The sequence below is a fragment of the Pseudomonas khavaziana genome (genome assembly GCF_019145205.1).
Classification (GTDB): domain Bacteria; phylum Pseudomonadota; class Gammaproteobacteria; order Pseudomonadales; family Pseudomonadaceae; genus Aquipseudomonas; species Aquipseudomonas khavaziana.
This window is the reverse complement of sequence record NZ_JAHSTT010000008.1, coordinates 57,672-115,342: the sequence shown is the minus strand read 5'-3', so window position 1 is coordinate 115,342 and position 57,671 is coordinate 57,672. Positions and strand designations below refer to the sequence as shown.

The 57,671-nt window shown below is 60.6% G+C and carries 48 protein-coding genes and 1 pseudogene (1 of these 49 only partly in view); 29 read left to right on the top strand and 20 right to left on the bottom strand.

Annotated elements, in window-relative coordinates:
• From KVH01_RS19660 to ggt, 3 genes and pseudogenes are all read right to left on the bottom strand, one after another.
• Positions 1-562: the beginning of a hypothetical protein gene (locus tag KVH01_RS19660; RefSeq protein ID WP_217882547.1), read on the bottom strand. The gene continues 1,052 nt to the left of window position 1, outside the view; the window shows 562 of its 1,614 coding nt (coding positions 1-562); its start codon is at positions 560-562; its stop codon lies beyond the left edge, outside the window.
• Positions 559-1,695 carry a tyrosine-type recombinase/integrase gene (locus KVH01_RS19655; protein WP_169886697.1) on the bottom strand — a complete coding sequence of 379 codons (1,137 nt, stop codon included), beginning with the start codon at positions 1,693-1,695 and terminating at the stop codon, positions 559-561. The genes KVH01_RS19660 and KVH01_RS19655 overlap by 4 nt, the downstream gene beginning before the upstream one ends.
• 172 nt (positions 1,696-1,867) lie before the next feature.
• A pseudogene (ggt, locus tag KVH01_RS19650) lies at positions 1,868-3,019 on the bottom strand (gamma-glutamyltransferase); the annotation flags it as partial.
• 160 nt (positions 3,020-3,179) lie between these two features.
• Between ggt and KVH01_RS19645 the strand changes: the two are divergent.
• Complete coding sequence (locus KVH01_RS19645; RefSeq protein ID WP_217882546.1) at positions 3,180-3,848, top strand: TetR/AcrR family transcriptional regulator; 669 nt, start codon at positions 3,180-3,182, stop codon at positions 3,846-3,848.
• 49 nt (positions 3,849-3,897) lie between these two features.
• On the opposite strand, the gene KVH01_RS19640 is transcribed toward KVH01_RS19645, so the two are convergent.
• From KVH01_RS19640 to KVH01_RS19625, 4 genes are all read right to left on the bottom strand, one after another.
• Complete coding sequence (locus KVH01_RS19640; RefSeq protein WP_217882545.1) at positions 3,898-7,422, bottom strand: molybdopterin cofactor-binding domain-containing protein; 3,525 nt, start codon at positions 7,420-7,422, stop codon at positions 3,898-3,900.
• A gap of 2 nt (positions 7,423-7,424) precedes the next feature.
• Positions 7,425-7,910 carry a (2Fe-2S)-binding protein gene (locus tag KVH01_RS19635; RefSeq protein ID WP_217882544.1) on the bottom strand — a complete coding sequence of 162 codons (486 nt, stop codon included), beginning with the start codon at positions 7,908-7,910 and terminating at the stop codon, positions 7,425-7,427.
• A gap of 141 nt (positions 7,911-8,051) precedes the next feature.
• Positions 8,052-8,486, bottom strand: coding sequence for a MarR family winged helix-turn-helix transcriptional regulator (locus KVH01_RS19630; protein ID WP_043049867.1), 435 nt, complete (start codon positions 8,484-8,486; stop codon positions 8,052-8,054).
• Positions 8,487-8,792: 306 nt separating this feature from the next.
• Positions 8,793-9,845, bottom strand: coding sequence for a M29 family metallopeptidase (locus KVH01_RS19625; RefSeq protein WP_217882543.1), 1,053 nt, complete (start codon positions 9,843-9,845; stop codon positions 8,793-8,795).
• A gap of 306 nt (positions 9,846-10,151) precedes the next feature.
• Between KVH01_RS19625 and KVH01_RS19620 the strand changes: the two genes are divergently transcribed.
• From KVH01_RS19620 to KVH01_RS19600, 5 genes are all read left to right on the top strand, one after another.
• A complete protein-coding gene (locus KVH01_RS19620) occupies positions 10,152-11,285 on the top strand; it encodes an FAD-dependent monooxygenase (RefSeq protein WP_217882542.1) in 1,134 nt (377 codons plus the stop codon).
• A complete protein-coding gene (locus KVH01_RS19615) occupies positions 11,282-12,082 on the top strand; it encodes an alpha/beta fold hydrolase (protein WP_217882541.1) in 801 nt (266 codons plus the stop codon). Before KVH01_RS19620 ends, KVH01_RS19615 begins: the two co-directional genes overlap by 4 nt.
• A 10-nt stretch (positions 12,083-12,092) precedes the next feature.
• Complete coding sequence (locus KVH01_RS19610) at positions 12,093-12,845, top strand: maleate cis-trans isomerase family protein (protein ID WP_217882540.1); 753 nt, start codon at positions 12,093-12,095, stop codon at positions 12,843-12,845.
• Positions 12,846-12,855: 10 nt separating this feature from the next.
• Positions 12,856-13,488, top strand: coding sequence for an N-carbamoylsarcosine amidohydrolase (locus KVH01_RS19605; protein ID WP_217882539.1), 633 nt, complete (start codon positions 12,856-12,858; stop codon positions 13,486-13,488).
• A gap of 185 nt (positions 13,489-13,673) precedes the next feature.
• On the top strand, positions 13,674-14,984 hold the full coding sequence (locus KVH01_RS19600; RefSeq protein ID WP_043049873.1) for an MFS transporter: 1,311 nt from the start codon (positions 13,674-13,676) through the stop codon (positions 14,982-14,984).
• On the opposite strand, the gene pdxR is transcribed toward KVH01_RS19600, so the two are convergent.
• Entirely contained in the window at positions 14,935-16,356 is a 1,422-nt protein-coding gene (gene pdxR, locus KVH01_RS19595; protein WP_217882538.1) for a MocR-like pyridoxine biosynthesis transcription factor PdxR, read from the bottom strand. The two genes, KVH01_RS19600 and pdxR, sit on opposite strands and share 50 nt — an antisense overlap.
• A 131-nt stretch (positions 16,357-16,487) precedes the next feature.
• Between pdxR and KVH01_RS19590 the strand changes: the two genes are divergently transcribed.
• The 5 genes from KVH01_RS19590 (at position 16,488) to KVH01_RS19570 (ending at position 22,996) form a co-directional block, all read left to right on the top strand.
• Positions 16,488-16,964 carry a carboxymuconolactone decarboxylase family protein gene (locus tag KVH01_RS19590; protein WP_217882537.1) on the top strand — a complete coding sequence of 159 codons (477 nt, stop codon included), beginning with the start codon at positions 16,488-16,490 and terminating at the stop codon, positions 16,962-16,964.
• Positions 16,957-17,397, top strand: a complete 441-nt coding sequence (locus tag KVH01_RS19585) for a GNAT family N-acetyltransferase (protein WP_217882536.1) — start codon at positions 16,957-16,959, stop codon at positions 17,395-17,397. The genes KVH01_RS19590 and KVH01_RS19585 overlap by 8 nt, the downstream gene beginning before the upstream one ends.
• A complete protein-coding gene (locus tag KVH01_RS19580; RefSeq protein ID WP_217882535.1) occupies positions 17,394-17,987 on the top strand; it encodes an FMN-dependent NADH-azoreductase in 594 nt (197 codons plus the stop codon). The genes KVH01_RS19585 and KVH01_RS19580 overlap by 4 nt, the downstream gene beginning before the upstream one ends.
• Positions 17,988-18,045: 58 nt before the next feature.
• The gene (locus KVH01_RS19575; RefSeq protein WP_217882534.1) at positions 18,046-19,191 is read left to right on the top strand and encodes a MalY/PatB family protein; all 1,146 of its coding nucleotides are present in this window, start codon (positions 18,046-18,048) and stop codon (positions 19,189-19,191) included.
• Positions 19,192-19,276: 85 nt separating this feature from the next.
• The gene (locus KVH01_RS19570; protein ID WP_217882533.1) at positions 19,277-22,996 is read left to right on the top strand and encodes a dermonecrotic toxin domain-containing protein; all 3,720 of its coding nucleotides are present in this window, start codon (positions 19,277-19,279) and stop codon (positions 22,994-22,996) included.
• A gap of 48 nt (positions 22,997-23,044) precedes the next feature.
• Here KVH01_RS19570 and KVH01_RS19565 read toward each other — a convergent pair whose 3' ends face one another.
• Positions 23,045-23,260, bottom strand: coding sequence for a TOBE domain-containing protein (locus tag KVH01_RS19565; protein ID WP_003173733.1), 216 nt, complete (start codon positions 23,258-23,260; stop codon positions 23,045-23,047).
• 379 nt (positions 23,261-23,639) lie between these two features.
• Here KVH01_RS19565 and KVH01_RS19560 point away from each other — a divergent pair, with 379 nt between their 5' ends.
• The gene (locus KVH01_RS19560) at positions 23,640-24,890 is read left to right on the top strand and encodes a ribonucleotide-diphosphate reductase subunit beta (protein WP_124421720.1); all 1,251 of its coding nucleotides are present in this window, start codon (positions 23,640-23,642) and stop codon (positions 24,888-24,890) included.
• A gap of 118 nt (positions 24,891-25,008) precedes the next feature.
• Here the strand turns inward: KVH01_RS19560 and KVH01_RS19555 are convergent, their stop codons facing one another.
• Complete coding sequence (locus tag KVH01_RS19555) at positions 25,009-25,308, bottom strand: putative quinol monooxygenase (RefSeq protein ID WP_217882532.1); 300 nt, start codon at positions 25,306-25,308, stop codon at positions 25,009-25,011.
• A gap of 185 nt (positions 25,309-25,493) precedes the next feature.
• Between KVH01_RS19555 and KVH01_RS19550 the strand changes: the two genes are divergently transcribed.
• The 4 genes from KVH01_RS19550 (at position 25,494) to KVH01_RS19535 (ending at position 28,901) form a co-directional block, all read left to right on the top strand.
• A complete protein-coding gene (locus tag KVH01_RS19550; RefSeq protein ID WP_217882531.1) occupies positions 25,494-25,979 on the top strand; it encodes a DUF1289 domain-containing protein in 486 nt (161 codons plus the stop codon).
• 157 nt (positions 25,980-26,136) lie between these two features.
• Entirely contained in the window at positions 26,137-27,057 is a 921-nt protein-coding gene (locus tag KVH01_RS19545) for a class I SAM-dependent methyltransferase (RefSeq protein WP_217882530.1), read from the top strand.
• A 148-nt stretch (positions 27,058-27,205) separates the two neighbouring features.
• Positions 27,206-27,922 (top strand): phosphatidylcholine synthase, encoded by a 717-nt coding sequence (pcsA, locus tag KVH01_RS19540; RefSeq protein WP_005788529.1) that lies wholly within the window; start codon positions 27,206-27,208, stop codon positions 27,920-27,922.
• Between the two features lie 199 nt (positions 27,923-28,121).
• Positions 28,122-28,901, top strand: a complete 780-nt coding sequence (locus tag KVH01_RS19535; RefSeq protein ID WP_217882529.1) for a TSUP family transporter — start codon at positions 28,122-28,124, stop codon at positions 28,899-28,901.
• Here KVH01_RS19535 and nudC read toward each other — a convergent pair.
• Positions 28,869-29,702 (bottom strand): NAD(+) diphosphatase, encoded by an 834-nt coding sequence (gene nudC, locus KVH01_RS19530; RefSeq protein ID WP_057011045.1) that lies wholly within the window; start codon positions 29,700-29,702, stop codon positions 28,869-28,871. The genes KVH01_RS19535 and nudC overlap by 33 nt on opposite strands.
• 5 nt (positions 29,703-29,707) lie before the next feature.
• On the bottom strand, positions 29,708-30,520 hold the full coding sequence (locus tag KVH01_RS19525) for a crotonase/enoyl-CoA hydratase family protein (RefSeq protein WP_043051664.1): 813 nt from the start codon (positions 30,518-30,520) through the stop codon (positions 29,708-29,710).
• Positions 30,521-30,698: 178 nt separating this feature from the next.
• On the opposite strand from KVH01_RS19525, the gene KVH01_RS19520 reads away from it, so the two are divergent.
• The 3 genes from KVH01_RS19520 to KVH01_RS19510 all read left to right on the top strand — a co-directional run bounded on the left by KVH01_RS19520 (position 30,699) and on the right by KVH01_RS19510 (position 33,101).
• Positions 30,699-31,253, top strand: coding sequence for a UPF0149 family protein (locus KVH01_RS19520; RefSeq protein WP_043051665.1), 555 nt, complete (start codon positions 30,699-30,701; stop codon positions 31,251-31,253).
• A 168-nt stretch (positions 31,254-31,421) separates the two neighbouring features.
• Positions 31,422-32,678, top strand: a complete 1,257-nt coding sequence (gene aroA, locus KVH01_RS19515; protein ID WP_217882528.1) for a 3-phosphoshikimate 1-carboxyvinyltransferase — start codon at positions 31,422-31,424, stop codon at positions 32,676-32,678.
• A 33-nt stretch (positions 32,679-32,711) separates the two neighbouring features.
• Entirely contained in the window at positions 32,712-33,101 is a 390-nt protein-coding gene (locus KVH01_RS19510) for a hypothetical protein (protein WP_217882527.1), read from the top strand.
• A gap of 1 nt (position 33,102) precedes the next feature.
• Here the strand turns inward: KVH01_RS19510 and KVH01_RS19505 are convergent, their stop codons facing one another.
• Positions 33,103-33,702, bottom strand: coding sequence for an NAD(P)H-dependent oxidoreductase (locus tag KVH01_RS19505; RefSeq protein ID WP_217882526.1), 600 nt, complete (start codon positions 33,700-33,702; stop codon positions 33,103-33,105).
• A 72-nt stretch (positions 33,703-33,774) separates the two neighbouring features.
• Here KVH01_RS19505 and KVH01_RS19500 point away from each other — a divergent pair, with 72 nt between their 5' ends.
• Entirely contained in the window at positions 33,775-34,377 is a 603-nt protein-coding gene (locus tag KVH01_RS19500) for a TetR/AcrR family transcriptional regulator (RefSeq protein ID WP_217882525.1), read from the top strand.
• Here KVH01_RS19500 and KVH01_RS19495 read toward each other — a convergent pair.
• A complete protein-coding gene (locus tag KVH01_RS19495; RefSeq protein WP_217882524.1) occupies positions 34,367-35,044 on the bottom strand; it encodes a GNAT family N-acetyltransferase in 678 nt (225 codons plus the stop codon). The genes KVH01_RS19500 and KVH01_RS19495 overlap by 11 nt on opposite strands.
• A 56-nt stretch (positions 35,045-35,100) precedes the next feature.
• The gene (locus tag KVH01_RS19490) at positions 35,101-35,985 is read right to left on the bottom strand and encodes a LysR family transcriptional regulator (RefSeq protein ID WP_217882523.1); all 885 of its coding nucleotides are present in this window, start codon (positions 35,983-35,985) and stop codon (positions 35,101-35,103) included.
• A 638-nt stretch (positions 35,986-36,623) separates the two neighbouring features.
• Between KVH01_RS19490 and KVH01_RS19485 the strand changes: the two genes are divergently transcribed.
• From KVH01_RS19485 to KVH01_RS19460, 6 genes are all read left to right on the top strand, one after another.
• A complete protein-coding gene (locus tag KVH01_RS19485; RefSeq protein WP_217882522.1) occupies positions 36,624-37,856 on the top strand; it encodes an MFS transporter in 1,233 nt (410 codons plus the stop codon).
• A 38-nt stretch (positions 37,857-37,894) separates the two neighbouring features.
• Positions 37,895-38,605 (top strand): FadR/GntR family transcriptional regulator, encoded by a 711-nt coding sequence (locus KVH01_RS19480; protein WP_217882521.1) that lies wholly within the window; start codon positions 37,895-37,897, stop codon positions 38,603-38,605.
• Positions 38,606-38,711: 106 nt separating this feature from the next.
• Positions 38,712-39,905 (top strand): L-2-hydroxyglutarate oxidase, encoded by a 1,194-nt coding sequence (gene lhgO / locus KVH01_RS19475; RefSeq protein ID WP_217882520.1) that lies wholly within the window; start codon positions 38,712-38,714, stop codon positions 39,903-39,905.
• A 57-nt stretch (positions 39,906-39,962) separates the two neighbouring features.
• Positions 39,963-41,288 (top strand): MFS transporter, encoded by a 1,326-nt coding sequence (locus KVH01_RS19470; protein WP_043051047.1) that lies wholly within the window; start codon positions 39,963-39,965, stop codon positions 41,286-41,288.
• An 82-nt stretch (positions 41,289-41,370) separates the two neighbouring features.
• Entirely contained in the window at positions 41,371-42,222 is an 852-nt protein-coding gene (locus KVH01_RS19465; protein WP_217882519.1) for a CAP domain-containing protein, read from the top strand.
• Positions 42,223-42,395: 173 nt separating this feature from the next.
• Positions 42,396-44,582 (top strand): GAF domain-containing hybrid sensor histidine kinase/response regulator, encoded by a 2,187-nt coding sequence (locus KVH01_RS19460; protein WP_217882518.1) that lies wholly within the window; start codon positions 42,396-42,398, stop codon positions 44,580-44,582.
• A gap of 2 nt (positions 44,583-44,584) precedes the next feature.
• Here KVH01_RS19460 and KVH01_RS19455 read toward each other — a convergent pair whose 3' ends face one another.
• The 4 genes from KVH01_RS19455 to KVH01_RS19440 form a co-directional block, all read right to left on the bottom strand.
• Complete coding sequence (locus tag KVH01_RS19455) at positions 44,585-45,712, bottom strand: GGDEF domain-containing protein (RefSeq protein WP_217882517.1); 1,128 nt, start codon at positions 45,710-45,712, stop codon at positions 44,585-44,587.
• A gap of 90 nt (positions 45,713-45,802) precedes the next feature.
• On the bottom strand, positions 45,803-48,040 hold the full coding sequence (gene glgB / locus KVH01_RS19450) for a 1,4-alpha-glucan branching protein GlgB (RefSeq protein ID WP_217882516.1): 2,238 nt from the start codon (positions 48,038-48,040) through the stop codon (positions 45,803-45,805).
• Positions 48,037-51,384 carry a maltose alpha-D-glucosyltransferase gene (gene treS, locus KVH01_RS19445; protein WP_217882515.1) on the bottom strand — a complete coding sequence of 1,116 codons (3,348 nt, stop codon included), beginning with the start codon at positions 51,382-51,384 and terminating at the stop codon, positions 48,037-48,039. The genes glgB and treS overlap by 4 nt, the downstream gene beginning before the upstream one ends.
• Before the next feature lie 84 nt (positions 51,385-51,468).
• Entirely contained in the window at positions 51,469-53,457 is a 1,989-nt protein-coding gene (locus KVH01_RS19440) for an alpha-1,4-glucan--maltose-1-phosphate maltosyltransferase (RefSeq protein WP_217882514.1), read from the bottom strand.
• A 547-nt stretch (positions 53,458-54,004) separates the two neighbouring features.
• Here KVH01_RS19440 and KVH01_RS19435 point away from each other — a divergent pair.
• The gene (locus tag KVH01_RS19435) at positions 54,005-55,189 is read left to right on the top strand and encodes a M10 family metallopeptidase C-terminal domain-containing protein (RefSeq protein ID WP_217882513.1); all 1,185 of its coding nucleotides are present in this window, start codon (positions 54,005-54,007) and stop codon (positions 55,187-55,189) included.
• A gap of 5 nt (positions 55,190-55,194) precedes the next feature.
• On the opposite strand, the gene KVH01_RS19430 is transcribed toward KVH01_RS19435, so the two are convergent.
• A complete protein-coding gene (locus KVH01_RS19430; RefSeq protein WP_217882512.1) occupies positions 55,195-55,692 on the bottom strand; it encodes an MgtC/SapB family protein in 498 nt (165 codons plus the stop codon).
• Positions 55,693-55,810: 118 nt separating this feature from the next.
• Between KVH01_RS19430 and KVH01_RS19425 the strand changes: the two genes are divergently transcribed.
• Positions 55,811-56,050: a DUF3203 family protein gene (locus KVH01_RS19425; protein ID WP_217882511.1), complete on the top strand. Its 240-nt coding sequence runs from the start codon at positions 55,811-55,813 to the stop codon at positions 56,048-56,050.
• A 185-nt stretch (positions 56,051-56,235) separates the two neighbouring features.
• A complete protein-coding gene (gene ccoG / locus KVH01_RS19420) occupies positions 56,236-57,645 on the top strand; it encodes a cytochrome c oxidase accessory protein CcoG (RefSeq protein WP_217882510.1) in 1,410 nt (469 codons plus the stop codon).
• The last annotated feature ends 26 nt before the right edge of the window (positions 57,646-57,671 follow it).

Below are 57,671 nucleotides of genomic sequence, written 5' to 3'. Positions count from 1 at the left end.
CTCCCTTGGAATAGGCTTTCTCGGACTTTGTTCTTTGTTTAATATTCGGATAAGGATTCCCAGGCAATATTGTCTTGAAGTCTACCTGCCTAATACCCATGAGAACTGACTTTAATCTAAAATAAACCGTGCGTTGACCACCATACGCCAATTTAGACTCAAGATGCTTCTTAAAAGATGCAATAAAGTTTCTGTCAATGTCCGACAACATTAACTTTCCGCCACCCATAGCAGACAACCAAATCTCACAGAAGGCAAAGAATTTATTAAGTCCTCCGTTACAATAACCAGCCACAGTACCAATCGAAATCTCGGTTTGATTACTTGAAATTGCCAGGGCCAAATATCTCTCTATAGTCGACTGGCAGTTAGTAACGACCTCATCGAACCCTTTGTTATAAAATGGAGCGAAATTAAACACCCTTTGATTGGACGTACTCGCCGGAAACTCGACATGCTGTATCACAGGCGGAACTTTTGGATGCAGCCTCACAGCCGCACCGCCTTCAACAGCAAGCTTAATAGATGGGCTTTGGATTTTGAAATCCTTCGCCTTGCTCACTGAGCAATTCCCCTGCACATGTTATCAAGCTCGCTTTGAAACTCATCCATTACATTACTTTCTAGAATATCCAAATAGTGGAGATATTTTTCAGTTGTTGAAAGACTAGCGTGGCCCATTCGGTCGCGAATATACATAAGCGGATCAAAGCTCGTCTTAAGCTTCCTGAGCAGATACAGAGAATGAGTAGCATAAGTATGCCGCAAGATATGAGGCCGAACGTCGAACGGAAGGCCAAGATCTTTGTACACTTTATTTAGCCCCCTTCCATTGCTACTCCAAGGGAGGCCAGAAGAATTAAGGAATAGTACTGATTGATGCAAGCCGCTTATAGAGGATCTTTTCCCCCGCTCCAATTGAACATATCGCCAGAGTTCTGTCATCAAGGCAGTTGGAACATCGATTCCTCTGGGCTTGCCGCCTTTAAGAGTCATATCGCCTGGATCGAGATCTACTCTCACATGGTACTTAGATCCGGTGAACTCCGCGGGGTTTCTGACGTACTTAACAGGAAATGTCAGCAACTCTTGCTTGCGGAGGCCCGTCGCTAGCGCGAGACGCGTAATAAGCAGGTGTTCCGTGTTGCTTACGGACGAGAGGAGCTGACTAACTTGCCCGTGGGTAAGAACACCAATCCTAGTTTTTTGAGACTTGGCCAAAACGTCTGGCGTCATTTTATAACCACCCGTGGTATCGGTATGTGCTAGAAACCCTTTTGGCTGGCGAACTCTAATCTCTTCGATTCTGTAAGGGAGTGAGCAAATCCATTTTTTTCGCAACGCAAACTTGTAGAGTTTGATTACTATCCTCAGGCGTGCATTCACTGTTTGTGGTGCAAGACCGCATTCGGTTAGGCTCCAATCTCTATAGATTGCAAGAATAGGATTATCTCTGTCAGTGCTGTCCATCCAGTCAAGTTCGTTCGCCTCACAGAAAGCGAGAAAGTCATAGATTGCCCCTCCATACACTTGCCAACTTCCTTCGCTTTGCACGCGACCACGCTTGACACACTCATCGATCAGAAACTCGAAAGACTCTGAAACAACGTGCATATTTGAGCCAAGGATTAGCGGGAATTTTGGGTAAGGCCTACCCATCATCTCAAAGCTCTCGGTAGAAAAGATGAGCTTCATAGAAGGACTTTAGTAAATGCAGACACTTGTGCTATCAGTCTTGGTAAAGGGACTCGATGACTAATTACTTTGATTTGTTTATTCACGTCAGCGGCCGTGGAGATTGGGCCGGGGACTATAAAAGCGGTACGCGGGGTGGTCAACCGACGTGTAACACTTCGGGGTCGACCAACCACTTGTCGACGATGGAATAGTGGGTGGTGTTATTGCCTTCATGGGGCGACACCCCCGGCTTGATCGCCTGGGAGTCCCCGGCCTTATGCGGCTCGATGGCGTCACGCAGTTTCGCCGCGTAGTTCTTGTCGAGCAGATGTTCGATCGGGTTCTTCACGAAGTCCGGGTCGCCCAGGTAACTGTTGCGGTCCACATAGGCGTGGCGCATCGCTTCGATCTGGTAGTGCAGGCCCTGGGCCGAGTGATAGCCCAGATCGGCCATCGGGTAGCCTTCGAGAATGTTCATGATCTGGCAGATCACCACGCCACCCGAGCTGGGTGGCGGTGCCGACACCACGTGGTAGCCGCGGTAATCGCACTCGATGGGCGCCAGCTCGCGGGTCTTGTACCTGTCGAGATCGGCCTGGGTGATGATGCCTTTGCCGGCCTGGCTGGAGTCCACCAGGGCCTTGGCCACCCAACCTTTATAGAAGCCGTCGGTGCCCTTGGCGGAGATTTCCCTGAGGGTCTTGGCCAGGTCTTTCTGCACCAGCTTCTGGCCCACCTGCAGCGGTTGGCCGTTGTGCAGGAAAATCCCGCGCAGGTCCTGGTCTTTTTCGAACTCGCCGGTGGCGGTGTGCAACAGGTCGATATCGCCCTGCTCCAGTTCAAAGCCGTTTTCCGCCAGCTTGATTGCCGGGGCAATCACCTGCTCACGCTTGAGCGTGCCGTATTTGCTCAGGGCCAGTTCCATGCCGGAAACGGTGCCCGGTACGCCAACCGCCAGATGGCCTTTGGCACTCAGGCCCTCGACCACGTTGCCGGCCTTGTCCAGATACATGTCGGCAGTCGCCGCCAGCGGGGCTTTTTCGCGGAAGTCGAGGAAGGTCTTGCGCCCGTCGGCCAGTTGCACGGTCATGAAACCGCCGCCGCCGAGGTTGCCCGCCGCCGGGTACACCACGGCCAGCGCGTAGCCTACGGCCACTGCCGCGTCCACCGCGTTGCCCCCGGCCTTGAGCACATCCACGCCAACATGCGTGGCCAGATGCTGGGCCGTCACCACCATGCCATTTTCACCGGCGACCGGGGCTTGCGACGCAGCGTGCACGCCGCCTAGCGTCAATACCAGCACCGTGGCAATCAAGGTGCGGCTCAAAGGTTGGTATTTCATCCATGGCTACTCTGGTGATTGAGATGCACCAAAATAGCCCCTTGCGGATTTATTCCCCAGCGCAATGGCGTTTTTATTACAGAACTTGTCGGTGGTAGAACGGGCGCAAAAAAGCCCATGTTATATTTCGCGCCCTGAGTGTCTAGCAAGGCCCTATGAGATGGCGATCAAGAAGACTGGTATTCGCGCGCAACAGGCCGACCAGACGCGGGCGCGCATCCTGCAGGCGGCGGTCAAGGTGTTCGCTCGCGACGGCTATTCGGGAGGGCGCGTCGACAGCATTTCCAAGGTCGCAGAGTCCAACGACCGCATGCTTTACTACTACTTCGGCAGCAAGGAGCAGCTGTTCACCTGCGTGCTGGAACATATCTACGAGCAGTTCAACCAGGCCGAGGGCAAGCTCAAGCTGGACCTTGCGGCACCGGCCCAGGCCCTGCGCGAGCTGGTGGCGTTTATCTGGAACTATTACGTCAAGCATCCCGAGTTCGTGGCGATCCTGAGTATCGAGAACCTGCACCAGGGCAAGCATGCCCGGCAGTCCAGCGAAATGCGTCGGTTGTCCGGTGAAGCGGTCGGCGTGCTACGCCCGATCATCGAGGCCGGCCAGGCCCAGGGCGTGTTTCGCCAGGACATCGACCTCAAGCATGTGTACTTGATGATTGCTTCGCTGTGCTACTTCTACAACTCCAACCGCCATACCCTCAGTTCGTTCCTGGGTGAAGACCTGTCGAACGAGGGACAGCAGCAGGATTGGCTGGCATTCATCAGCGACCTGGTGCTGCGCGGCGTCATGCCTGACAGTGTGTCAGCCGAGGGGTTTATTAACTGAAGTACCGCCATCGGGGACAAGTCGAATCGTCGCGCCGCCTCTTCCACAGTCAATGGCTGCCGGGGTTGGCGCGCAAGTGGGCGACCTTCTGTTCCAGCCCTTGCCACTGTGGCGCGTTCGGCGCAAATCGCCCGCGCAAGTAGGCCACCAGATCCGCCACCTGGGTATTTGACAAGCTGTCCCTGAACCCCGGCATATACCCCAGGTCGCGGGTCGCCGGCTGGGGGATGCCTTGCAAAATCACCTTGATCAAATTATCCGGCTGGTCGCTGAACACATTAGTGTTGGTCGCCAATGACGGGCTGACCCCAAACAGTTTCGGCCCCAGCCCATCGGCATGGCAGGCTTTGCACGAACCTTCGAAGACGCGCCGGCCGTTCGGATTCGGTACAGGCGCTGCTGCAACCTGTGCCTGCGCTGCCGCTTCGTGATTGAGCGAAGCCAGATACACCGCCATCGCACGGATATCCGCCTTCGGCAGCTTCGACAATTCGCTCACCACTGGCCCCATCGGGCCCGCCGCCACACCATGGGCGTCGGAATAGCCGGTGCTCAAATAGGTAAACAGCTGGTCTTCGGTCCAGGGCGTCGGGGTCTTGGACAACCCCGTCAGCGCCGGGGCGTCCCAGCCATCTACCACACCGCCGGCGAGGAATGCCTTGCCGCCCTTTTCCGCCCCCATGAGGTTGCGCGGCGAATGACACGCGGCGCAGTGTCCCAGGCCATTGACCAGATAATTGCCGCGATTCCATTGTTCACTGTGCTCAGGCTGCGGGGTGATTTCGCCGCGCCTCAGGTTCAGTGCGTTCCACCCCGCCATCAAGGGTCTGAAATTGAACGGAAACTTCATCGCGTTCGGCGTTGCTGCCCGGCTGACTGGCGCTTGGGACATCAGGTAGGCATACAGCGCCTGCATGTCTGCCTCGTTGATATTGCGAAATGCCGTATAGGGAAACGCCGGATACAGGTTACGCCCGTCGCGCCCGATGCCGTCACGCATTGCCCGTTCGAAGGCCGGGTACGACCAGGCGCCAATGCCGGTGTTCACATCCGGGGTGATGTTGCTGCTGTACAAGGTGCCGAACGGCGTCTGCATGGCCAGGCCGCCGGCATTGGGCGCCCCACCCGGCGCCGTATGGCACACCGCGCAGTCGCCGACCGCCGCAAGCAGGCGCCCGCGCTCCAGGGTGGCTTTGGACCAGGTGCCGGGGTTGGGCGTTGCGATAGGCGTGATTTCGCTGTGCAACGGCCAGGCCGTGGCCAGCAGTGCTCCGAGGGTCGCGAACAGCGCGCCGAACCACCATTTGCGGCGTTTTTGTGGCGACTTGGCCGGCTCAGCCAAGGTGCCGGCATTCAATGCCGCCAGTACCCGCTCCGGGGTGATCGGCAACTCGCGAAAACGGATACCGGTGGCGTCATAGATCGCATTGGCAATCGCCGCCGCGCTGGGTACCGACGCCGATTCACCGGCACCCATGGGCGGCTGGTCCTGGCGCGGCATCATCAGCACATCGATCTTCGGCACCTCAGGAAAGGTCAGGATCGGGTAACCGCCCCACTCCTTGCTCGCCACCGTGGATTCCTCGAAGGTCACGCGCTCCTTCAATACACGGCTGGTGGACTGAATTACATTGCCATGGATCTGATGCTCAACCCCCGCCGGGTTGATCATCATCCCCGCGTCATGGCCGATCACCACCCGCGTCACCGATACATCGCCGGTGTGCTTGTCGATGGCCACGTCCGCTACCCATGCGGCCCAGGCCGCGCCGAAGCCGGGAAACTTACTGTGGATGTAGCGCGCATAGGCAAAGCCGCGGCCACGTAACAGGTGGTCATCGCTGGCGGTTTGCATCGGCGCGGTGCGTGGGGACCAGGCGGCGCGTTCGGCGGTAGATTTCACCAAGTCGATGGCGCGCGGGTCCTTGAGGTAACGCAGGCGGTATTCCACCGGATCGACACCAGCGGCGAAGGCCAGTTCATCGATATAGGATTCGTGGGCAAAGGTGTTGGGCAAGGCCGACACGCCACGCATCCACGAAGCCCGCACGATGGGTGCCATGTCGTTGATGGTCACGCGCATATTGTCGATGTCATAAGGCGGGATCGAAGTGCGGTCGCCCATTTCGAACATCGCCGCCACCGGTTCGACGCGGCCGGTCAGCAGCAATGCCAGGGTCGGCGCGCCATTGGACGGGTAGCTGGTTTCGAAATCATAGGCGGCGATGCTGCCATCGGCGTTCACGCCGCCGTCCACCTCCATCAATTGCGCGGTGCCCTTGGGCTCCCATAGATGTTCCTGTTCACGGGTCAGTTGTACGCGCACCGGCTTGCCCACCGCCCGGGACAACAACAAGGCGTCGGCGCACACATCGTCGGCACAGTTGCGCCCGTAACAGCCGGCGGCTTCCATGCGGATCACCTCGATCAGGGCTTCATCGCATTCCAGCAGCCAGGCCAGGTCGGCACGCAGAAGGTGCGGGTTCTGGCTGCCGGACCATACGCGGCTGCCGCTGTCCTGATAATCCGCCACGGCGCAGGATGGGCCGATGGAGGCGTGCATCTGGTAGGGCCAGAGGTAAGTGCGCGGCATGCGCTGGCTGGCATTGGCCAGGGCGGCGTCGACCTCGCCCTGATCAAGCACGGTGCGGCGCACGCGCGGGTTGGCGCGAATGGCCTGCGCCACGTCGCGCATATCCGGCGCCGCGTGAGCCCACGGTTTCCATTGCACCTGCAGCTCGGCGGCAGCCTTGATCGCCTGTTCTTCGCGCAACGCCACTACGCCGACAAAATCCCGGATCACCACCACCGCGACGATGCCGGGGATATGGGCGATGGAGGCTTCGTCCACACTCAACAGGCTATTGCCAACAAACTCCCCACAGTCGAGCCCCGCATACGGCGGGCGCACCACCCGGCCATGGAGCATGCCCGGCACGCGCATGTCGTGCACGTAAGTCAGCTCGCCGGTGGCTTTGCCGGGGATGTCCACGCGGGCCGTGTCCTGGCCGACCAAGCGGTAGTCCGCGGTGGCCTTGAGCGGCGCGTTGCCGCTGATGCGCACTTGGTCATGCTGGCCGCTGACCAGCTCGGAATAGGTGGTGGTGCGCCCATCGGCGGCGTGGATAACACCGGCCTCGACCTTGAGGCTGGCGGTACCGACGCCCCAGCGTCCTGCCGCCCGTGCCAACAAAAAGCGTCGCGCCTCTGCCGCTGCGTTGCGCAGGGGCACGGCGCAAATCTGCAAGGTCGCACTGGCAATGGTCGCGCCCTGGTTCGGCGCACGCGCGGTGTCGCCCAGCACCATCCTCACCTGGTCCATGCCCAGGTCCAGTTCTTCGGCGACGATCTGCGCCAACGCCGTGCGCACGCCGGTCCCCAGGTCCACATGACCATTGAACGCATACACCAGGCCATCATCGTTCACGGCGATAAACAGCCCCAGCTCCTTGGGTTTGACCGTGGGCGTGCCGCCCTTGGCCACCGGCCCCGAGGGCGGCAATACATCATCGACAACCAGCAATACACCGGCCTTGGCCAGCCACTGTTCACGGGAAAGGGTCGTTTCGGTCATGATCATCCGTCCACGTTCATAAGGCGTGCCGCACGCAATACCGCGCGCAGGATCTCGATATGGGTGCCGCAGCGGCAAAGGTTGCCCGACAGCTCGTTGCGTACCTGGGTTTCACTGGGCTTGGGGTTGCGGTCGAGCAGGGCCTTGGCAGTCATGATCATGCCGTTGAGGCAGTAGCCGCATTGCGCGGCCTGCTCGTCGATGAACGCCTGCTGCACCGGGTGCGGCGCCTGGCGCGTACCCAGACCTTCAAGGGTGACGATCCTGCGCCCTGCTGCACCCGCCAGAGGGAACACACAGGAACGAGCGGCCACGCCATCAATGATCACGGTGCAGGCACCGCACTCCCCCAGGCCACAGCCGTACTTGGGGCCATTGAGTTGCAGGTCGTTGCGCAGTACCAGTAACAGCGGTGTATCCGCCATGGCGCTGACTTCGCTTGTCTGGCCGTTGACCTCAAGCGTTACCGTGATGAGTTGGCTGGTCATTCGCTTCGCCTGTGCCGGTTGGTGAAGTGCCTGCTACATCAAATAATCAAAAAAAACGCCGCGGACCTGGGGCCTCGCGACACACTCTACTGATGAAGTGGCTACTACATGAACACAGAGCAAAAACGATGCCAGCGCAAGTTATTCCTGGGGATCGTCAATCATCTTGCGCAGCAGAAACAGGACCGCCACACGCTCGGCGGGGTTGAGATTGCTCATGGTCAATTCGCTGATCTGAGCCGCACGCGGTGCGGTTTGCGCGACCAGTTCGGCGCCGGAGGCAGACAAGTCGACCACCACCTTGCGCTTATCGGCAGGGTCCGGTTCCAGGGTAATCAGCGCCTTGGCCTTGAGACGCTCGACGATACCGCGGATGGTCGCCTGGTCCACGGCGGTGGCCTTGACCAGTTCAGTGAGGGAGCTTGCACCCTGATCGCGCAACGCGCACAAGGTCACGAACTGCACGGCGGTGAGCTGGGAGTCGCCGACATTCTGCTGGAATATCGCCAGGTGGCGCTGGTAGGCCTTGCGCAGCAGGTGGCCGACTTGCTCAGAAAAAACGTAGGAATCAGGCACGGCGGGCTCGGTGCGTGGTTTGGATGGGTGGCATGATGGCGGGGTTAGTGAACGGACTCAAGATGCCCTTGAAGAAACACCCTCCCACATTTGGCTTTGCAGTGTTGTGCAAATCGAGCTATTTACCCGTACAGCCTGGATGAGCTTAAGAGATACACACTTTAACTGACACACCGCAAAAACTGTGGGAGGGGGCTTCCCGATGGCGGTGGGTCAGGTATTGATGCACTCACTGACACGCCCTCATCGGGAGCAAGCCCCCTCCCACACTTGGATCTCTATATCTATCAGCTCCCACACGGATACTCAGCGTGCCAGTGATCGCGCTGGCGCGACCACATCGCCACCCAGCACCACCGCCTCATCGTCCAGATACACATCACAATTGCGCAGCGGGATATCCATATGGCACGGCGTCTTGCGCGTGCCGCCCACTTCGGTATTCGGCCCGGTGGAGAACAGGAAGTTGCCATAGAACGCCCGCGCATCCATGCACATGCCGTCGTTCTTGTCGTGCAGGCCCATGGCCGTCCATTGCGCCCGTGGTTGCAGGCCCCAGCCGATATGGGAGATGCCGTACACCTCGGGGTCATCGAAGTACTTCATGTAGTCGCTCAGGTACTGCGCCTCGAACCCGCCGTGAATCCGCGTAATAAAGCCTTTTTCGATTTCCAGGGTGATCTTTTCACGGGTGTAGGTTTTGAACGGCAACAGGATGTCGCCGATGTCCAGCACCAGCACGCCCTCGGCAGTTTCTTCATTGGGCCAGGAAAACAGGAAGCCGCTGGGCCAGTGGTCCCAGCGCCCCGGTTCATCGGCGAAGCCGTACTCGGTCACCGACGGGTATTGGCCCAAAGCAGCGCGGAAGTCGCTGCCGGCGCGGGACTTGACGTGGATCGAGCGCGCCTTCTTCAGCAGCTGTTCGGCGGCCAGCACACGTACCTTGTCCTCTTCGCTGGGCAGCATGCGCGCCAGCACTTCCGGCGGCTCGACGGCAAGCAGGATGCGCGTACCGGTCTTGAGGATCTGCTCCTGCTCCGGCGAGTGCAGCAGCATCATGGTGTCGACGATCAAGTCCGCTGCCTCCAGCGCACGCTGGGCAGCAATATTGCCAGTGAGCGCGGTGTCGCCGCAGTAGGCAGTCATGTCGTTGCCCATCGCCCGCGGATGGTTGAACGACGGCAATTCCACCGCATACACCTTGGCCCCCAGGCGCTGCGCCGCATCCATGGCGGCACGCACAGTACGCGGATCGGAGTAATGGCTCTTGAGCACCGCGACGCTCTGGGCCGGGTCGACCTTGGACAGCTTCAACACGTGTTCAAACATCTGGGTCAATTCACAGTCGCTTACCGGCATTTTCCTGTCTCCTGAGGGCTGCACCCTGTTCGGGCAGCGCGCTTCAACTTAGTGCATTTTTATAGCGTATACACCACTTAAAGATGATGAGACCTGATTTAAAGATGGACTGCAAGCGCCAGTTAAAAACGTTACCAATCCACACAAACCTAATAATTGCTAGACACTGCCAGTTACACAAGCTTCTTAAGACCGAAAAATAAATTTCCCCGCACAGACTTCCCATTTTAAAAAATGAGCGTATACACTTTAAAAACCTTGCGGACCAGACACCGCCTGAATTCAAAAAAAGAGAGGATCACGCCCATGGGAAGCACACAAAAAATCGCCATAGTCGGCGCCGGCCTGGGCGGTGCCGCTGCGGCTACCCTGCTGCAGCAAGCCGGCTTCAACGTGGATGTCTACGAACAGGCGCCGGAGTTCTCCCGATTGGGCGCGGGGATCCACATGGGCCCCAACATCATGAAAATCTTCCGCCGCATGGGCATCGAGAAACAGCTGGACCTGATGGGCTCGCACCCTGAGCACTGGTTCAGCCGCTGCGGCGAAAGTGGTGATTACCTCTCGCGTATCCCACTCACCGGTTATGGCGCCTCCTACATCACCGTGCACCGTGGCGACCTGCATGCGTTGCAGATGTCCACGCTGCAGCCCGGTACCCTGCACTTCAACAAGCGCCTGGAAACCCTCGAAGAAACCGATACCCAGGTGCGCCTGACCTTCGCCGACGGCACGGTGACCTATGCCGACATCGTGATCGGCGCCGACGGCATCAATTCGAAGATCCGCGAAGAACTGCTGGGGGTGGAGAAACCCTTGTACAGCGGCTGGGTGGCGCACCGCGCATTGATCCGAGGCGAGCAACTGGCCAAGTACGACCTCAAGTTCGAAGACTGCATCAAGTGGTGGACCGAGGATCGCCACATGATGGTCTACTACACCACCGGCAAGCGCGACGAGTACTACTACGTGACCGGCGTACCCCATGCCGAATGGGACTTCCAGGGCGCCTTCGTCGACAGCAGCCGCGAGGAAATGCTCGAAGCCTTCAAGGGCTACCACCCCACCGTGCAGGCGCTGATCGAATCCACCGACAGCGTGACCAAGTGGCCGCTGCGCAACCGCAACCCGCTGCCGCTGTGGAGTCGCGGTCGCCTGGTCTTGCTCGGCGACGCCTGCCACCCGATGAAGCCGCACATGGCCCAGGGCGCCGGCATGGCCATCGAAGATGCCGCCATGCTCACCCGCTGCCTGCAGGAAACCGGGCTCAGCGACTACCGCAGCGCCTTCGAACTGTATGAAGCCAACCGCAAGGAACGCGCGTCCCGGGTGCAAGCGGTGTCCAATGCCAACACCTGGCTACGCACCCAGGAAGACCCGGCCTGGGTCTACGGTTACGACCTGTATGCCCAGGAGCTGAAGTCGGGGGTGGCCGCATGAGTACCTTTCTCCATGGCGGCAACGTGCAGGCCAATGGCATTCGCCAGCACTATCTGCGCTACGGCGGTACAGGCCCGGCGCTGATCCTGGTCCCGGGCATCACCAGCCCGGCGATTACCTGGGGTTTCGTCGCCGAGCGCCTGGGTGAGCAGTTCGATACCTATGTGCTGGATGTACGCGGGCGCGGGCTGTCGTCCACCGGGCCGGAACTCGATTACAGCGCCGGCACCTGCGCCGAGGACATTGGCGCATTTGCCGACGCACTGGGCCTGGACAGCTACCACTTGGTCGGCCACTCCATGGGCGCGCGCTTTGCCGTGCGCAGTGCGGTCAAGCACCCGCAAGGCGTCAACCGCATGGTGTTGATCGACCCGCCGGTGTCCGGCCCTGGCCGGCGGGACTACCCGAGCAAACTGCCCTGGTATGTCGATTCGATCCGCCAGTCACTGACTGGCATGGATGCCCAGGCGATGCGCGCCTTCTGCGCCACCTGGAGCGATGAACAGCTGCAACTGCGCGCCGAGTGGCTGCACACCTGCTACGAACCGGCCATCGTGCGCGCCTTCAATGACTTCCATACGGTGGACTTCCATCAGGACCTGCCCCACCTCAAGGCCCCTGCCCTGCTGATGGTGGCCGGGCGCGGCGGGGTAATCCTCGATGAAGACATCGCCGAAATCCAGGCCCTGCAACCCAGTATCCAGGTCGCGCGCGTGCCGAACGCCGGGCACATGATCCCGTGGGACGACCTTGAGGGTTTTTTCGATGCCCTTGGCGACTTCCTCACCCAACCATAAGGACACCCCCATGCTCAAGCCCTACCGCATCGGCCAGATCGTGCCCAGTTCCAACACCACCATGGAAACCGAGATCCCGGCCATGCTCAACGCGCGCCAGGCGATCCGCCCCGAGCGCTTCACCTTCCACTCCAGCCGCATGCGCATGAAGCAAGTGCGCAAGGAAGAACTGGCGGCGATGGATGGCGAGTCCGACCGTTGCGCCATCGAATTGTCAGACGCCAAGGTCGACGTGCTGGGGTATGCCTGCCTGGTGGCGATCATGGCCATGGGCCTGGGCTATCACCGCAACTCCGAACTACGCCTGCGCCAGGCTACGGCCAACAACGACGCCAATGCCCCGGTGATCACCAGCGCAGGCGCCTTGATTGAAGGCTTGAAGGTGATGGGCGCCAAGCGTATCGCGATTGTTGCACCCTATATGAAACCGCTGACCGAGCTGGTGGTGAACTACATCCGCGCAGAAGGCTTTGAAGTCGTCGACTGGCGCGCCCTGGAGATCCCGGACAACCTCGAAGTGGCCCGCCACGACCCCGCCAACCTGCCGGCCATCGTTGCTGGCATGAACCTGGAAGGCGTCGACGTGATCGTGCTGTCGGCCTGCGTGCAGATGCAGTCGCTGCCAGTGGTGGCCAAGGTCGAGGCGCAAACCGGCAAACCGGTGCTCACCGCCGCCATCGCCACCACCTACGCCATGCTCAAGGCCCTGGACCTGGAACCCATCGTTCCCGGGGCCGGTGCCCTGCTTTCCGGCGCCTACTGAGGGAATTGAAATGAGCGAACAATCCGCCGACGCCAATTACCAGGGCGTGTGGGGCAACCGCATTGGCTTCGGCAACAAAGCCGCGCTGCTGATGATCGACTTCATGCAGGCCTACACCCGCGAAGGCGCGCCACTGTTCGCGCCCGGCGTGGTCAGCGCCGTGGCTGAAAGCGTCGAACTGCTGGCCAGTGCACGCCGACACGGGATTGCGGTGGTGCACACCAATATCCGCTACCATCCCGGCCATTTCGCCGACGGCGGCATCTGGGTGAAAAAGGCCCCGGTAATGAAAGACATGGTCGAAGGCAACCCACTGGCGGCGTTTTGCACCGAGGTATTGCCTCAGCCTGATGAAGTGGTGATCAGCAAACAGTACGCCAGCGCATTTTTCGGCAGCAGCCTGGCCCCGATGCTGCACGCCCAAGGTATCGATACCGTGGTGCTGGCCGGCTGCTCTACCAGCGGCTGCATCCGCGCAACAGCAGTGGACGCGGTGCAACACGGGTTTCGCACCATTGTCGTGCGCGAATGCGTCGGCGACCGCCATCCGGCGCCCCACGAAGCCAACTTGTTCGATATCGACAGCAAGTACGGTGATGTGGTGAGCAAGCAGGAGGCGATGCGCCAATTCAAGGAGCAATAAGGCTTCACCCGGAACCGCGCCATAGAGCGCGGTCCTGCACAAAACTGTGAGCCGCCGAGGTTGAAAACCTCGGCGCAGCTTTCAGTCTTCTGACACTGCCTTTGGACGTCGCTTTAACAGCACGCCGAAGTGCTGGAACAAAAGCGGCTGTATAAAAACCATAAGTCACCGCCAGGAGACACCCCATGCCCATTGCGAATGCTGTGCCCGCGACTACAGTCGCTGACCCCGTCACCACGCTCTACCACAAGATCACCTGGAAGCTGATCCCGTTCCTGTGTTTCTGTTATCTGGCCGCCTACCTGGACCGCATCAACATCGGCTTCGCCAAGCTGCAGATGCTCGACCAACTGCACTTCAGCGAAACCGCCTTCGGCCTTGGCGCCGGCTTGTTTTTCGTCGGCTACATCATCTTTGAAGTGCCCAGCAACCTGGTGCTGGAGCGGGTCGGCGCGAAGATCTGGATCGCGCGCATCATGATCACCTGGGGCTTGCTCTCGGCCTGCACCATGCTGGTCACCTCCACCACCCAGTTCTACATCCTGCGTTTTCTCCTCGGTGCCGCCGAAGCCGGTTTCCTGCCGGGGGTGCTGTACTACCTGACCACCTGGTTTCCCACTCACCGGCGTGGGCGCATCATCGCGCTGTTCATGATCGGCCTGCCGCTGTCCAGCGTGATCGGCGGCCCGCTGTCTGGCTGGATCATGGGCCACTTCGACCAGATGGCCGGGCTGCGTGGCTGGCAATGGCTGTTCCTGATCGAAGCGGTACCCAGCGTGTTGCTGGGGGTGCTGACGTTCTGGGCGCTGCCCAACAGCTACCAGCAAGCCAAATGGCTGTCGGATGAGGAAAAGGCTCTGCTGGAAAACGAGCTGCGCAAAGACGACGCCGATGGTGCCGGCAGCAAGCACAGCTTCCGTGACGGTTTCTTCAACCTCAAGGTGTGGATGCTCGGCGGTATCGACTTCTCGATCCTGCTCAGTGCCTATGCCATGGGCTTCTGGATGCCCACCTTCATTCGCAATGCCGGGGTCACCGACACCTTCCATATCGGCATGCTCACCGCCCTGCCCAGCGTGGCCGCATTGCTCGGCATGCTGCTGATCGGCGCCAGTTCCGACAAGCACCGCGAACGCCGCTGGCACATCATCGTGCCGTTTTTCATCGGCGCGGCGGCGATGGCCACCAGCACTTTCTTCACCCATAACGTAGCTGCCACCGTGGCGTTGTTCGCGATTGCGTCGGCCGCCATCATCGGTGCCGTGCCGGTGTTTTTCAGCCTGCCTGCGACCTTTCTCAAAGGCACTGCCGCGGCCACCGGGTTTGCCCTGGCCTGTTCGGTTGCCAATATCGCGGGCCTGGTGAGCAACTCGCTGATGGGCGTGGCGATCGACGTGACCGGCAGCAGTGCGGGCGCGCTGTGGTTTTTTGCCGGCTGCCTGATGCTCAGCAGTTTGCTGGTGATTGCGCTGCCAGCGAAACTGGTGAACCGTTGAGCGCGTGAGCCGAACACGCCTGCAAGATCTCCAGCAGCTTCAGGGCCAGGTCCGTGGCCTGCCCTGGCGTTGCCACATTGGTGAACCCCATCAGCAATCCCTGCTCACGCCCGGCTTCGAGGGTCCAGCCGGACAAGGGTTGAACGCCCAGGCCGGCCATGTCGGCGGCCTCTGCCACCTGCACATCCGACACCTGCACACGCAACCGCGCGAGCAAATTGATCCCGCCGGCCTGCTCGTCCACCTGCAAAAACGCGGCGCAATGCGTTTGCAGTGCTTGCACCAGCATCGCCCTGCGCTGCGCATACAAGCCGCGCATCTTCTTCAAATGCCGAGTGAAATGCCCCTGCTCCAGAAAGTCCGCCGCCGTCAGTTGCAGTAGCTGTGCACTGCGCTGCTGCAACACCCTGGCACTGTGCTGAAATGTGTCGATCAATGCCGCCGGCACCACCAGGTAACCCAGGCGCAAACCGGGAAACAGCATCTTGCTGAAGCTGCCGGCATAGATCACCCGGTCATCGGCGTCCTGGCTTTTCAACGCTGCCAACGGCTGGCCCTGGTAGCGAAACTCGCTGTCATAATCATCTTCGACCACCCAACTGCCCTGCGCCCGAGCCCACCCCAGCAAGGCCCGTCGTCGCGTCGGGCTCAGTGCCACCCCCAGCGGGCTCTGGTGCGCTGGTGTGACGATCGCCAGTCGCGCCCGCTCGCCGCGCTCAATGCCCTGCTGCACATCCAGCCCATCCTGATCCACGGGCACCCCCACCAGCGCCACCCCCTGATGGCGCAACAATTGTCGCGCATGCAGGTAGCCCGGGTCTTCGAACCAGCAAGCCTGTCCCGCCATGTCCAATGCATCGCACAGCAGTGTCAGGCACCCGGCGTAGCCGGCACACACAAACACTTGGCTGGGCGTGCATTCCACGCCGCGGTACAACGCCAGGTAGCTGGCAATCGCCACCCGCAATGCCTGGGCCCCCTGCTCGTCGCCCATCGCCAGGCTGTCGGCATCGATGCGCCGCACTTGCCGGGTGACCAGGCGTGCCCACAATTTACGCGGGAAGGCATCCAGCGCTGGCAAGCCCATTTGCAGTGGGCGCGGCCCGCTGACCAGCGGTGGCACCCTGGGCAATGGCTTTACCTTGACCGGTGCCAGCGTTGCGGCAATCACCGTACCGGCCTGCCCACGGGCCTGGAAAAAACCTTCGCTGACCAGCAACTGATACGCCGCCTCCACGGTCCCCCGCGCCACCTTGAGTTCCTGGGCCAGTGCGCGGACCGAAGGCACACGCTCGCCAGGCAGCAGCTGGCCCTGGTCGATAGCCAGGCGAAAGCGCCGATAGATTTCCTGGTATTTGGGCAATGACGGCATCGTATTCAGCTCGTTGGCAAGACGGGTGGGAGTCTGATCATGTCCCAACCCACTTGTCCAATCATGCCCCTGTCGACGGGCGACTGCCGCCGCGAAAATGGTGCATCCCCCACACCTACAAGGATCGCACCATGAAACACCGTCTCGATTACGCCCTGGCCGCCCCCGATGGCTACAAAGCGCTGGGCTCCGTGCACAGCTATATCCACCGCTGCGGCCTGGAGAAAGAACTGATCGACCTCGTGTACTTGCGGGTTTCGCAGCTCAATGGCTGCGCCTATTGCCTGGACTCCCATTCCCGCGACCTGCTCAAACAGGGCGTAAGCCTGGAAAAGATCATGTTGCTGGCCACCTGGCACGAAGCGACAGTGCTGTTCACACCCCGTGAATGCGCGGCGCTGGCCTGGGCCGAGGTAGTCACGCAGGTGGCGCAAAGCCAGGTCCCGGATGCCGACTACGCCGCCGTTGCGGCTGTATTCAGTGACAAGGAAGTCGCCGACCTGACCCTGGCAATTTCCTTGATGAACGCGCTGAACCGCGTCGCCATCAGCTTTCGCAAGGTACCGGCAGCGATCAAGGCGCATCTGGAGAATCTCAACCATGAATGAGCACGTCGAGTTCCAGTTGATGGAAACCGTGGCCGACTGCATGGCCAGTTTCGACATCATGCGCCAATTGCGTCCGCACTTGACCGACGCCAGTGCCTTCGCCGGGCAGGTCCAGCGCCAACGGGAAAACGGCTACCACTTGCTGGCCGCCCGCGAGCACGGACGGGTGATTGGCCTGGCCGGTTACCGCCTCACGGAAAATACCCTCTACGGCCGCTTTATCTATGTTGATGACCTGGTCGTGGACGCCCCCCTGCAACGCAGGCGCCTGGGTGAACAGCTGCTTGAGCGGGTACGCCAGGCGGCCCGCGACTTGGGCTATCGTTACCTGGTGCTGGATACCGGCATGCATATGGCCCTGGCCCAGCGCTTCTATTTCCGCCAGGGCTTGCTGCCGCTAGGCATGCACTTTTCCCAGGACCTCAGCCAATGACCCGCGCCCTGTTGCTCAGTTTCAGCCCCCATGGCAAAGCCGCGCAGACGTTCAAGCTGGCCCGCGCCCTGCTCACTGACCTGGTGCCCGACGCCCAGGTCAGCGAACGCGACTACGGTAGCCAGGCGTTGCCAGCGCTGACCCGTGAGTATGCCTATGCACTGACGACACCCGGCGGCCTGAATGCCGATGCAATGGCGCTGTCCGAACAGTTGATCCTCGAGCTGCAAGCCTGCGAGCTGCTTATCCTCTGTACCCCGGTGCACAATTTCACCGTACCGGCGGCACTGAAGGCATGGATCGACCACGTGGTGCGTATACACCGCAGCTTTACGCTCAATGAGCAGTTCGCCAAAGTCGGCCTGCTGGGGGATCGGCGCACCTTCGTGCTGGTGAGTTCCGGCAATGCGCGCAAGGGGCATGAGCCTGACTTCCTTACGCCCTACCTGACCGCGATCCTGGCTACCGTGGGTATTCACTCCGTGGAGTTCGTCTACCTGGGCGCCATGGTCCGCGGCGAAGCAGCCGTCAACCGCGCCCTGGAGCAGGCACACCGGCAATTGTCCGCGGCAATCAGCGCTGGCCTATAAGATGAATGGCGCTAGAATCAGCGCCATTCTTTCGCCTCCGCCCTGACATGAGCCTTCCATGAGCTTTGATTTCGACACCCTCCACTCGCGCCTCGGCACCGGCAGTACCAAGTGGAGCCGTTACCCGCAAGACGTTCTGCCGATGTGGATCGCCGACATGGACATCGCCGCGCCGCCCGCCGTATTGCAAGCCCTGCATGCACGACTCGACCAGCAGATCCTCGGCTACAGCATGGCCGGCGACGACGTGCGCGACGCCATCGTCGCCGACCTGTGGGCCAAGTACGCCTGGCGCGTACAACCTGAAGAGCTGCTGTTCCTGCCCGGCGTCGAACCTGGTTTCAACATGGCCCTGCATGCCTTTGTCCAACCCGGCCAGGCGGTGGTATTGCAAACCCCCAACTATCGGCCGATTCGCCTGGCCCCCGGCCATTGGGACCTGCCGCGCATCGAAGTGCCATTTGGACTGATCAACGGCGAATACATCACGCCAATGCCGGCCATGCGCGAGGCATTGAGCGGTGCCGGCGCACTGCTGCTGAGCAACCCGCACAACCCCATCGGCAAGGTCTTCCCCCGCGAAGAACTGCTGGCGGTGGCCAACGCTTGCCTGGAACACGGCGCACTGATCATCAGTGACGAAATCCACGCCGAACTGTGCTTCGACGGCCGCCGCCACATCCCCACCGCCAGCCTCAGCCCCGAGATCGCCCAGCGCACCATTACCCTGATGTCGGCGAGCAAGGCGTATAACGTCGCCGGCTTGAAGACCTGCTTTGCCGTGGTGCAGAACGCCCAGATGCGCGAACGATTCAATCAGGCGCGCTGCGGCATGGTCGACAGCGTCAGCCCGCTGGGCCTGGAAGCCACCCGCGCCGCCTACAGCCAATGCGGCGAATGGCTCGCTGCGCTGGTGCAGTACCTGCAGGCCAACCGCGATTACCTGCTCGACGCGGTAAAAAAGCGCCTGCCCGGCGTGGTGATGCACGCGCCCCAAGGCACCTTCCTGGCGTGGCTCGATTGCAGCGCCCTGGGCCTGGACGACCCGCAGCAGTTTTTCCTTGAACAGGCCAAGGTCGGCTTGAGTGCAGGAATCGAGTTTGGCGATGACAGCCACCAGTTCGTGCGCCTGAATTTCGGCTGCCCACGGGCGATGCTCGAGGAAGGTGTGCGGCGTATGGAAATCAGCTTACAAAAGCGCTGAGGCCGGCCGGAACCCCTCCGGGGCTTTTCAACACACACCTGGCATAGTTGCCTGCTGTGCTTTGAAACCCCGGAGCCGACCGCCCATGATCCTGCCACCCAACCCCCCTCCTTTACCCGTCTGGGATTTCAAACCCATCACCGGCGAAAAGCCTGAGACGATGCCGACCTATGCGCTGGTGGACGCTCCGCGACGCCAGCTGGCCGATAGCCGCCTAACCCCGAAAAACCAGAGAGCCGACTACAAACAACTGCTGCACGCCACGCACAATGCGCTGCCCAGAGTGCGCGACGAGGCCAAGAAATGGGCCGAGGACATGGTGTTCAAATTGACCGGTAGCAAGATAGATGCCGACACTATTTTCCTCAATCGCTTCCAGCAAGCCCAAAGTGCCAACACTGCCACCGGTTGGGAGCATATGGAAGAAGAGCCGACGGTGTCCCAGGCGCTGCCGGACGCACTGCTCGGCAACTTCAACGAACACGACTCGCTACCGGGCGTGCTTGACCAGCAAGCCGGCTTGTACAGGGCCGGCCGCGGGCAGAGCACAAAAGGCGGCTACGGCGCCCACAACCAGTTTGCGTTGATGCCATCGCAACTGATGCATGAAAGCTGGAAAAGCGACTTTCAAATGCACATGACCCAAAAGCTCGAGAGCTTCTGGCGCGACCATGGCGATGACTACCGCACCAGCTTGAAAGGCGAGTTCGTCTACCAGGCCCGCCAACAACTCAAGGCCTACGAGCGTGCCTCGCCCGCCGAGCGCGCACGGATGCCAGCCGAACAGCGCTTTACCCGGGACGACTACCGCCTGGTCATGGGCGCGGCCTCCAACCTACCGCTGGCCGAAGACCAAGCCCTGACCGTCGAACAACTGCGTGCACAAGCGCCGGTCAAAGGCGTGGTACTGACCCACCTATTCGATATCAACGGTTTACCCGCCAACGATATCCTGCGCTTTACCGCCGTCGATGACGGCCCAGCCCGACAACTGCGTGACCGTCGTGACGGCGTGCAGCTGCTCTATGTACCCGGTCATCAACCGGCGTTCCTGCGTTTTGACTCCCTGACCGCGATGGACCAGTGGGTAGTCGCACAAGGCCGGGACGCCGATAAGCGCAAGGCCCTGGAAAGCCACTTCCCCCTCAGGGACCGGCAAGACAATGACGTCGGGTTCTGGAGCGATGTAAAGGCCTTCATCACCGGCGACCATCAATCGAACAAAGGCGTCGACACAGCCCTGCGTGACTTGGGCAACGGCCATTGGGACAGCATCGAAGGCACCGTCATCGACAGTGCCAACGTACGCATTCAGGGCGACGTATTCAGCGTGATCAAAGACGCCACGCAACTACGCATGTCACGAGATGCCGATACCATGATCAAGTCCAACAGCGAGGTCACCCGTGACACCTGGCTGAACGATTTGACTGTGGCCGCAGGCCTGGCGGCCAAATTCGCGGTGATTGGCGAACCGATCGTTATCGGGATAGCTGCTGCTACCGGCTTCGTGGAAACCGAAGTTGGCGTCGAGAAATCGATCACAGGCGACACTCAGGCTGAGCGAAAACACGGTAGTACTGCGGCGCTGGATGGTGCACTGAATGAGCTGTTTGCCGTAGGAGGCGGCACTGAGAGGGGATCTACTATTGAGCGCCCCACCACGATTCCGATACGCCAGGAAATGTTCGCCGACGGTCAGCAGGCCCAGGTCATCGATCACCCGCTGAGCGCCAGTGCCTACACCCTACCGCGAGCCAATGGCTACGATCTGGTGGACCGCAATCAGGTCTATCGCTATCTGGACAACAGGCCGGATGAACTCACCAACCTCGAATCAGCAGCGCACACTGCCCCGCTCGAAGGCTTTGAAGCGTTTTGCCCCGCGCCCGTGCCAAGTGGGCGGGTACGCCGCGGCGCCAATGAAGAATGCTTCGCCAAAGTCATAGCGAACGTGCCCGAGGCCGAAAGACCGCTGCAGGCCTTGGAGCATGTGCGGCTATTTCCGTCCAAGGCCGGTCTGTTCAAGCGTGAGCGCACAGTAGTCTTCGAAAAACGCCTGCACAAACTGATCGACGGCGAGACCGGCGCTCAACTGGTACCGGTCAATAATGGCGAACGCATCACCTACAGGTCACAGGTGCAAGGCCAGATCATTGCCGACCCCGGTTTCGGCTTTTACGCAGGCGCGGACGAACGTGGCTTTGCCGAAGACACGCGAGTGGTCAAGCTCAATAGCATCAGCAAGGCCAGCGATGATCAACGCCAAGTCAGAGGCGTCGTCGTACACAGTGGCAGCCAGCAATACCTGGTGGTGGAAGCCGACACCGCCGAGTTCTATTACGCGCCGCTGGACAGCGCACAGACCGGCGATATCAGTTTCAGAAAGTGCGGGCCGCTTGAAATGGGCCTCGCCCAGGGTTACCGCCAGTTTTTGAGCGCACACCACGCTGTGCCAGCCGTTGAGGCCGACTTTATCGCCCTGCCCACCCTCAAGAAAGCCTACAAGCAATTGAGGCAGTTCGGTTTTCGCGAAACCGAAATCAATGAATTGAAGCAGCAATGCAAGGGCATGAGCCCCGAACAGAAGCGGGAAGTGGTGTACCAGTTGCAGCAAGCCAACGCCATTCTCAAACCAGACGTCGCCCTGCGCCCCCGTCGTGTCACGCCATTGCAAACACCGCCCGATTTTGTACGTTGGCCGGCCCGACAACAAAACCAGTTCTACGCCCAGCAAGCCAAGGACGCCGTTAACCAGGCCCTCAAGGCGACCGGACTGGGCCCCGGCAACCTGGTGCGCTCAACCACTGATATAGCCAGGGCCGATGCGGCAACCATCACCCTGGGTTGGTTACGGCGCACTATTAGCCTGAAAGCGCCCCACGCGGGCGATATGATCATGAAGACCGGCGCGGGCAATTGCGGCGAAATGGCCATTCTAGCCCATGACATCCTCACTAAAAGTGGGGCCAGGGCCGCCGAATGGCACGTGGGTGATGCACACGCCTTCGCGGTGGTCGGTGGCCCGACAGGCGATGTAAAGCCCACCGTTGATTTCTCCGAGCCGTCCTGGGCCAACGCGTGGGTGGTCGACCCATGGGCCGACATCGCCTGCCCGGCGCCGGAATACATGGCTCAATTGAAAGCCACCATGGCCAAATGGGACAAGGCCGGCTGGAAAATCCGTGAGGGTATCAAGCGCGATATGAGCCCCCTGGATCCGGACTGGCTCGACAGGCTCGTCAATCAACCCAAGCAGCCCTATGCATCGCAGATTGAACCCGTCAAGCCGACGTCCGTCCGACTCCCGCTCCAGCCCGCCAATATCGTGCAGGTGGCCATGGGCGAATCAACAACCCTGAACACTGGAGACAAGGCGCTTGCGACCCGCAGCCTGACCGACTGCTCGGCCATTGCCGTACTCAGCGACTGGGATGGTGCCCGCTACAGGAGCCGCACGCTGATGCACCTCACCGGCAGCAATCTGGAACTGGGGTTACGGGGGGATGCCCAAGCGCTGCTGGACAAATTGCAAGCGTCCTTGAACAACGGTGGGCGCGTTATTCTGGTGGGAGGCATCAGTTCAGACTCCCTGCAAGGCATGGCCACCACCATCGGGCAATCATTCCAGGGTGGCCAACCGCTCAGGGACTTGCTTCAAGCGCGACCGGGCGTTTCCGTGACGCTTGCCAGTTCCCTGGGCATCACGGTCAAAGCCGACGGCACGTTTGAGCTGCTCGAAGGCACCGGCAAGGGCATATTTACCGTGGACCAGGTCAGGGAGATCTTCAACCGGATTGACTGACGAGGTTCGCTGCCTCCATGCCTGCCCTGTCCGCCTAGGCGGCAGCGCCTACAACTTGGCGATGGACACTTCGGTCGACTTCACAAAGGCGATCACTTCACTGCCAACTTTCAATTCCAAGTCACGCACAGAGCGCGTGGTAATGACAGACGTCACAATGCCGGATGCGGTCTGCACGTCGATTTCCGACACCACTTCCCCCAGCAGAATCTCCTTGATCACGCCCTTGAACTGGTTGCGCACGTTGATCGCTTTGATGGTCATGTCGGCTTTCCTTTTGGCTGTTGGGTCAATCCGCACGAATGCGCAGGCCTTCAAAATGCGCTGCGCGAACAGATCTTAAAAGGAATAAATAACTATTTATTTATTCTTTAAGGATATATGTGGTCTCTCCGTTTCGCGTCCCGCTGATAGCCGATCCCGCGCTCAGCAGCGACCTATGACCGCACATCTTGTGCGTTGACCAACCTTGTTACACCCCATATAGTGTGCCCACAAACAGAACAGACCACTACATAGTGTGCAGTATCGGTATTTACCGACCACACTATGCGCAGTATTTCAATGCCTAGCAGCCTGCAAACCGCACATTTTTTTGCACGGTTTTACACATCGTCGAAACAGATCAGGAAGGAGTATTTCAATGCTGAGTTGGGATGAGGTCGACAACGAAGACACCGGTGCAGCGGTGATCAAGGGCGCCAACGCCGGCCATGCGAGCGAAGCCAACATGGACCGCCTCGACGGTGCCGGCGCCGCCGCCGCCATCGAAGCCCGCGCCGTCACCGCCAGTGATTCGGCCGCCATCGTGCGCGCCAAGGCCGCCCTGGACAAACTCGACGTCGCCGAAGGCCTCGCCGAACTTGAAGGCGCCTCCGCCCGCGTCGCTGTTGACGAAAAACGCATGATCAACTGCCGCGCCGACCTCAATCAACTCGTACCCTTCAAGTACGACTGGGCCTGGCAGAAATACCTCGACGGCTGCGCCAACCACTGGATGCCGCAAGAGGTCAACATGACCGCCGACATCGCCCTGTGGAAAACCCCCGAAGGCCTGACCGACGACGAACGCCGCATCGTCATGCGCAACCTCGGCTTCTTCTCCACCGCCGACTCGTTGGTCGCCAACAACCTGGTGCTGGCCGTCTACCGCCTGATCACCAACCCGGAATGCCGCCAGTACATCCTGCGCCAGGCCTTCGAAGAGGCGATCCACACCCACGCCTACCAGTACTGCATCGAATCGCTGGCCATGGATGAAGGCGAGATCTTCAACATGTACCACGAGATTCCATCGGTCGCCAAAAAGGCAGCCTGGGGCCTCAAGTACACCCGCTCGATCTCCGATCCGAAGTTCGAAACCGGCACGGTCGAGACCGACAAGGAACTGCTGCGCAACCTGGTCGCCTACTACTGCGTACTGGAAGGCATCTTCTTCTACTGCGGCTTCACCCAGATTTTGTCCATGGGACGCCGCAACAAGATGACCGGCGTGGCCGAGCAGTTCCAATACATCCTGCGCGACGAGTCGATGCACCTGAACTTCGGTATCGATGTGATCAACCAGATCAAAATCGAAAACCCGCACTTGTGGGATGCCGAGATGAAGGAAGAAGCGACCCAGATGATCCTGCAAGGGACTCAGTTGGAGATCGAGTACGCTCGCGACACCATGCCTCGCGGCGTGTTGGGCATGAATGCTGCGATGATGGAAGACTACCTCAAGTTCATTGCCAACCGTCGTCTGTCGCAGATTGGCTTGAAAGAAGAGTACCCAGGCACGACTAACCCGTTCCCGTGGATGAGCGAGATCATGGACTTGAAGAAAGAGAAGAACTTCTTCGAGACCCGTGTGATCGAGTATCAGACCGGTGGCGCGTTGAGCTGGGACTAACATAACCCTGCAGGAGCGAGCTTGCTCGCGAAGAACATCAACGATAACGCGCTTATCCTGAATGAACGCGGCGCCCTCGGGGTCTTCGCGAGCAAGCTCGCTCCTACAATCAACGGTTTCAGTTCGACACCTGCTCCAGGAAAATCAACTGCAACGGTTCGCTAAGCAGAGCATCCGCCGTGGCGGCAAAGCGCTGGAAGTATGGCGTGGCAAAATGCTCATCAAGTGCCGCCTGGTTCTTGAACGCCTCACGCATATAGAACGTGCCGGGCTCGTCGCGCCGCTCGAACAACACGTAATCCAGATTGCCAGGTTCGGCCCGTGTCGGTTCGATCAGGCTCAGCAAGCCGGCCTTGAGAGCCTGCTGTTGACCAGGCTTGGCCTTGAGTACGGCGAGGGATACCAGGGGTTTGTGCATGGCGATGTCTCTTTGAGTAGGTTGGCTGGAACAGCCTGCAACAGAGGCGAACATCACGGCGTACAGCCAAGGTTTGATCGTTGCTTTCACGGTTGTCGCTCGCAATGGATTCGGGCCATCATTGCCTACCCGGCGACGAAGAAACACTGACTAAACACGCTTACACTTTCTTCAAAGGCTTGAAAATGCCGCACACCATCAAGACCCCTTGCGTCGGACTCTGCTCCACCGTCTACGGTGATTTGGTCTGTCGAGGCTGCAAGCGTTATCACCACGAAGTGATCCAGTGGAATGGCTACAACGCCGAGGAAAAACAGGCGGTGTGGCTGCGCCTCGAACAATTGCTGGTGCAGGTAATGGCCAGCAAGCTGGAAGTCTTCGACCCGCAGCGCCTGCGCCAGCAGTTGGAAGCGCGCAAGATTCGCTTTATGCCGCACCAGTCGCCGTATTGCTGGGCGTACCAGCTGATTGCCCGGGGTGCGCGGGTGATTTCCAAGCTGGATGCCTATGGATTGGCATTGCTGCCGGAGTTTCGCGAGCGCCACCTGGCGGAGCTGCGGGATGCGATAGATCGGGAGTTTTTCCTGCTGTCGGAGGCGCATTACGAGCGTTATATCGCCCCGGTCTTCCTGAAAGACGCATTCGGGCCGGCCCTGATCGCCACGTTCTAACTAACACCAGGGACCAATATGGGAGGGGCTTGCTCCCTCCCACATTTAGAACTGCATCCAGGAGGTCTCCGATACAGACCAGCACGTTGTGCTCACGCCCCCGCAAAGCCCGCGATTGTGTTTAAAATGCCGCCCGCTCGCTGACTGACGCTAAACGATGAACCCAGAAGCACTCGCTACCTTGCACGCCCACCTGCTCACCACCCTGGCCGACGCGCCGGTGGAAACCCGGCGCCTGTTCCATGGCCGTGGCCGCTGCTGGCCGGGGTTGGAACAACTGACAGTGGATTGGCTGCAAGGCGTGGTGCTGGTGGCCTTGTTCAAGGAAACCGAGCAACTGGAAGCCTTGAGGCAGATGCTGCTGCAGATCGACTGGGCCGGCGTTGGGGTGCGTACCGTAGCCCTGCAACACCGTTACCTGCCGCAAAGCACCACCGAGTGGCTGGTGGGCGATGCCATTGACGAGCTGACCATCACCGAAGGCGGCCTGAGCTACTTGATCGACCTGGGTAGAAAACAGAACAGCGGACTGTTCCTCGACATGCGTTATGGGCGTAACTGGGTGCGCGAACAGGCCAAGGGCCAACGCGTGCTCAACTTGTTCGCCTATACCTGTGGCTTCTCGGTGGCTGCCATCGAGGGCGGCGCCGACCATGTGGTGAACCTGGACATGGCCCGTGGCGCGCTCAGCCGTGGTCGCGACAACCATCGCCTGAATGGGCATGACTTGGGCAAAGTCACCTTCCTGGGCCACGACCTGTTCAAGTCGTGGGCAAAGGTCACCCACAGCGGCCCCTATGACTTGATAATCATCGACCCACCGTCTTTCCAGAAAGGCAGCTTCCTGCTGACCAAGGACTACCAGCGTGTGCTACGGCGCTTGCCGGATCTGCTCACGACACAAGGTACAGTGCTGGCGTGCATGAACGATCCGGCCTTCGGCGAGGACTTCCTGATCGACGGCGTAACCCGCGAAGCACCGGGCCTGCGCTTTGTTCAGCGACTGGAAAATCCACCGGAATTTCCCGACATTGATTTGCAGAGTGGGCTCAAGGCCCTGGTATTTCGCCAAGGCTGATGCCGAAACGCCCGACCCTTGCTACGCTGACGAATACGCCGGGCGGTGAACCTTATCCCCCTCTTCCCGGTCGATACCTGCATTCCCTGGCCAGACTCGACAGCGTTACGTTGTCGGCTGCCCCGTTTGACCTTTTGGAGAACCGCCCGTGATATCGACCCTGCATGTAGCCAGACTCAAAGCCTGGGGCGCCCACGGCTTTACCGCCACCGGTGTGGTATTGGCCTTCCTGGCCACCCTGGCGCTGCTGGAAAACTCCCCCAAGGCATGCCTGCTGTGGCTGGGTCTGGCACTGGTGGTGGATGGCGTCGATGGTTCCCTCGCGCGACGGGTCAACGTCAGCACGGTACTGCCCAGCTTTGATGGCTCGGTGCTGGACCTGGTGATCGATTACCTCACCTACGTATTTATCCCCGCGCTGTTTATCTACCGTTATATCGACCTGCCGGAGTTCACCCACCTGTTCACCGTGTCGGTGATTCTGGTGTCGTCGCTGTTCTGCTTCTGCAACGTGAACATGAAAAGCAAGGACAACTACTTCGTCGGCTTCCCCGCCGCCTGGAACGTGGTCGCCCTGTGCGTGTATATCATTCAGCCTGACGCCTGGGTCACCTTGCTGACCGTGATCGGCCTGGCATTGCTGACCGTGACACCGATGAAGTTCCTGCACCCGTTCCGGGTCAAGCGCTTCATGCCGATCAATATCGCAGTGACCACGATCTGGCTGTTGTGCAGCTTCCTGATGGTGGTGGATTACCCCAACACCAACCCGTGGACGTTTGGCTTGTGGTCGCTGATGTCGGCGTACTTCCTGGGGATTTGCATCTGGCGTACGGCGCTGGAGTGGCTGGGTACACACAAATAACCCAGCGAACAAGATTAAAAATGTGGGAGGGGCGGTGCGACGATTCGACTTGCCCCCGATAGCGGTGGATCAGTGAAAAATAAGCCGACTGACCCACCGCTATCGGGAGCAAGCCCCCTCCCACATTTGGTTATGCGTGCATTCGGCAGGTAAGATGGCGGCCTTTCGCATAGCGCACCTCCAACAATAAGCCCTGCCCATGCCCTTCGAACTCAGTGTTGACCTGACCACCCTCGCCATTCTCGCCGCCGTGGCCTTTGTTGCCGGTTTCATCGACGCCATCGCCGGCGGTGGCGGCCTGCTGACCACCCCTGCGCTGCTCACCGCCGGTATGCCACCGCACCTGGTGCTGGGCACCAACAAGCTCAGCTCCACCTTCGGCTCCGCCACCGCCAGCTTCACCTTCTACCGTCGCAAGCTGTTCCACCCACGACAATGGGTGCACGCCATCGTCGGTACGTTGGTCGGCGCGCTGGCCGGCGCAGTGGTTGCCCACTACCTGCCCGCCGAGGCGTTGAACAAGATGCTGCCGGTGATCGTCTTCGCCTGTGGCGTGTACCTGCTGTTCGGCGGCACGCCAAAGGCACCACTGGATGTGGATGCGCCAATCAAGAAGAAGTGGCAAGCCACCCAGGGCTTTGGCCTGGGTTTCTACGACGGCGTGGCCGGCCCCGGCACCGGGGCGTTCTGGACCGTCAGCACCATGCTCCTGCACCCCATCGACCTGGTAAAGGCCAGCGGCGTGGCGCGCAGCATGAACTTCGTCAGCAACGCGGCGGCCCTGACGGTGTTTATCATCAATGGCTCGGTGGATTGGATTGTCGGCCTGGCGATGGGTGTGTCGGTGATGGGTGGCGCATTCTTTGGCGCCCGCAGCGCGATCAGCGGCGGCGCCAAATTCATTCGTCCGGTGTTTATCACCGTGGTCCTCGGACTGACGGTGCGCCTAGCCTGGCAGCACTGGTTCAGCGTGGCCTAGGCGGCGGGCCACGTAGAGGTCGATCAGGTAGCGGGCAATCGAACGTGACGCCGGCAACGGTGGCAACTCATGGATATTGAACCACTGCGCGTCTTCGATCTCGTCGGCCTGGGGCACGATATCGCCACCGGCGTACTCGGCATGAAAGCCCAGCATCATTGAATGGGGAAACGGCCAGCACTGGCTGCCCATGTACTCGATGTTCTTGACCTCCACCTGCACCTCTTCGCGCACTTCGCGGATCAGGCAGTCTTCGGCGGACTCACCCGGTTCGGCAAAACCGGCCAAGGTGCTGTAGACCCCGGTCACAAAGCGTGGCGAGCGTGCCAGCAGGATCTCATCGCCCCGGGTCACCAGCACGATCATGCTCGGCGAAATCCGTGGGTAGCTGCGCAGGTCACAGGCCTGGCAGTACATCGCCCGTTCCCGCGGCACCTGGACCATGGCCTGGCCGCAACTCCCGCAGAACCGATGCTCTCGCGCCCAGGTGCCGATCTGCGCGGCATAGCCCAGCACCTTGTACAGGGTGTGATCGCCTTGCAGCATGAAGCCGCGCAGGCCTTGCCAACTGCACCCGGGAACCTCTGCCGCCGCGTTGAGCTCCAGCAGGTACACCGGCTCGCCGTCGAGGTGGCCAATGCCGTGTTCGGCAAACACCGAAAGGTCCTGGCGCTTGAGCCATTCACGCGGGAACAGCGGACCATTGGTGTCGTGCAAAAAGCCCTCGCGGCTGCGGGCAACAGCCCAGCCGCCCGGGGTGTCGTTGTCCAGCAGCGTTGTGGTAATCCAGCCTGGGGTCATGTCAGTCAATCCACGAATTCGGGTTTCTGCTTGCTCATATGGGCCGCGATGGCCACGCGCAGGTCGTTGGATTGCAACATAGCCGAGTTCCAGGTGGCAACGTATTCCAGGCCGTCATTGACTGTGTGGTCACGCATGTAACTGATCATGGCTTTGGTGCCGGTCACGGCGATCGGCGACTTGGCGGCGATTTCATGGGCGATTTCCATAACGCCGGCCAGCAGGCTGTCCTGATCGGCATACACGCGATTGACCAGGCCGATGCTGCGCGCTTCTTCGGCGCCAAACTGGCGACCGGTGTAGGCCAGCTCACGCAGCATGCCGTCGCCAATGATGCGCGGCAGGCGTTGCAGGGTGCCGACGTCGGCGGCCATGCCGATGTCGATTTCCTTGATCGAGAACTGCGCGCCCTCGGCGGCGTAACGCATGTCGCAGGCGCTGATCAGGTCAATGGCGCCACCGATGCAATAGCCCTGGATCGCCGCCAGCACCGGCTTGCGGCAGTTGTCGACCGCATTGAACGAAGCTTGCAGCTCGAGGATCTTGCGCCGCAGCAGGCGTGCGTTGCGTCCCACGTCCTTGCCGAACTCATTGGCCACCGAGGCCAGCAGCATCAGGTCGATACCCGAGGAAAAGTGCTTGCCATTGCCGCTGAGCACCACGGCGCGCACGGCATCGGTGTCTTCGACCCATTGGAAGATCTCGATGATTTCGCTCCAGAACGCCGCGTTCATGGCGTTGATCTTTTCCGGGCGATTGATCTGCACATGGGCAACGTTGCCGTTGAGTTCGACAACGAAGGCTTGGTATTCGGACATGGCAGTGATCCCTGACTGGCGATTGAGAAAGCCCAGACTATATCAAGGGTGTGCCACGGCGCATCGGCCAAAAGCGGGACCGGCCGCGGAAAAGACGCTGGATAAAATGCCGCGTACACGCCATCCTGCGCGCTTTAAGCCGCCTTACCAGCGGCGTTCGACGCTCGAAGGATATGCCATGCACGCCCAGCCCCTCACATCCGCCGATTTAGACCTGATCGACGAAACCCTGCTCAAGTACGGCGATGACCATTCGGTGCTGAACCTGGCCGAACTCGATGGCTACTTCACCGCCCTGGTGTCCGGCCCGGCCCAGGTTGACGTGGCTCAATGGTTCCCAGCCATCTGGGGTGGGCAGAACCCGGAATGGGAAAGCATGGACGAGGCCCAGGGCTTTCTGGAACTGTGCGTGCGCCATATGAATACCCTGGCCGCCCAGTTGGCCAGCGATTCCCAGGCGTTCAAGGCGCGTTTCGATGAAACCGAGCATCAGGGCCAGGCGGTGACCCTTGCCGAGGAATGGTGCTTTGGCTACGTGCGAGGCGTAACGATCGGCAACTGGCCTGAATTGCCCGTCGAACAAGCCGGGCAATTGGAGAAAATCTCCTGGTGCGCCGAGCAAGATAATTTCGAATTGCCGGCGGACCTGGATGTAGACGCCCATCAGCAGCAAGTCAGTGCAATCGAACCGGCTGCGCGGGCGCTGCATGACTACTGGCTGAGCCAGCGCTGAGGCGGGCTTATTTCGGCTACAAGCGCTGACCGCAGACCTGGGAGGGGACCACACTAAAAGTCATGCAGATCACCTGCTCACTCGACAAACATGGCGTGTTTGCCTGATTATTCGGGTCCGCACGTCGGCCACTCCATGCCACCTTGCCCTGACCAGGAGCCTTGTCCCTTGAGTTCGCAGAAAACCGTGACCGTTACACCGCCCGACTTCCCCCTCAATGGCAAGGTCGCGCCCCCCGGCTCCAAGTCCATCACCAACCGCGCGCTGTTGCTGGCGGCATTGGCCAAGGGCACCAGCCTCTTGAGCGGTGCGCTGAAAAGCGACGATACCCGCCACATGTCGGTCGCCCTTCGCCAGATGGGCGTAAACATCGATGAACCGGACGACACCACTTTCGTCGTCACCAGCCAAGGTTCGCTGCAATTGCCGGCCCAGCCGCTGTTTCTCGGCAACGCCGGCACTGCCATGCGCTTTCTCACTGCGGCCGTGGCCACCGTGCAAGGCACCGTGGTACTGGACGGCGACGAGTACATGCAAAAACGCCCGATCGGCCCATTGCTCGAAGCCCTCCGCAAGAACGGTATCCAGGTCGACAGCCCCACCGGCTGCCCACCGGTGACCGTGCACGGCGTGGGCAAGGTGCAAGCCAAGCGCTTTGAAATCGATGGCGGCCTGTCCAGCCAGTACGTATCAGCCCTGCTGATGCTCGCGGCCTGTGGTGAGGCGCCGATTGAAGTGGCGCTGACCGGCAAGGATATTGGCGCCCGTGGCTACGTGGACCTGACCCTGGATTGCATGCGCGCATTCGGCGCCCAGGTCGAAGCCGTGGACGACACCACCTGGCGCGTGGCCCCGACCGGCTACACCGCCCATGACTACCTGATCGAACCCGATGCGTCCGCCGCCACCTACCTGTGGGCCGCCGAAGTGTTGACCGGTGGCCGTATCGATATCGGTGTCGCAGCACAGGATTTCACCCAGCCGGACGCCGAGGCCCAGGCCGTGATCGCCCAATACCCGAATATGCAGGCCACGGTAGTGGGCTCACAAATGCAGGACGCCATCCCGACCCTGGCCGTCCTCGCCGCATTCAACAACACCCCGGTGCGTTTCACTGAACTGGCGAACCTGCGCGTCAAGGAATGTGACCGCGTACAGGCGCTGCACGATGGCCTCAATGAGATCCGCCCAGGCCTGGCGACCATCGAGGGTGATGATCTGCTGGTCGCGAGCGACCCTGCCCTGGCCGGCACTACGTGCACGGCGCTGATCGATACCCACGCCGACCATCGCATCGCCATGTGCTTTGCCCTGGCCGGTCTGAAAGTCTCGGGCATTCGCATCCAGGACCCCGACTGCGTGGCCAAGACCTACCCAGAGTATTGGAACGCCTTGGGCAGCCTGGGCGTGCAATTGACCTACTGAAACGCCGACCGTGAAACCTGGCCGGGAGCGTCAATGAGCATTCGCCAACCTTGCCCACCCGGCGCCTGTGTCTGCGACCGTGAACAACTGCTGGAGGCTGCCGGCGCTGACCTGCGCATCCTCCAGTTGACGCGACAGCAGGAAAAAATCCTGCTCGAGCGCCTTGAAAACCTCAAGAGCCTGCAAGACCTGGAACATATGCAACAGCGGATGTACGAGCAACTGGGCATCCGTGTACATATCGCGCCGGGGCACACCGAGGTCAAGAGTATGCGCGGGATCCAGATCCTCATCGACGAACTGCCGGGCATGTGCCGCAAGACCCGGCAAGCGATCCCGGCGTCGATCCGCCGCGGCCTGGAGAAGCGCCCGGAGATTGCCTACCGCTTGCTGGATGCCCACGACCTGTTTCGCGACGCTTGAATCATCCCGCGACCGTCTCGCGCTCAAACATCCCCTGCCCCACGGCCCAGGCCCCCTGCAAATGCGCCTGGGCACCACCGCTTTCCGAGTCCAGCAACAGCTCGGAGGTCAGCACCTGCGCCCCGCAGTAATCAAAAATGCCGTAGTCGATCTGGGTGTGCATGGCCTTGGCGTAACCATGTCGATCAAAAGCGCTGTTGTCCGCTGCACCGAGAGCCAGCAGGTGCACCTGCAAATGCCGCAGCTTTTTCACCACGGGCGTATCGGGGCCGTAGTCGATCGCCCAACCATTGACAAACACGCGGTCCACCCAGCCCTTGAGCAAGGCCGGCATTGACCACCAGTAGATCGGGAACGCCAACACCAGGGCGTCAGCGCGCTCGATGCGGGCCTGTTCGGCCAACACGTCGGCTGGGGGCGTTGCGTGATTACGGTGCACCTGGTGATCAGCCGCGGTGTAGCGAGGGTCGAAGCCTTCGGCGGCAAGGTCGGCGATTTCAAAGGTGTGGCCGGCGGAGGTCAAACCGGCTCCGACCTGGGCGGCCACGCTGTGGGTGAGGGATTGCGGGTCGTGATGGGCAACAACAATCAGTGCGTGCATGACTTTGACTCCCTTTTGGCTTAATCTACTTTTAGTAAGTTACGTCGACTAAGTTACTTTTGGTATATAAGCATGTCAAGCACTGAATCCCCTGCCCCGCGTCGGCGTTTATCCCGTGAAGGTCGTCTGCGCCAGTTACTCGATGTGGCCTGGCAACTGGTCCGCGCAGAGGGCACCGACGCCCTGACCCTGGGCCGTCTGGCAGAACTGGCGGGCGTTACCAAGCCGGTGGTCTACGACCACTTCACTACGCGTGCGGGGTTGCTGACCGCGCTGTATGCAGATTTCGACGAGCGTCAGGACCAGGTGTTTACCGCTGCCATCCAAACCAGCAACGCAACCCTGGAGGACCGGGCCTGGGTGATCGCCTCGTCCTATGTCGATTGCGTGTTGTTGCAAGGCCGGGAAATCCCAGGAGTGATTGCAGCGCTGAGCGGTTCGCCGGAGCTGGAGACGCTCAAGCTCGAATATGAGGCAATCTTCCTGGAGAAATGCCGCGAGGCGCTGGCACCCTTCGCCCCGGGTGGCAGTATTTCCCAGGCTGGCCTGCGGGCGATGCTAGGCGCGGCGGAAGCATTGTCCCATGCGGCGGCCAATGGCGAGATCAGCCGCGAGGAGGCGCAACAGGAATTGCTGGCGACCATTCTGGGGATGGTCAATCGCGTCAGGCGGTAGCAGAGCGGCTCTGGATAAACAGCTGGACCTTGCGGGTCAACTGATCCAGGTGCCGGTCGCGCTGCTTCTCCGCGTCGATCATGGCGCGCTTGCCGTGCTTTTGCAGCAGGTAGGTATGGATCTGGCGCACTTCCAGCGAGCTATAGATCGGCGCTACATCCAGCACGCCCATCAGCCCGTCAGTGCCGTAGTCGCGGGTGTTCATCAACACTTGCGTGCCCCGCGCCCCGCGCAACCGGAACCCCATGGCCTCGAAGACCGGGACCTTTTCCACCGCACAGGCCAGTTCAGCATGGGGGTAGCGTGCCATCACCTCGCCCAGCATGCCCCGCGCCACACCCCGGCGACGAAAGCCCGCCTGCACCGCCATGAAGGCTATGCCACACGCCTCTTGATCGTCCTTCACCGGCAGATACAGGCAAAAACCGATAACGGTCTCTGCCTGCATCGCCACGACCAACTCGACGGCAATGCCCTTCGTGCCATTCAACGCCTCTAGGTACAAATGCACCTCAAAGCCGATGGCGTACTGGTAGATGTTGTACAGCAGGTTGCTTGGCGCCAACGCCACACTGCTGATGTCGGTGAGGTTGTCCACCACCATCTGCAGGATCTGGCTGTTGACCGATTCGGGGCACGGCGTGGTGTAGCGGGTAAGGCTGAACATGCAAATTCCTGGAGTTTCGCGTCAAGGCAGTGGCAATTGTACCCGTTGCGCCCCCCTCATGGCCCGCATACCTCGCGCAGGCAAGCGCGCAGCCAGCGATGGGCCAGGTCGGCATCCTGGCGTGGGTGCCAAAGCATCGCCACGGTGAACATCGGTACCCTGACCGGCAATTCAAAACAGTGCAGCCCTCGGGCCGGTACGGCGATGTAGCGCTCAGGCACGCTGGCGATCAGGTCGGTGTCGCGGGCCAGGGCGATGGCGGTGTTGAAGCCGGAGACCACGGTGCTGACCTGTCGAGCAAGACCCAGGGCCTGCAGTGCAGCGTCGATCTGACCCCGCTCCTGCCCGCGCCTCGATACATAGACATGTTGCCCCTGGGCAAACCGTGCGGCGCTGACCTTGCCGCGGCTCAAGGCATGGCCATCGCGCACCACGCCCACCAGGCGGTCACGAAACAGCGCCTGGGTCAGCACCTCGGGGCTGGCATCGGCATCGACCACGCCGGTTTCCAGGTCGACACCGCCTTCGCGCAACAGCGTGCTGTCTTTGTCGCTTTTATTGACGAAACGCAAACGCACGCCAGGGGCCTCACGTGCGATGCGCGCCAACAGCGCCGGACCGAAGCTTTCGACGAATTCCTCACTGGTGCGCAGGGTGAAGGTACGCACCAACCCACCCAGATCCAGGCTGTGAGCCGGACGCAGCACGGCGTAGGCGTCCTGCACCAATTGGCTGACCTGCTCGCGCAATTGCAACGCCCGTGGCGTCGGCACCAAGCCGCGACCGGCGCGTACCAGCAACGGATCGCCCGTGGCCGCACGCAAACGCGCCAAGGCCCGGCTCATGGCCGAAGGACTCAGGTGCAGGCGCTTGGCGGCACGGGCGACGCTGCCTTCGGCCAGCAAAACATCCAGGGTGATCAGCAAATTGAAGTCGGTCATGCAGGCTCCGATGAGTATGGGTATTGCCGAAGACGCTCGCCCCGCGACGCTCTAAATGTGGGAGGGGCTTGCCCTAATGCCAGTCACTTAAGCGCAGATCCCCTGTGGGAGGGGGCTTGCTCCCGATGGCGGCCTTAGGGCCGACCAGGATGTTGGATCAGACCGAGTGCATATCCGTTATTTGGGCAACTGCCGCTTATGGTTCCGCTTTTACAGCGGGTCACTTTTGAAAAGCCGGAATGCCGGCCCAGGCAAAAGTGACCAAAACGCTCTTGCCCCACCACTCGGCACCTCGCCTAGGCTCGGTGTGCCCGTAATCCGACATTGATTTGGGGGGCCGCCGCCACGCGCCATCCATGGCGCGGGGCGGCTAAACCGGCATCCCTGCCGGTTTACCCCCCAAATCCCTGTCGAATTCCGGCCAGCGTGGTTTAACGGGGCGCCTAAGATCAAGATCAAAAGCAGATCAAGAGCGGCTCGCTGCGGATCGTGGTTACCGTCTGCTACTACACAGTTGTGTAGATACCCATGCCCCGATGAGGCGTTCTGTGCAGCTATAACCTGCAACCCATGCGTCTTCCGCCATCTTAGGTGACGCCGTAGATTTGTGACAGTCGCATTCACTCAAGGAAACGCTCATGCAGACGTCCTCACGCGGCGGCCTTGTCGCCTTGTCGTTATCCATGTTGTTGGCCGCGCTGGGCACCAGCATCGCCAATGTCGGCCTGCCAAGCCTCGCGCACGCATTTGCGGCCTCGTTTCACGCGGTGCAATGGGTGGTGCTTGCATACCTGTTGGCCATTACTGCAGTGATCGTCAGCGCCGGGCGCCTGGGCGACTACCTGGGTCGTCGACGCCTGTTGCTGGCCGGGTTGTTGCTGTTTGCCCTGGCATCCGCAGGCTGTGCCGTCTCGCCCTCCTTGCCCTGGCTGGTTGGCGCACGGGCGCTACAGGGGCTGGGCGCGGCAATCATGATAGCGATGACCCTGGGCATGGTTGGTGACACAGTCAGCAAGCAAAACACTGGCCGGGTCATGGGGCTGCTCGGCACGATGTCAGCGCTTGGCACAGCCATGGGGCCCAGCCTCGGGGGGCTGTTACTCAGTCTGTGGGGGTGGCGGGCGTTGTTCCTGATCGGTATGCCATTGGCCGGGTTGGCCGCCGTCCTCGCCTATCGCTATTTGCCGGTGGATGCTTGCCGCCGTGACGCGCCAGTCCCGGATACATTCTGGGCGCCCTTGCGCGATGCAGAGTTGCGCGCCGGCCTGGCAATGAGCGCCCTGGTGTCGGCGGTGATCATGGCCACGTTTGTGGTGGGCCCGTTCTACTTGTCCCGTGGCTTGGGCCTGGACCCCGCCTGGATGGGCCTGGCGATGGCGGTTGGCCCGGCGGTCGCGGCCATTACCGGCATACCGGCGGGCTACCTGACCGACCGCCTCGGTACTTGGCGCCTGACCCTGGTGGGCATAGGCACGATGCTGTGCGCTGCCCTGTGGCTGTCGCAAGTCTCGGGACTTGCCACCTACATCGCGGCACTGATGGTATTGACGACGGGCTACAGCCTTTTCCAGGCGGCCAACAATACTGCGGTCATGCGCGATGTGCCGTCCACACGCCGGGGCACCGTTGCCGGTCTGTTGAATCTGTCGCGCAACCTGGGCCTGATTTTCGGCGCATCGGCCCTGGGCGCGGTATTCGCCCGCAGCAGTCCGGATGTTACCTATGCAACGCCACTGAGCGTGGCCGCCGGCTTGCACAACACCTTCGCCGCAGCAGCGGGTTTGATCCTGCTGGCCGGTGTAATTGCCTGGAATAGCGCGCGCAAGCGAGCGGGCTCGGAGCAGACAAATATTGACAAGTTAAAATCGTAGCGACTATTGTCTGACAACCTGATCACCAAGGTTTCATCATGCTTGAGCTCCAGCGCCCCGATTCGCTCGTCGTACGGGTTGTCAGCGCGATTCGCGCAGAAATCGAATCCGGCCAATTGGCCCCGGAGTCGCGCCTGCCTACCGAACAGCAACTGGCTGAACAGCTCAACGTCAGCCGCTCCGTAGTGCGCGAAGCCATTGCCCAGCTCAAGGCCGACGGTGTGCTCACCGCCCGCCGCGGCCTGGGATCATTTATTTCGCAGACGCCTGCCGGCACGGTGTTCCGTTTCCCGCAGCCGAACGGGCGTCGACCGGACCTGGCGCAGATGTTCGAAGTGCGCCTGTGGATCGAAACCCAGGCCGCCTCGATTGCGGCCCAGCGACGTGACGCTGCCGACCTGCAACGTATGAAAAGCGCCTTGCAGGCCATGCAGGACAACCGCGACGATTTCGAGGCCGCGGCCCTTGCCGATGTGGAATTCCACCGCGCCATCGCCGACGCCAGCAAGAATGACTACTTCGTGGCCTTTCATGATTTCCTCAGGAGCCAGTTGGCCAGTGCCCGCAAGACTGCGTGGGAAAACTCCGCGTCGCGCTTCGCTACCGGCTCCGCCGATGCGACCCAGGAACACCAGCAGCTCTACCAGGCCATTGCCGACGGCAACCCTCAACGCGCCGCCGCCAGCGCCGAGGCGCATTTGCGTGCAGCAGCACGCCGCCTGCAACTGGAATTGCCGACCACGAATTGATCCACTCTGTTTATAGCGTGTCCAGGGACACGCCATTTTTTTAACAAAAACATTAGTCTGACAACCTGATAAGCAGACTGAAATGTATGACTTTGGAACCCCTGCAATGATTCACGATTTTTGCATCATCGGCGGCGGCATCGTTGGCCTGGCCACCGCCATGGAATTGCTCAAACGCCAGCCAGGCGCGTCGTTGGTGATCCTGGAAAAAGAGCCGGTGCTGGCCAAGCACCAGACCGGGCACAACAGCGGCGTGATTCATGCCGGCATCTACTACGCCCCCGGTAGCCTCAAGGCCGAACTGTGCAAGCGCGGCGCCGAAGCCACCAAGCAGTTCTGCCGTGATCACGGGATCAAGTTCGAGGTGTGCGGCAAGCTGCTGGTGGCGTCCAGCCCGCTGGAAATGCAACGGATGGAAGCATTGCACGCCCGCGCCCAGCTCAACGGCATGCAGGTCGAGCGCCTGGATGCCGAGCAATTGCGCCAGCGTGAACCGAACATTGTCGGCCTTGGCGGGTTGTTTCTCGACGCCACCGGTATCGTCGACTACCGCCAGGTGTGCGAGACCATGGCCCAGGTGATCCGTCGCGGCGGCGGGCAGATCTGCCTGGAGCGCACAGTGACCGCCATTGACGAAGACACCGATAAAGTCACTGTCAGTACCCACGGCGAAACCTGGCAAGCCCGCCACCTGGTGGTGTGCGCCGGCTTGCAATCGGACCGTCTGGCCCGCCTGGCCGGGATCAGCATCGACCATCAGATCATCCCGTTCCGCGGCGAGTATTTCCGCCTGCCGGCATCGAAGAACAACATCGTCAACCACCTGATCTACCCGATTCCCGACCCGGAGTTGCCGTTCCTCGGCGTCCACCTGACCCGCATGATCGACGGCAGCGTCACCGTCGGCCCGAATGCCGTACTCGGGCTGGGGCGCGAGAACTACCGCAAGTTCTCGGTGAACTGGCGCGACGTGGCGCAGTACGCCAGTTTTCCGGGTTTCTGGAAAACCCTTTGGCAAAACCTCGGCTCCGGCACCATCGAGATGAAGAACTCGCTGTTCAAGTCCGGCTATCTGGAGCAGTGCCGCAAATACTGCCCGTCCCTGACCCTCGACGACCTGCTGCCCTACGAGGCCGGTATCCGCGCCCAGGCGGTCATGCGCGATGGCAGCCTGGTGCACGATTTCCTGTTCGCACAGACCTCGCGAATGCTCCACGTGTGCAACGCGCCCTCGCCGGCCGCCACGTCAGCCATGCCCATCGGCGCGATGATCGCCGACCGCCTGTTCCACCCCGAGTAATACCCGCTCTGCCCGTTCACCCAACAATAACTACAAAGACCCAGAAGGAAGTCCAGCATGACGGCAACCGCCTCCATCCCCGGCACCGAAACGCCTGTGCAAACCCGCAAGCGCCTGCGCAAAGTCGCGGCCGCCACCATTTTTGGCTCGATGCTGGAGTGGTACGACTTTTACTTGTACGCAACCATGGCGGCCATTGTGTTCTCGAAGATCTTCTTCGATAACAGCGACCCGAAGACGGCTACGCTGATGGCCTTTTCCACCTTCGCCATCGGCTTTATCGCCCGCCCGTTCGGCGGCATCCTGTTTGGCTACCTCGGCGACAAATTCGGGCGCAAGCAGGTGCTGGTGCTGACCTTTTGCCTGATGGGCGTGTGCACCACGCTGATCGGGCTGATTCCCAGCTACGCCTCCATCGGCATCTGGGCCCCGATCCTGCTGGTGTTCATCCGCATCATCCAGGGCCTGGGCGCCGGTGCCGAGTTGTCAGGCGCCGCAGTGACGTCCTACGAACACGCAGCCCAGGGCAAGCGCGGCAGCCAGGGTGCCTGGCCGGCACTGGGCCTGAACCTGGGCCTGTTGTTGTCCTCGCTGACCATTTACCTGCTGACCATCAACGGCAACGAGTTCCTGCTGGCCGGCGGCTGGCGCATTCCGTTTATCTGCAGCATCGTGCTGGTGGGCGTGGGCCTGTGGGTGCGTAACAGCATTCCGGAAACCCCGCAGTTCCAGGAACTGAGCAAGGAAGCCGCCAAGGCCAAGCCGTCACCGCTCAAAGCGTTGTTCAAGAACGATCTCAAGGGCCTGGCGGTGGTGTTCTTTGTTGCCATTGGCTACAACGCCCTGAGCTACATTTTCAAAACCTTCTCCCTGGCGTACCTGACTCAATTCAAAGGCGTGGACGTGCATGTCACCTCGCTGTCGGTGACCATCGCCAGCCTGGTTGCCATCGTTGCGGTGCCTTGCTTCGGTTGGCTGTGCGACAAATGGAGCAGCAAGACCGTGCTGATGCTCGGTGGCCTGTGCTCGTTGCTGTTCGCCTACCCGTTCCTGGCGCTGCTCAACAGTGGCGAAAGCCTGATGATCTACCTTGCCATCGGCGTAGGCACCGGCATCCTCGCGCCAATGATGTTCGCTCCCCAGGGCTCGTTCCTGAGCCGGCAGTTCCCGACCCAGACGCGCTCATCGGGCTTCGGCACCGGGCGTGAAATCGGCACGGCCATTGCCGGTGGCCTGGCACCGCTGGGCGCGCTGTCGATGGTGGCGGCCTCGGCCACCCATTCCACCGATGGGGTGGTGATCATCCTCGCGATTTCTGCGCTGTTGGTGGTGGTGTTTGCCCTGTGCGATCAGGGCGCAAAACACTCGACATTCAAGAACTGAAGAAAAAAAGTTCGGACCAACGGGTGCATGGATGCACCTGGATCGCGCATCATGGGCACTTTCAAGCTCAAGGGTAACGTCCATGCGCGTTCTGTCATTGATGATGGGTCTTACGACGCTGGTCGCCAGTACGGTGTTCTGCGCCAGCGCGATGGCGAATGAAGAAAGTCAGTTGATACAACAGATCAATCAATACCGCAGCCAGCTGCAACGCTGCGGTGACCAAGGCTCCCAGGAGTTGCCGCCACTGACCAGCGACACACGCCTGGTGCTGCCGGCCTCCAACGTCGGCGACTTGCAGCAGTCCCTGGCGCGGGCCGCGTACCCGATGGTCAACGTGCAGGCCATCAGCCTGTCCGGGCCCAAGGACGCCGACGCCGCCATGAAAGCGGTACGCGAAAGCTTCTGCCGGGTGGTGCTGGACCCGCAATTTGTCGACATCGGCGTGAGTAACAGCGGCCAGGACTGGCGCATCGTATTGGCCCGCCCGCTGGTGACCAGTGGCCTGGGCGACTGGCAGACCGAAGGCAGGCAACTGCTCAATCTGGTCAACGCCGCGCGCGCAGAACCGCGCACTTGCGGCACCCAGGCATTCACCGCCACCACCCCGCTGTCGTGGAACGATGCACTGGCCGGCGCTGCCAACAGCCACACGCGCAACATGGCCAACGGCAATTTCTTCGACCACCTGGACCACGACGGCCGTACCCCTGGCGACCGCGCCGAACTGGCCGGGTATATTGCGAAGAACATCGGCGAGAACATCGCCGCCGGCCTCGATACCCCACGCAAGGTCGTCGACGGTTGGCTCGCCAGCCCTGGCCATTGCGCCAACCTGATGAACCCGCAATTTCGCGAGTTGGGTGCCGCCTATGCGATGGATCCCAAGAGCGATGCGGGCATCTACTGGACCGGAGTATTCGCCGCCCAATAAGCCTTGCGCGACCGACCACATAGCATTAATTGTTATCTATCCCTATGGATAGATGATCAAATTGCCATCACCTGAGTAACTGCGCTGAACTGGTTGCGGTCATGCAGGTCTGTTGCTTGGCGAGCTGATATTTCAGGCGATAGTCGAACTGTGGCAAATAAGGTGTTGACCCCATGATGAACTGGCTGCAAGACGGCAGTGATATGGCCGAGCGGGTCCGCCAGCATGATTGGGCCAGTACGCCCCTGGGGCCGCCGGAGTTGTGGCCCGACGTATTGAAGACCACCGCTGCGCTGTGCTTCGCCTCCCGGTTCCCCCAGGCCATCGTTTGGGGGCCTGAGTTGATTACGCTTTATAACGATGCGTTCGCGCCGATCCTGGGCAACAAGCCTGAGGCGTTGGGCCGCCCGTTCAACGAGGTGTGGCATGAGGTGTGGAGCGATATCAGCCCCATCGCCAGCGCTGCATTCGATGGGCATGCCACCTACATCGAAAACTTCCCGCTGCTGATCCAGCGCAATGACGCACCGGAACAAGCCTACTTCACCTTCTGCTACAGCCCCATCCGCGACTCCCTGGGCAAGGTGGTCGGCATGCTCGACACGGTGACCGAGACCACCGCCACTGTGTTTCTCGCCCGGCGCCTGAAAGTGTTGGATGCCATCGGCAGCACTGTAGCCAACGCCACCGACGCCGAAACAATCATGACCGCCACCACCCAGTTGCTGGCGCAACATCTGCAGGTGTCTATTTGCGCTTACGCAGATATGGATGCCGATGAAGACGGCTTCACCATCCGCGGTGACTGGGCAGCCGATGGCTCGCCGAGCATCATCGGCCATTACCGCCTGGCAGCGTTCGGCACATGCGCCGTGACCTGCCTGCGCGCCGGCCAACCTCTGGTGATCTGCAATAACCTGACCGAACTGCCAGCCGATGAGGCGGCGACCTTCCAGGCCCTGGGCGTCACCGCCACCCTCTGCATGCCGTTGATCAAGGATGGGCGCCTCACCGCGTTGATGGCGATACATGACAAGCAACCCCGCTACTGGTCTTCCTACGACCTGGCGTTGTTGGGCGAAGTCACGGAGCGCTCCTGGGCGCACATTGAGCGCGTGCGCGCCGATGCCGCCGTACGCGAGGGGCTGGCGGCGTACACCGAACTCAACGCCAGCCTGGAGCAGCGGGTAGAAGAACGTACCCTCGCTTTGGCCCAGACCGAGGCTGCGCTGCGCCAGTCACAAAAGCTCGAAGCCATCGGCCAGCTCACCGGCGGCGTGGCCCATGACTTCAACAATCTGCTGACCATTATTCGCTCTTCGGTGGACTTTCTGCGCCGACCGGGATTGGCGGAAGAGCGTCGCCAGCGCTACATGAGTGCAGTCTCCGACACAGTGGAACGGGCCAGCAAACTGACCAGCCAATTGCTCGCCTTTGCCCGTCGCCAGCCGTTGAACCCGCAGGTGTTCGATGTCGTCCAACGGGTGCGCAACATCGGTGAAATGCTAGAGAGCGTTACCGGAGCGCGTATTCATGTGCAGGTGCAAGTACCGGAATATCCTTGCTACGCGCGCATTGACCCGAGCCAGCTCGAGACCGCACTGATCAATATCGCCCTCAACGCTCGCGATGCCATGGACGGCCAGGGCACGCTGACGTTGAAAGTCGCCGGGCACCAGCCCCTGCCAAGCATCCGCGGGGATGCCGGGTCGCACCTGCCCTACTTGACGATTTCCCTGGCGGACACCGGCACCGGTATTGCCAGTGACACCTTCGAACGCATTTTCGAGCCGTTCTTTACCACCAAGGCGGTGGGCAAAGGGACCGGCCTGGGCCTGTCCCAGGTGTTTGGCTTTGCCAAACAATCGGGCGGCAATATCGATGTGTCCAGCGCCCTCGGCCAAGGCACGGTGATTACCCTGTACCTGCCACAGGTGGATAGCCAGGACGCACCGCCATCGCCCACGCCCGAGCAGTTCGTGCCACTGCCGAACAACATCCAGCGCCATGTGCTGCTCGTGGAAGACAACCTGGAAGTGGGACGCTTTGCCAGCCAGATCCTCAAGGATCTGGGCTACCAGACCACTTGGGCCACCGACGCTCGCCAGGCACTGGCCCTCGCAGGCCCGGACGCCAGCGCGTTCGATGCGGTTTTTTCGGATGTGGTGATGCCCGGGATGACCGGCGTGGCGATGGCCAGGTTACTGCGCGAACGCCGTGCCGGCCTGCCGGTGGTGCTTACCTCGGGCTACAGCGAAGAACTGGCCGACAGCGGCTACGAAGGTTTCGAATTCCTCGCCAAGCCCTACTCTGCCGAACAGGTCGCCTACGCGTTGGCCAAGGCCATGTTCAAAGACTGAGCCTACTGCGCCACCACGACCTGGTTGCGCCCCAGGGATTTGGCGCGGTACAGCGCCTGGTCGGCATCGTTCATCAGGTCGTGCAGGTCCTGTTCGTTGCCCTGGGTCAACGCCACCCCGAGGCTGGCGGTCAGGCCCTGCACCGGTTCAGCGTTCAAGCCGGCAATCGACTCGATCAGTTGCTCACCGATGGTCCGCGCAGTCTCCAGGGACGTATTGGGCAGCAGCACAGCGAACTCTTCACCGCCCAGACGTCCGGACACGTCGGCCTGACGAAGCGAAGCACTGATCACACCGCCGACCTGGCGCAACACCTGGTCACCGGCCTGGTGGCCGTAGGTGTCGTTGATGTATTTGAAATGGTCCATGTCCAGCATCAGCGCACACATCGGCTGCTGGTTCTGCCGACACTGCGTGTACAACAACTGGGCATGCTCGAAGAAAGCACGACGATTCTTCAGACCGGTGAGTTCGTCGGTCTGAGCGGCATGGGTTGAAATGGTGTGGGCCTGTTCCATTTGCCGGGTCAGGCGAAAAGCTTTTTCCAGGGCATCGGACAGCTTGCGCGTGGCACTGACCACAAAGGTCGAGAACACCAGCACCGCGATCGCCACCCCCACCTGCATCGACGAAGGCTGAAACAACAGCCACAGCGTACACGGCAGCAGCACCAGCGCCATGGCCCCCAGCGTCATATAGCGATACGCCGAGTAACACGACACCGCGCTGACTGACATGCCTACAGTGAACAGCATGACCAGCACCTGGGACACCCGGTCGTCGCTGGGCATCACCGCCAACGCACCAGCGCCCCAGATGCCGGCAGATAACATCAGTGTGATCCAGTAACGACGCTCCCAGCGAGCGGGGGTGCGCTCGCTGTGAGGGCAACCAAACCAGTCCATGAACATCTTCAGCCGCAACAGCGACGCACCCGCCAGCAGCACCAGCCATACCAGCATGACACTGTGCTCAAAGCGATCCCAGCACAGCCAGCAGAGCATGGCCGCGCCCAGGTAACTGCCGAACACCGCGGAGAACGACTGGCGAAACAGCTGATGCAAACGATCAGTTCGCACCTGCTCCTCGATCACGTCGCCCTGGTCCTGCGCACGACTGGAGCTATTCATGCAAACCGCCTGTTTGGACTGCTACGACAAAGGCGCCATTGTGGCACCCTGCCAGTAGCCTGGACAACTGCGTCCAGCCAGGTAGAGCTCTTAAAGTCCCTGCGGGCGCAGAATCAGTACGCCCAACGGCGGCAGGTTCAACGACAACGACGCCGGTTGCCCATGGCGTGGCTCATCCTGGGCAAGCACCTCTCCACCGTTGCCAAAGTTTGACCCGGCGTAGGTATCCGCATCACTGTTGATCACCTCGCTCCAGCGCCCGCCGAAGGGCACACCCACCGCATAGCCTTCACGCGGTACCGGGGTGAAGTTGGCGACCACCAGCACCGGCTTACCGTCCTTGCTCCAGCGCAGCCAGGCGTAGACGCTGTTGATCGCGTCATCGCCAATCAACCATTGGAAGCCCTGGGGTGCATCATCCTGTTCGTGCAGGGCCGGCTCCTCGCGATACAGGCGGTTCAAGTCACCCACCAGTTTCTGCACGCCGCGGTGCTCGGGGTATTGCAACAAGTACCAATCCAGTTGCTGGTCATGGTTCCACTCGCGCCATTGGCCAAACTCACAGCCCATGAACAAGAGTTTCTTGCCCGGATGCATCCACATGAAACTCAGGTAGGCGCGCAGGTTGGCGAACTTCTGCCAGCGATCGCCAGGCATCTTGTCGATCAGCGAGTGCTTGCCGTGCACCACCTCGTCGTGGGAGATCGGCAGGATAAAACGCTCGGACCAGGCGTAGACCAGGCCAAAACTCAGTTCGTTGTGATGGTGGGCGCGGTACACCGGGTCTTGCTGGATGTAATGCAGCGAGTCGTGCATCCACCCCATGTTCCACTTGTAGTTGAACCCCAGGCCACCCTGTTGGGTCGGCTGGCTGACCCCGGGCCAGGCGGTAGATTCCTCGGCAATCACCAAGGCCCCCGGCGCTTCCAGGGCGACCACGTCGTTCAAGTGCCGCAGGAAGTCGATGGCTTCCAGGTTTTCCCGGCCGCCATGGCGATTGGGCACCCACTCTCCAGCCTTGCGCGAATAGTCGCGGTACAGCATCGACGCCACCGCATCCACCCGCAGACCGTCGACATGGAAATGCTTGAGCCAGTGCAACGCCGACGCCAGCATGAAGCCGTGGACCTCGGTACGACCCAGGTTGTAGATCAGGGTGTCCCAGTCCTGGTGGAAGCCTTCCAGCGGGTTGGCATACTCGTACAACGCCGTGCCGTCGAATTGCGCCAGACCATGGGTGTCGGTGGGGAAATGCGCCGGCACCCAGTCAAGGATCACGCCGATATCCGCCTGATGGCAGGCATTGACGAACCAGGCGAAATCTTCCGGCGAGCCGAAGCGTGCACTGGGCGCGAACTGCGACAGGGCTTGATAGCCCCAGGAACCACCAAAGGGATGCTCCATGATCGGCATCAGCTCAATATGGGTGAAGCCCAGTTGCTGCACATAGGGAATCAAGCGCTCGGCCAGTTCACGCCAGCCGTACTGGCGGGCGACTTCGCCGGCCTCGTCCAGTTCGCACTGCCAGGAGCCCACGTGCAGCTCATAGATCGACAACGGCGCAGTGGATTTCTGTTTGTCGCCACGGGCCTGCATCCAGTCATGGTCCTGCCAGTCCACCTGCAAGGGTGCGGCGACTTTCGAGGCCGTGTCGGGCGGCAATTGGGTGGCCAGGGCCATAGGATCGGCCTTGAGCGGCAGGATTCCATGGGCACCGAGGATTTCATATTTGTAGGCGGCGCCCGGTTGCAGGCGCGGGATAAAAATCTCCCAGACGCCAGACGGATGGCGCAGGCGCATCGGATGACGGCGACCATCCCAGATATTGAAGTCGCCCACCACCGAGACCCGCCGTGCATTCGGTGCCCATACCGCAAAGCGCACGCCCGCGACGCCGTCGACGCTGGTCACCTGAGCCCCCAGGCAACTACCCAGGTCGCGATGATTGCCTTCGGCAAACAGGTAGAGGTCCATTTCCCCCAGCAACAATTGACTGAAGCTGTAAGGATCTTCTGTGATCTGCTCTCCGCCCGCCCACTGGATTTTCAACAGGTAAGGCTGGCGCGTGCTGAACTGCCCGACAAACAAACCCGGTACCTGGTTCGCCTCCAGGCTGCCAAGGGTCTCGCTGCCATCGCGGCTGAGCACCTGGACGCTCAGCGCCTCCGGCAGAAAGACGCGGATAAACTGGCCGCCCTGCTCGTCGTCATGGGGCCCCAGGATCGAGAATGGATCGGGGTGCTCGGCGCGCACCAGCGCTTCGACGTCCTTGGACGCCGGCAATGCCGTCAGCTTGGGCTGCAGCGGTTCTTTATGTGTAAAACTCATGAGGTCTCCCCACCGCGTACAGGTTTCGATTTAGGTGTTAGCCCGCTGAGCAAACCGTGCAGCCCTTGCAGGGGCACCGGCAACCAGGTCGGGCGATTTTCCGCTTCGTAGGCCACTTCGTACGCAGCCTTCTCCAGGCTGAACAACGTCAGCGCTGCGTCCTGGCCGTTGGCATCCTGCCAGTCATGCGCCAGTGTAGCCGTCGCCGCCTGGTAAGCCTGGGTAAATGCCTGACGGGCTTCATTCAGGTAGCGATCAGTCACGCGTTTGCGCGCAATGTCCGCTTCCGGCGAGTGATCCACTCCTTGCACATTCAGGGCCATGGCCGCCGCGTAATCGAAGGAGCGCAACACACCACTCACATCTTTATAGGGGCTGTGTTTGCCACGCCGCTCATGCAGTGGCCGCGCGGGCTCGCCTTCAAAGTCGATCAGGTAGGCATCGCCCTTGACTACCAGCACTTGGCCCAGGTGCAAGTCTCCATGCACCCGGATGCGCAACCCGCCTAGCGTGGCCTTTGCCAGCGCCTGGACATGCCCGGCGATGGCTTTTTTCTGCGCCAGTAATTCACTGACCAACGCCTGATCAGCGGGGTTCAACTGGCTTTGATGAAGTTTGAGCAGTTGCAGGGCGCGGTCGATCTGGGTGCCGACATCCTTGGCCCAGGCCTGGGTATCCTTGGCCGTGGTCACTTCGGGCTTGAAGGCCTTGTCGGCGGTCGGCGCGCCCAGCACCAAGTGCATCTCTCCCAGGCGCTGGCCGAGCACCTCGGCAAAATCTGCCAATTCGCCAAGAGCGTTGTAGTGCTGCTCCTGTTCAGAGATCGCCTCAGCCAGCTCATCACGGATCGCCCGTTCCAGGTTGTTCTGGGTCCAGCTCCAGGCATCGCCCTGATTACTGAGGTAGCCCTGGGCAATCATCAGCAGGTTGTCCTGCCCTTGCACATCACGCCGGCTCATCGAACCCAGCAATGGCGAGATATTCGGATAGCCCGCAGTGGTCAGGTAGGCGCTCATTTCCAGCTCCGGGTGCACCCCGGCACTGACTTTTCGAATCAACTTGAGCACCAGGCTCTCGCCCACTACCACCGAGCTGTTGGATTGTTCGGCGGACAAGTAACGCACCGCTGATTCATCGGTCAGTTGCAGGTCGGCCAAGTGTGGAGTCGCCTCGAAGCGCAGATCACCCTCATTGCAATTGAGCACAGTACCGGCCTGCATGGCCTGGATCACCGCACGGATGAAATGCTCAAGGCTGAACGCATCAGTCACCAACCCTACCTGGCGGGTGCGCCGCACACGGGCCAGGGCCAATTGCTGGGGCAAGGCGCTGGTGAACTGGTCTTCGCTCAGAAAGCCCAACGGCAATTGATAACGGCTGACCTGGCCGCCACTGGTTACCTCGATTTCACTGAGCAACACCGGGTGCTGCGGGTCACCAAAGCGTACGCCGTAAGCGATGTGCACGCTGTCGATAGCCATGTCCTTGCCAGCAAACCAGCGTCGCTTGGGCAGCCAAGCCGGCAGTGAAGTTTGCTCAAGACTGGTGCGGCAAGGTTCTTCCAACAATTCTTCCATGCGTTTTTTCAGTACCAGGGTGGTGAAGTCGGGCATGCTTTGCGCCGGTTCCACATGCCAGCTGGGCATTTGGTTCTCCGCCGCCAGCACAAACCAGTAGAAGCCATAGGGCGCCAGGGTCAGCAGGAAATTCAGTTGGCCGATGGGTGGGAACGCATTACCGCCGAGCATCTCCACCGGCACCATGCCGGCAAACGCAGACAGGTCCAGCTCCGCAGCCTGGGCGCTGCGCGACACGTTGGCCACGCACAAGATGATCTCGCTGCGGCCATCTTCGCCGGTGTACTCACGGGTATAGGCGAGAATGCGGCGATTGGTTGGCGACAGCATTTTCAGGCTGCCACGGCCAAACGCCTTGGACTGCTTGCGCACGGCGAGCATGCGTCGGGTCCAGTTGAGCAGCGAGTGCGGGTCCTGGGCCTGGGTTTCGACGTTGACCGACTGATAACCGTATTGCGCATCCATGATCGGCGGCAACACCAGGCTGGCCGGGTCGGCGCGGGAAAAACCGCCGTTGCGGTCGATGGACCATTGCATCGGTGTACGCACGCCGTCGCGGTCGCCCAGGTAGATGTTGTCGCCCATGCCGATTTCATCGCCGTAATACAGGGTCGGCGTGCCCGGCATCGACAGCAACAAGCTGTTGAGCAACTCCACACGGCGGCGATCGCGCTCCATCAGCGGCGCCAGGCGCCGGCGGATGCCCAGGTTGATACGCGCGCGGCGGTCGGCGGCGTAGTAGTTCCACAGGTAGTCGCGCTCCTTGTCGGTGACCATTTCCAGAGTCAGCTCATCGTGGTTGCGCAGGAAAATCGCCCATTGGCAGTTGGCGGGAATCTCCGGGGTCTGACGCAAGATATCAGTGATAGGGAAGCGATCTTCCTGGGCTAATGCCATGTACATGCGCGGCATCAGCGGAAAGTGGAAGGCCATGTGGCATTCATCGCCGTCATCGCCCTTGCGGTCGCCAAAGTACAGCTGAGTGTCTTCCGGCCATTGGTTGGCCTCGGCCAGCAGCATGCGGTCAGGGTAATGGGCGTCGATTTCGGCACGGATCTGCTTGAGGACATCGTGGGTTTCAGCAAGGTTTTCGTTATTGGTGCCGTCGCGCTCGATCAGGTAGGGGATGGCATCCAGGCGCAGGCCGTCGATGCCCAGGTCGAGCCAATAGCGCATCACCGACAACACCGCTTTCATCACTTGCGGGTTATCGAAGTTCAGGTCGGGCTGGTGCGAATAGAAGCGATGCCAGAAGTATTGGCCCGCCACCGGGTCCCAGGTCCAGTTGGACTTTTCAGTGTCGAGGAAAATAATGCGCGTGCCGTCGTACTTCTGGTCATCGTCGGACCACACGTAGAAGTCCCGTGCCGCCGAGCCCGGCTTGGCCTTGCGCGCACGCTGGAACCAGGGGTGCTGGTCGGAGGTGTGGTTGATCACCAGTTCGGTGATCACCCGCAACCCGCGTTTATGGGCTTCGGCGATGAAGCGCCTGGCGTCGGCCATGGTCCCGTAGTCGCTGTGCACGCCACGGTACTCGGCAATATCGTAGCCGTCATCACGGCGTGGCGAGGGGTAGAACGGCAACAGCCAGATGGTGTTCACACCAAGGTCGGCAATGTAGTCGAGTTTGGCAATCAGGCCGGGAAAGTCACCGATGCCGTCGTTGTTGGAATCGAAATAGGATTTGACGTGGACCTGATAGATCACCGCGTCTTTGTACCAGAGCGGGTCTTTGATAAAGGTGGCTGCCTTGGGTTTCTTCGCCATTGGAAACTCCTGAAGTTCTGCAGACGCAAATGCAGTCAATGCGCGAGGGGGTTTGCCCCCTCCCACACGCTGATCTCCACTTGCCTAGGAAACAGTGATACGCCAGATCCCAAATGGCATCTGCGGTTCAAGCCGCGTCCATTGGGTCTTGCCGTACCAGGTCCAGCGATGGCCGTTCATCAAGTCCTCACCCTGGGTCTGGGCGTCGTCCGGCAGGCCCATCTCCCACAGCGGCAACTCGAAATGCGCTTCCTGGGCATTGAAGGGGTCGAGGTTGACCGCCACCAGGATAAAGTTGCTGCCGTCTTCACTGCGCTTGCCGAAATACAGGATATTGTCATTCCAGGCGTTGTAGAGCTTGAGTCCCAAATGGGTCTGCAGCGCCGGGTTCTGCCGGCGGATCCGGTTGAGCTGGGCAATCTCGGCAATGATATTGCCGGGCGCGGTGAAGTCCCGGAGGCGGATTTCGTACTTCTCCGAATCCAGGTATTCCTCTTTGCCCGGCACCGGCGCGGCTTCGCACAGCTCAAAGCCCGAATACATGCCCCACAGGCCCGAGCCCATGGTCGCCAGGGCGGCACGGATCAAGAAGCCGGGGCGCCCGGACTGATGCAAAAAGGCCGGGTTGATGTCCGGTGTATTGACGAAGAAATTCGGCCGATAGCATTCGCGCCATGGCGACTGGTTCAGTTGCGTGAGGTATTCGCTCAACTCGGCCTTGGTGTTGCGCCAGGTGAAGTAGGTGTAGCTCTGGGAGTAACCGACCTTGCCCAGGCGCGCCATCATCGCCGGGGTAGTGAAGGCTTCTGCGAGGAAGATCACCTCAGGGTACTTCGCCCTCACGTCGCTGATCAGCCACTGCCAGAACGGCAGCGGCTTGGTGTGGGGGTTGTCGACCCGAAAAGTCTTGACGCCCTCTTCCACCCAACCCACCACAATGTCGCGCAGCTCGGTCCACAGGCCGGGGATCGCATCTGCTGCATAGAAATCGACGTTAACGATGTCCTGGTATTTCTTTGGCGGATTTTCCGCGTATTTGATCGTGCCGTCCGGGCGCCAGTTGAACCAGCCCGGGTGCTGCTTGAGCCATGGGTGGTCCTGGGAGCACTGGATGGCGAAGTCCAGGGCGATTTCCAGGCCATGGTCGGCGGCAGCCTTGACCAACCGGCGAAAATCGTCGCGACTACCCAGTTGCGGGTGGATAGCCTCGTGACCGCCCTCTTCACTACCGATGGCATAGGGGCTGCCAGGATCATCGGGGCCAGCCGTCAGGGAATTGTTCTTGCCCTTGCGATGGCTACGGCCGATGGGATGGATCGGCGGGAAGTACAGCACATCAAAGCCCATGTCATGGATCATCGACAAGCGCGAGTGCACATCGTTGAAGGTGCCGTGGCGCCCCGGATCGTCGGTGATCGAGCGCGGAAACAGCTCGTACCAACTGGCAAATTGCGCCGCTTCGCGCTCCACATCAATCGGGTACGCCGGGCTGACGCTCAGATAGGCGCGGTGATCGGCCTGGGTCATCAGATGCGCACTGTCTTCGTGCAGGAACAGCGCCACCTGCTCGGATTCCAACAGGCCCGAGAGTTCGTGGTGCAAAATCATCAATCGGTCGCGCAGTTCGTTGTCACTGCGCTCGGCGGCCTGCAGCACCAGGCTGCGGCCTTCCTGCAGTTCGAGGCTGACCGGCACCCCGGCCTCATGTTTCTTGCGCAGTTCGTAGCAGAAGCTGGCGAAGGTGTCGATCCAGGCTTCGATGCAGTATTCATGCGGGCCCTGCTGGGCGACGCTGAACGCTCCCTCCCAGCCATTGTTGCCCACATCGGTCATAACCACGCTGTGCCAGCTTTCATCCTCCCGCGCTCGCCAGCGAATCAGCACCGCCAGTTTGTCATGGCCATCGGCGAAGACCTTGCTGGTCACATTGACCCGCTGGCCAACCACCGTCTTGACGGCGAACTCGCCATTGTCGATCACCGGCATGGTGCTTTCGATTGCAATCCTGGGCAACAACAGCGCTTGGGACAGCGGCAATGCGCAATCTTCTGGAGCCAGTGTTTCAGCAGTCATCGAGCATCTTCCCCTTACGCCCCGTGGACGCCCTTTGCTTGATCCGAATTCAGAAACGGCGACGCTCTCCCTGAGCAGGGCCGTATAAGGTCCGAGCCTGGGCGCTGTTCAAAAGTTCAGGTGGATATACCGCCACCGGGCGGGAATCATTTCCCGCAGGCAAGGGTCCACCGATAGAGCAAAGCATAAACGAGGCCATACCCATGAATATCCCGATACCACCTGAACCCGAAGATCCGAATATCGACGAGCCCCCGCTGCCGCCCACAGAACCACAACCCGTTCCTGAACAAGAGCCGCCTGAAAACGAGCCACCGCCCGTGCAGGAACCCCCCGCAACGATGCCGCCCGTTATCGTCTGATTTACAGGCCCACAAACGCTTGCTTGCGAACCAAACATCGTGGGCAAGCGATGCTGATTTTTCCCACTCGCTTTACAGACATCACCGAGATCACTCCCTCGAAGGCCAAGATAGATTCATTGCTCGTGCGCTGACCCGCCTTGTTGCTGGCCCAGACTATTCCGTCCGTAACGCGAGTACCTTCCATGTCCATTTCACTACTGCCACCAACGTCCAATATCCTTGGCGTACAACAACCGTCGGTCAGCGATGATCGACAGAAACTGAACGATTTATTAAGGGCCGGCCCCAGCGGGATCATGCGCAGGAAAGAGCCTGACAGGCATCCATCGGACCTCCCCAAGGCGCCGCAAGCTTTTACCCCACCCAACCCTGGCCCCTCGACAAGTCTGAAACCGCAGGCGCCCGGTACCGATGCGCCCGAGGAGCAAGCCTCAACTGCGCCCAGCACTGCACCTACTACAAACGTGGAGCCGCAGGCGCCCGGTGCAGACGCCCCCCGGCTCGCACAACTTCGTGCGCTTGCCAGCCGGCAGAGTATTACCCAGATGCTGCGCGAGCCAAACTCGCAGGAGACCGCCCAGAAGTTGGCCGAGATCCGTAGCCTGTTAAGCAAGGAGAATGTCAAGTCAATGCTGCAAGGCCCGGATGCAGACGAAGCGCGCAAGCTGATTACTGAAGTGAAGGAGCGTTTAGGTCAGTCAAGCCTGCAGAAGATTCATGACCAATCCTCGCATATCGAGCGACCGGGCTTGAGCCCTCAAGAGATCCGCGACCGCACTGCCAGCTCTGACCCCGAGGAGAGTTTCAGCCAATCCATGCAAGTTTTTGATGAGCTACGCGTTGAGGAATCCTATGCCAAACAGCGAGTGCGCCAGAGTACGCCACTCGCCTCGGCCCTCTTCGAGATCGGCAAGGAAGTGGACCTCGGCGAGCCGACCCCGCAACCGGACAATTCATCGGCCGAGGCAGACAGCCTCAAACCCAACAACAACAACAACAACAACAGCAACAGCAACAGCAACAGCAACAGCAACAGCAACAGCAACAGCAACAGCAACGATTCCAGGATTGACGTTGGTCAGACCTTCACCTTCCACAGTACCCGCGACTCAAACTTCGATGCGCCTAAGGAAGTGATGGATTTTGACCACAACAGAGACAAGCTCGATGTAACCGCCATTCGCAACCAACTCGGCAACAAGCCGTTGAAATTGGTAGAAAATTTCTCAGGCGCCAGTGGCGAAGTGCAGGTTCACTACAACCCGGCCAATAATACGAGCGTGGTAATGATTTCCGGCAACCCGGGAGAGCCGCCCTTCGTGGTGAAAGTCTTCGGTGAGGTCAGGTACAGCAACCTCACCACCTGACCCTGTCACTCATCCTTGTCCAGCAGCTTGACGACCCGGGGCATCACACTGAATACCACCAGCGCAAGCAGCGTACTGAATACCGCCGTCGATTCCCGCCCCATCCCCGCTGCCACGCCAATGGCGGCGGTCATCCACAACCCGGCCGCGGTGGTCAGCCCCTTTACATGCTGGCCCTCTTCGTCCTCTCTGCCCTTGAGAATGGTGCCAGCGCCGAGGAAGCCGATCCCTGCAATCACCCCCTGCACAACACGGCTCATGGCGTCTGCCTGGCTGCCGGACACTTGCGGCACCAGAACAAACAGCGCGGCGCCCAAGGCCACCAGCATATGGGTGCGCACCCCTGCCGCCTTGCCCTTTTGTTCCCGTTCAAACCCCAGGATGCCGCCCAACAGCGCGGCGATCAGCAGGCGCACAGTGATTTGCGTCAACTGCCGTGCGTCGCCGATGTCGGCGAATTCAGCCTGCAGGGTTTGCCACACTTGATGCCACCAGGCGTCCATGGATGTGTCCCTTCTTATTGTGAATGAAAGATAGACAGCGCAGACCGCCAGTCAGTTGCCTGGAACCCGCCAGCGTTACTGTCGCCTAACCGTACATAGCCCATGAACGGAGATCGCCATGTCTGTACGCATCGAAAATCATTTGTGCTACTTCACGCTCGACGAGGACGGCCAAGAACAAAGCGTGCCGGCTACTCGGGTAAACATCCTGACCGATAATGACAAGGCCATGTCGTATGTGGAGTTGGCCGGCCAGCAGATCTACATCACCGAAGCCGAGGCCGACGCCCTCACAGTAGAAGGCGCCAGGGATGGTCGTAACCACGTAAAGGCCGAAAAACCGGGTTCGGTGATTTAATTGATCTGTATCAATTTAGGTCAAAGACCACCTGTACCTCAGTGAGCCTGAGGTACAGCAGATTGCCAAATAGGGTTAAATCAAATCCATCTGATCCGGTTTTTATCACCATACCTGAGCCTGTTATGCTCACAGCCTGTCGCCCATAGTTCCCCGGCCTGATGGAGGCTGATGAGCGAACGACCATGAGCGAACGAATCCCAACCGTGGAAACCTTTGAGCCCAACCACCCGAAGAAGGTGACGGCCAAATCCAGCGACAACCTGATCCATACCCGCAGCTTCACCGGCGTGTTCCGCACCTTGCGCGTCGGCGGCGCCGGCCTGCTGTTCCTGGCCTTTTTCGGCACCGTATGGCTGAACTGGGGTGGTCGCCAAGCCGTGCTGTGGGACCTGGCCGAGAGTAAGTTCCACATCTTCGGTGCTACTTTCTGGCCTCAGGATTTCATCCTGCTGTCGGCGCTGCTGATCATCTGCGCCTTTGGCCTGTTTGCGATCACGGTGTTTGCCGGCCGCGTCTGGTGCGGCTACACCTGTCCGCAAAGCTCGTTCACCTGGCTGTTCATGTGGTGTGAAAAGGTCACCGAGGGTGAACGCAACCAACGCATCAAGCTGCAAGCCGCACCCTGGAGCCTGAATAAACTGGCGCGACGCTCGGCCAAACATACGTTGTGGCTGGGTATCAGCCTGCTGACGGGGCTGACGTTTGTCGGTTATTTCACGCCCATTCGCCCGCTCGCCGCCGAATTGCTGACCTGGCAGATGGGCGGAGTGAGCCTGTTTTGGGTGCTGTTTTTCACCGGTGCCACTTATATCAATGCCGGCTGGCTGCGCGAAGCAGTGTGCATGCACATGTGCCCCTATGCGCGATTCCAGAGCGTGATGTTTGATAAAGACACCCTGACCATTTCCTACGACACAGCCCGCGGCGAACGCCGTGGCCCGCGTAAACGCGAGGTGCAGCCCGCGGCGGTCGGCCTCGGCGATTGCATCGATTGCCAACTGTGCGTACAGGTGTGCCCCACCGGCATCGATATCCGCGACGGCCTGCAAATGGAATGCATCGGCTGCGCGGCTTGCATCGACGCCTGCGACTCAATCATGGACAAAATGGGCTACGCCCGTGGCTTGGTGAGCTACACCAGTGAACACCAACTGCAAGGTGGCAAGACTCACCTGCTGCGGCCCCGCCTGATCGGCTACAGTTCCGTGCTGCTGGTGATGATCGCAGCCTTGGTGGTGGCCTTGGTCGAACGGCCGATGGTGTCGCTGGACGTGACCAAGGACCGTGGTATGTTCCGCGAAAACAGCCAGGGCTTGATCGAAAACATCTACAGCCTCAAGGTCATCAACAAGACCCAGCAGCGCCAGGATTACCGTCTGGAACTGGTGGATGCCGACGGCTTCCAGTTGCAGGGCAAAACCCAGGTCAGCCTGGCGCCCGGGGAAATCGTCGATGTACCGGTTTCTGTGGCATTGCTGGCGGACAAACCGGTGAGCAGTTCGCAGACCCTGCGCTTCAAGGTGACGGATGTGGATGAACCCTGGATTTATAGCGCGGCGGACAGTCGCTTCGTCGCACCGTTGAACCGCTGACAATCGGCCAATGTGGGAGGGGGCTT

What these genes read in the sequence shown, in the direction of transcription:
- KVH01_RS19655 (WP_169886697.1), bottom strand. Translation starts at nt 1,695, where the DNA reads ATGAAGCTCATCTTTTCTACCGAGAGCTTTGAGATGATGGGTAGGCCT.
- KVH01_RS19645 (WP_217882546.1), top strand. Translation starts at nt 3,180, where the DNA reads ATGGCGATCAAGAAGACTGGTATTCGCGCGCAACAGGCCGACCAGACG.
- KVH01_RS19640 (WP_217882545.1), bottom strand. Translation starts at nt 7,422, where the DNA reads ATGACCGAAACGACCCTTTCCCGTGAACAGTGGCTGGCCAAGGCCGGT.
- KVH01_RS19635 (WP_217882544.1), bottom strand. Translation starts at nt 7,910, where the DNA reads ATGACCAGCCAACTCATCACGGTAACGCTTGAGGTCAACGGCCAGACA.
- KVH01_RS19625 (WP_217882543.1), bottom strand. Translation starts at nt 9,845, where the DNA reads ATGCCGGTAAGCGACTGTGAATTGACCCAGATGTTTGAACACGTGTTG.
- KVH01_RS19620 (WP_217882542.1), top strand. Translation starts at nt 10,152, where the DNA reads ATGGGAAGCACACAAAAAATCGCCATAGTCGGCGCCGGCCTGGGCGGT.
- KVH01_RS19615 (WP_217882541.1), top strand. Translation starts at nt 11,282, where the DNA reads ATGAGTACCTTTCTCCATGGCGGCAACGTGCAGGCCAATGGCATTCGC.
- KVH01_RS19610 (WP_217882540.1), top strand. Translation starts at nt 12,093, where the DNA reads ATGCTCAAGCCCTACCGCATCGGCCAGATCGTGCCCAGTTCCAACACC.
- KVH01_RS19605 (WP_217882539.1), top strand. Translation starts at nt 12,856, where the DNA reads ATGAGCGAACAATCCGCCGACGCCAATTACCAGGGCGTGTGGGGCAAC.
- KVH01_RS19600 (WP_043049873.1), top strand. Translation starts at nt 13,674, where the DNA reads ATGCCCATTGCGAATGCTGTGCCCGCGACTACAGTCGCTGACCCCGTC.
- pdxR (WP_217882538.1), bottom strand. Translation starts at nt 16,356, where the DNA reads ATGCCGTCATTGCCCAAATACCAGGAAATCTATCGGCGCTTTCGCCTG.
- KVH01_RS19590 (WP_217882537.1), top strand. Translation starts at nt 16,488, where the DNA reads ATGAAACACCGTCTCGATTACGCCCTGGCCGCCCCCGATGGCTACAAA.
- KVH01_RS19585 (WP_217882536.1), top strand. Translation starts at nt 16,957, where the DNA reads ATGAATGAGCACGTCGAGTTCCAGTTGATGGAAACCGTGGCCGACTGC.
- KVH01_RS19580 (WP_217882535.1), top strand. Translation starts at nt 17,394, where the DNA reads ATGACCCGCGCCCTGTTGCTCAGTTTCAGCCCCCATGGCAAAGCCGCG.
- KVH01_RS19575 (WP_217882534.1), top strand. Translation starts at nt 18,046, where the DNA reads ATGAGCTTTGATTTCGACACCCTCCACTCGCGCCTCGGCACCGGCAGT.
- KVH01_RS19570 (WP_217882533.1), top strand. Translation starts at nt 19,277, where the DNA reads ATGATCCTGCCACCCAACCCCCCTCCTTTACCCGTCTGGGATTTCAAA.
- KVH01_RS19565 (WP_003173733.1), bottom strand. Translation starts at nt 23,260, where the DNA reads ATGACCATCAAAGCGATCAACGTGCGCAACCAGTTCAAGGGCGTGATC.
- KVH01_RS19560 (WP_124421720.1), top strand. Translation starts at nt 23,640, where the DNA reads ATGCTGAGTTGGGATGAGGTCGACAACGAAGACACCGGTGCAGCGGTG.
- KVH01_RS19555 (WP_217882532.1), bottom strand. Translation starts at nt 25,308, where the DNA reads ATGCACAAACCCCTGGTATCCCTCGCCGTACTCAAGGCCAAGCCTGGT.
- KVH01_RS19550 (WP_217882531.1), top strand. Translation starts at nt 25,494, where the DNA reads ATGCCGCACACCATCAAGACCCCTTGCGTCGGACTCTGCTCCACCGTC.
- KVH01_RS19545 (WP_217882530.1), top strand. Translation starts at nt 26,137, where the DNA reads ATGAACCCAGAAGCACTCGCTACCTTGCACGCCCACCTGCTCACCACC.
- KVH01_RS19535 (WP_217882529.1), top strand. Translation starts at nt 28,122, where the DNA reads ATGCCCTTCGAACTCAGTGTTGACCTGACCACCCTCGCCATTCTCGCC.
- nudC (WP_057011045.1), bottom strand. Translation starts at nt 29,702, where the DNA reads ATGACCCCAGGCTGGATTACCACAACGCTGCTGGACAACGACACCCCG.
- KVH01_RS19525 (WP_043051664.1), bottom strand. Translation starts at nt 30,520, where the DNA reads ATGTCCGAATACCAAGCCTTCGTTGTCGAACTCAACGGCAACGTTGCC.
- KVH01_RS19520 (WP_043051665.1), top strand. Translation starts at nt 30,699, where the DNA reads ATGCACGCCCAGCCCCTCACATCCGCCGATTTAGACCTGATCGACGAA.
- KVH01_RS19510 (WP_217882527.1), top strand. Translation starts at nt 32,712, where the DNA reads ATGAGCATTCGCCAACCTTGCCCACCCGGCGCCTGTGTCTGCGACCGT.
- KVH01_RS19505 (WP_217882526.1), bottom strand. Translation starts at nt 33,702, where the DNA reads ATGCACGCACTGATTGTTGTTGCCCATCACGACCCGCAATCCCTCACC.
- KVH01_RS19500 (WP_217882525.1), top strand. Translation starts at nt 33,775, where the DNA reads ATGTCAAGCACTGAATCCCCTGCCCCGCGTCGGCGTTTATCCCGTGAA.
- KVH01_RS19495 (WP_217882524.1), bottom strand. Translation starts at nt 35,044, where the DNA reads ATGTTCAGCCTTACCCGCTACACCACGCCGTGCCCCGAATCGGTCAAC.
- KVH01_RS19490 (WP_217882523.1), bottom strand. Translation starts at nt 35,985, where the DNA reads ATGACCGACTTCAATTTGCTGATCACCCTGGATGTTTTGCTGGCCGAA.
- KVH01_RS19485 (WP_217882522.1), top strand. Translation starts at nt 36,624, where the DNA reads ATGCAGACGTCCTCACGCGGCGGCCTTGTCGCCTTGTCGTTATCCATG.
- KVH01_RS19480 (WP_217882521.1), top strand. Translation starts at nt 37,895, where the DNA reads ATGCTTGAGCTCCAGCGCCCCGATTCGCTCGTCGTACGGGTTGTCAGC.
- lhgO (WP_217882520.1), top strand. Translation starts at nt 38,712, where the DNA reads ATGATTCACGATTTTTGCATCATCGGCGGCGGCATCGTTGGCCTGGCC.
- KVH01_RS19470 (WP_043051047.1), top strand. Translation starts at nt 39,963, where the DNA reads ATGACGGCAACCGCCTCCATCCCCGGCACCGAAACGCCTGTGCAAACC.
- KVH01_RS19465 (WP_217882519.1), top strand. Translation starts at nt 41,371, where the DNA reads ATGCGCGTTCTGTCATTGATGATGGGTCTTACGACGCTGGTCGCCAGT.
- KVH01_RS19460 (WP_217882518.1), top strand. Translation starts at nt 42,396, where the DNA reads ATGATGAACTGGCTGCAAGACGGCAGTGATATGGCCGAGCGGGTCCGC.
- KVH01_RS19455 (WP_217882517.1), bottom strand. Translation starts at nt 45,712, where the DNA reads ATGAATAGCTCCAGTCGTGCGCAGGACCAGGGCGACGTGATCGAGGAG.
- glgB (WP_217882516.1), bottom strand. Translation starts at nt 48,040, where the DNA reads ATGAGTTTTACACATAAAGAACCGCTGCAGCCCAAGCTGACGGCATTG.
- treS (WP_217882515.1), bottom strand. Translation starts at nt 51,384, where the DNA reads ATGGCGAAGAAACCCAAGGCAGCCACCTTTATCAAAGACCCGCTCTGG.
- KVH01_RS19440 (WP_217882514.1), bottom strand. Translation starts at nt 53,457, where the DNA reads ATGACTGCTGAAACACTGGCTCCAGAAGATTGCGCATTGCCGCTGTCC.
- KVH01_RS19435 (WP_217882513.1), top strand. Translation starts at nt 54,005, where the DNA reads ATGTCCATTTCACTACTGCCACCAACGTCCAATATCCTTGGCGTACAA.
- KVH01_RS19430 (WP_217882512.1), bottom strand. Translation starts at nt 55,692, where the DNA reads ATGGACGCCTGGTGGCATCAAGTGTGGCAAACCCTGCAGGCTGAATTC.
- KVH01_RS19425 (WP_217882511.1), top strand. Translation starts at nt 55,811, where the DNA reads ATGTCTGTACGCATCGAAAATCATTTGTGCTACTTCACGCTCGACGAG.
- ccoG (WP_217882510.1), top strand. Translation starts at nt 56,236, where the DNA reads ATGAGCGAACGAATCCCAACCGTGGAAACCTTTGAGCCCAACCACCCG.